This is a genomic window from Parvibaculum sp. (assembly GCF_019635935.1).
GTDB lineage: Bacteria > Pseudomonadota > Alphaproteobacteria > Parvibaculales > Parvibaculaceae > Parvibaculum.
The window spans coordinates 2,671,521-2,729,191 of sequence record NZ_JAHBYN010000001.1 but is presented as its reverse complement, the minus strand read 5'-3'; the positions used below and the strand labels follow the sequence as shown (position 1 = coordinate 2,729,191).

47 protein-coding genes and 1 tRNA gene (1 of these 48 only partly in view) are annotated in these 57,671 nt (G+C 60.4%); 18 read left to right on the top strand and 30 right to left on the bottom strand.

What is annotated here, in order from left to right; genetic code table 11:
* Nucleotides 1–482: the 5' portion of an AMP-binding protein gene (locus KF719_RS13425; RefSeq protein WP_293509211.1), read on the bottom strand. Its footprint begins 1,099 nt before the window's first position; 482 of the gene's 1,581 nt are visible here — the first part of the coding sequence; the start codon lies at nucleotides 480–482; its stop codon lies off the left edge, out of view.
* Nucleotides 483–619: 137 nt separating this feature from the next.
* Here KF719_RS13425 and KF719_RS13420 point away from each other — a divergent pair, with 137 nt between their 5' ends.
* From KF719_RS13420 to KF719_RS13390, 7 genes are all read left to right on the top strand, one after another.
* Nucleotides 620–1,693 carry a lipid A deacylase LpxR family protein gene (locus KF719_RS13420; protein ID WP_293509210.1) on the top strand — a complete coding sequence of 358 codons (1,074 nt, stop codon included), beginning with the start codon at nucleotides 620–622 and terminating at the stop codon, nucleotides 1,691–1,693.
* A gap of 66 nt (nucleotides 1,694–1,759) precedes the next feature.
* Nucleotides 1,760–2,899, top strand: coding sequence for a DUF819 family protein (locus tag KF719_RS13415; protein WP_293509209.1), 1,140 nt, complete (start codon nucleotides 1,760–1,762; stop codon nucleotides 2,897–2,899).
* Nucleotides 2,900–2,969: 70 nt separating this feature from the next.
* Complete coding sequence (locus tag KF719_RS13410; RefSeq protein WP_293509208.1) at nucleotides 2,970–3,767, top strand: enoyl-CoA hydratase; 798 nt, start codon at nucleotides 2,970–2,972, stop codon at nucleotides 3,765–3,767.
* A gap of 274 nt (nucleotides 3,768–4,041) precedes the next feature.
* Nucleotides 4,042–4,953, top strand: coding sequence for a hypothetical protein (locus KF719_RS13405; RefSeq protein WP_293509207.1), 912 nt, complete (start codon nucleotides 4,042–4,044; stop codon nucleotides 4,951–4,953).
* Nucleotides 4,946–5,821: a nucleotidyl transferase AbiEii/AbiGii toxin family protein gene (locus KF719_RS13400; RefSeq protein WP_293509206.1), complete on the top strand. Its 876-nt coding sequence runs from the start codon at nucleotides 4,946–4,948 to the stop codon at nucleotides 5,819–5,821. The genes KF719_RS13405 and KF719_RS13400 overlap by 8 nt, the downstream gene beginning before the upstream one ends.
* 81 nt (nucleotides 5,822–5,902) lie before the next feature.
* Nucleotides 5,903–7,660: an amidohydrolase family protein gene (locus KF719_RS13395; protein ID WP_293509205.1), complete on the top strand. Its 1,758-nt coding sequence runs from the start codon at nucleotides 5,903–5,905 to the stop codon at nucleotides 7,658–7,660.
* 142 nt (nucleotides 7,661–7,802) lie between these two features.
* Nucleotides 7,803–10,553, top strand: coding sequence for a glycosyltransferase (locus KF719_RS13390; RefSeq protein WP_293509204.1), 2,751 nt, complete (start codon nucleotides 7,803–7,805; stop codon nucleotides 10,551–10,553).
* Nucleotides 10,554–10,559: 6 nt separating this feature from the next.
* Here the strand turns inward: KF719_RS13390 and KF719_RS13385 are convergent, their stop codons facing one another.
* The 5 genes from KF719_RS13385 to KF719_RS13365 form a co-directional block, all read right to left on the bottom strand.
* Nucleotides 10,560–11,276 (bottom strand): copper resistance protein B, encoded by a 717-nt coding sequence (locus KF719_RS13385; RefSeq protein ID WP_293509203.1) that lies wholly within the window; start codon nucleotides 11,274–11,276, stop codon nucleotides 10,560–10,562.
* Nucleotides 11,276–13,117: a copper resistance system multicopper oxidase gene (locus KF719_RS13380; RefSeq protein ID WP_293509202.1), complete on the bottom strand. Its 1,842-nt coding sequence runs from the start codon at nucleotides 13,115–13,117 to the stop codon at nucleotides 11,276–11,278. The genes KF719_RS13385 and KF719_RS13380 overlap by 1 nt, the downstream gene beginning before the upstream one ends.
* A gap of 196 nt (nucleotides 13,118–13,313) precedes the next feature.
* On the bottom strand, nucleotides 13,314–14,087 hold the full coding sequence (locus KF719_RS13375; protein ID WP_293509201.1) for an SDR family oxidoreductase: 774 nt from the start codon (nucleotides 14,085–14,087) through the stop codon (nucleotides 13,314–13,316).
* A 22-nt stretch (nucleotides 14,088–14,109) separates the two neighbouring features.
* Nucleotides 14,110–15,864: a class I adenylate-forming enzyme family protein gene (locus KF719_RS13370; protein ID WP_293509200.1), complete on the bottom strand. Its 1,755-nt coding sequence runs from the start codon at nucleotides 15,862–15,864 to the stop codon at nucleotides 14,110–14,112.
* 106 nt (nucleotides 15,865–15,970) lie between these two features.
* Nucleotides 15,971–16,636 carry a glutathione S-transferase family protein gene (locus KF719_RS13365; RefSeq protein WP_293509199.1) on the bottom strand — a complete coding sequence of 222 codons (666 nt, stop codon included), beginning with the start codon at nucleotides 16,634–16,636 and terminating at the stop codon, nucleotides 15,971–15,973.
* A gap of 173 nt (nucleotides 16,637–16,809) precedes the next feature.
* On the opposite strand from KF719_RS13365, the gene KF719_RS13360 reads away from it, so the two are divergent.
* Nucleotides 16,810–17,343: a PAS domain-containing protein gene (locus KF719_RS13360; RefSeq protein WP_293509198.1), complete on the top strand. Its 534-nt coding sequence runs from the start codon at nucleotides 16,810–16,812 to the stop codon at nucleotides 17,341–17,343.
* 122 nt (nucleotides 17,344–17,465) lie between these two features.
* A complete protein-coding gene (locus tag KF719_RS13355; protein WP_293509197.1) occupies nucleotides 17,466–17,999 on the top strand; it encodes a PAS domain-containing protein in 534 nt (177 codons plus the stop codon).
* Nucleotides 18,000–18,030: 31 nt separating this feature from the next.
* Here the strand turns inward: KF719_RS13355 and KF719_RS13350 are convergent, their stop codons facing one another.
* The 3 genes from KF719_RS13350 to KF719_RS13340 form a co-directional block, all read right to left on the bottom strand.
* Nucleotides 18,031–19,122 carry a haloalkane dehalogenase gene (locus KF719_RS13350; RefSeq protein ID WP_293509196.1) on the bottom strand — a complete coding sequence of 364 codons (1,092 nt, stop codon included), beginning with the start codon at nucleotides 19,120–19,122 and terminating at the stop codon, nucleotides 18,031–18,033.
* Nucleotides 19,123–19,235: 113 nt separating this feature from the next.
* Nucleotides 19,236–19,312 (bottom strand) — tRNA-His (locus tag KF719_RS13345).
* Nucleotides 19,313–19,413: 101 nt separating this feature from the next.
* Nucleotides 19,414–20,787: a sodium-dependent transporter gene (locus tag KF719_RS13340; RefSeq protein ID WP_293509195.1), complete on the bottom strand. Its 1,374-nt coding sequence runs from the start codon at nucleotides 20,785–20,787 to the stop codon at nucleotides 19,414–19,416.
* Between the two features lie 161 nt (nucleotides 20,788–20,948).
* Between KF719_RS13340 and KF719_RS13335 the strand changes: the two genes are divergently transcribed.
* A complete protein-coding gene (locus tag KF719_RS13335; RefSeq protein ID WP_293509194.1) occupies nucleotides 20,949–21,878 on the top strand; it encodes an alpha/beta hydrolase in 930 nt (309 codons plus the stop codon).
* Nucleotides 21,879–21,913: 35 nt separating this feature from the next.
* Here the strand turns inward: KF719_RS13335 and KF719_RS13330 are convergent, their stop codons facing one another.
* Nucleotides 21,914–23,710, bottom strand: a complete 1,797-nt coding sequence (locus KF719_RS13330; protein ID WP_293509193.1) for an ABC transporter ATP-binding protein — start codon at nucleotides 23,708–23,710, stop codon at nucleotides 21,914–21,916.
* 553 nt (nucleotides 23,711–24,263) lie between these two features.
* Between KF719_RS13330 and KF719_RS13325 the strand changes: the two genes are divergently transcribed.
* A complete protein-coding gene (locus KF719_RS13325; RefSeq protein WP_293509192.1) occupies nucleotides 24,264–26,291 on the top strand; it encodes an AsmA family protein in 2,028 nt (675 codons plus the stop codon).
* Between the two features lie 6 nt (nucleotides 26,292–26,297).
* On the opposite strand, the gene KF719_RS13320 is transcribed toward KF719_RS13325, so the two are convergent.
* On the bottom strand, nucleotides 26,298–26,795 hold the full coding sequence (locus tag KF719_RS13320) for a cupin domain-containing protein (RefSeq protein WP_293509191.1): 498 nt from the start codon (nucleotides 26,793–26,795) through the stop codon (nucleotides 26,298–26,300).
* Nucleotides 26,796–26,955: 160 nt separating this feature from the next.
* Here KF719_RS13320 and KF719_RS13315 point away from each other — a divergent pair, with 160 nt between their 5' ends.
* From KF719_RS13315 to KF719_RS13305, 3 genes are all read left to right on the top strand, one after another.
* Nucleotides 26,956–27,207 (top strand): DUF6460 domain-containing protein, encoded by a 252-nt coding sequence (locus KF719_RS13315; protein ID WP_293509190.1) that lies wholly within the window; start codon nucleotides 26,956–26,958, stop codon nucleotides 27,205–27,207.
* Between the two features lie 106 nt (nucleotides 27,208–27,313).
* Nucleotides 27,314–27,673, top strand: a complete 360-nt coding sequence (locus tag KF719_RS13310; protein ID WP_293509189.1) for a hypothetical protein — start codon at nucleotides 27,314–27,316, stop codon at nucleotides 27,671–27,673.
* An 86-nt stretch (nucleotides 27,674–27,759) separates the two neighbouring features.
* On the top strand, nucleotides 27,760–28,545 hold the full coding sequence (locus KF719_RS13305; RefSeq protein ID WP_293509188.1) for an SDR family NAD(P)-dependent oxidoreductase: 786 nt from the start codon (nucleotides 27,760–27,762) through the stop codon (nucleotides 28,543–28,545).
* 732 nt (nucleotides 28,546–29,277) lie between these two features.
* On the opposite strand, the gene KF719_RS13300 is transcribed toward KF719_RS13305, so the two are convergent.
* Nucleotides 29,278–29,742: a hypothetical protein gene (locus KF719_RS13300; RefSeq protein ID WP_293509187.1), complete on the bottom strand. Its 465-nt coding sequence runs from the start codon at nucleotides 29,740–29,742 to the stop codon at nucleotides 29,278–29,280.
* Between the two features lie 252 nt (nucleotides 29,743–29,994).
* Here KF719_RS13300 and KF719_RS13295 point away from each other — a divergent pair, with 252 nt between their 5' ends.
* Nucleotides 29,995–31,794 carry a sigma-54-dependent Fis family transcriptional regulator gene (locus KF719_RS13295; RefSeq protein ID WP_293509186.1) on the top strand — a complete coding sequence of 600 codons (1,800 nt, stop codon included), beginning with the start codon at nucleotides 29,995–29,997 and terminating at the stop codon, nucleotides 31,792–31,794.
* Here KF719_RS13295 and KF719_RS13290 read toward each other — a convergent pair.
* From KF719_RS13290 to KF719_RS13255, 8 genes are all read right to left on the bottom strand, one after another.
* Nucleotides 31,784–32,194: a MerR family transcriptional regulator gene (locus KF719_RS13290; protein ID WP_293509185.1), complete on the bottom strand. Its 411-nt coding sequence runs from the start codon at nucleotides 32,192–32,194 to the stop codon at nucleotides 31,784–31,786. The genes KF719_RS13295 and KF719_RS13290 overlap by 11 nt on opposite strands.
* The gene (lpdA, locus tag KF719_RS13285; protein ID WP_293509184.1) at nucleotides 32,194–33,645 is read right to left on the bottom strand and encodes a dihydrolipoyl dehydrogenase; all 1,452 of its coding nucleotides are present in this window, start codon (nucleotides 33,643–33,645) and stop codon (nucleotides 32,194–32,196) included. Before lpdA ends, KF719_RS13290 begins: the two co-directional genes overlap by 1 nt.
* Nucleotides 33,646–33,656: 11 nt before the next feature.
* Complete coding sequence (aceF, locus tag KF719_RS13280) at nucleotides 33,657–34,925, bottom strand: dihydrolipoyllysine-residue acetyltransferase (RefSeq protein WP_293509183.1); 1,269 nt, start codon at nucleotides 34,923–34,925, stop codon at nucleotides 33,657–33,659.
* A gap of 48 nt (nucleotides 34,926–34,973) precedes the next feature.
* Nucleotides 34,974–37,661: an alpha-ketoglutarate dehydrogenase gene (gene mdeB, locus KF719_RS13275; RefSeq protein ID WP_293509182.1), complete on the bottom strand. Its 2,688-nt coding sequence runs from the start codon at nucleotides 37,659–37,661 to the stop codon at nucleotides 34,974–34,976.
* 15 nt (nucleotides 37,662–37,676) lie between these two features.
* A complete protein-coding gene (gene leuB / locus KF719_RS13270) occupies nucleotides 37,677–38,786 on the bottom strand; it encodes a 3-isopropylmalate dehydrogenase (RefSeq protein WP_293509181.1) in 1,110 nt (369 codons plus the stop codon).
* Nucleotides 38,787–38,908: 122 nt separating this feature from the next.
* Nucleotides 38,909–39,514 carry a 3-isopropylmalate dehydratase small subunit gene (gene leuD, locus KF719_RS13265; RefSeq protein ID WP_293509180.1) on the bottom strand — a complete coding sequence of 202 codons (606 nt, stop codon included), beginning with the start codon at nucleotides 39,512–39,514 and terminating at the stop codon, nucleotides 38,909–38,911.
* A gap of 4 nt (nucleotides 39,515–39,518) precedes the next feature.
* Complete coding sequence (leuC, locus tag KF719_RS13260) at nucleotides 39,519–40,907, bottom strand: 3-isopropylmalate dehydratase large subunit (RefSeq protein WP_293509179.1); 1,389 nt, start codon at nucleotides 40,905–40,907, stop codon at nucleotides 39,519–39,521.
* Nucleotides 40,908–40,966: 59 nt separating this feature from the next.
* Complete coding sequence (locus KF719_RS13255; RefSeq protein ID WP_293509178.1) at nucleotides 40,967–42,169, bottom strand: alpha/beta hydrolase; 1,203 nt, start codon at nucleotides 42,167–42,169, stop codon at nucleotides 40,967–40,969.
* 346 nt (nucleotides 42,170–42,515) lie between these two features.
* On the opposite strand from KF719_RS13255, the gene KF719_RS13250 reads away from it, so the two are divergent.
* Genes KF719_RS13250 through KF719_RS13245 form a run of 3 tightly spaced genes read left to right on the top strand, consistent with a single transcriptional unit; the run spans nucleotide 42,516 to nucleotide 43,174 of the window.
* Nucleotides 42,516–42,839, top strand: coding sequence for a YciI family protein (locus KF719_RS13250; protein ID WP_293509177.1), 324 nt, complete (start codon nucleotides 42,516–42,518; stop codon nucleotides 42,837–42,839).
* A gap of 2 nt (nucleotides 42,840–42,841) precedes the next feature.
* A complete protein-coding gene (locus KF719_RS18155) occupies nucleotides 42,842–42,976 on the top strand; it encodes a VOC family protein (protein ID WP_363318019.1) in 135 nt (44 codons plus the stop codon).
* Nucleotides 42,977–43,174: a hypothetical protein gene (locus KF719_RS13245; RefSeq protein ID WP_293509176.1), complete on the top strand. Its 198-nt coding sequence runs from the start codon at nucleotides 42,977–42,979 to the stop codon at nucleotides 43,172–43,174.
* A 273-nt stretch (nucleotides 43,175–43,447) separates the two neighbouring features.
* On the opposite strand, the gene KF719_RS13240 is transcribed toward KF719_RS13245, so the two are convergent.
* From KF719_RS13240 to KF719_RS13195, 10 genes are all read right to left on the bottom strand, one after another.
* Nucleotides 43,448–45,856, bottom strand: a complete 2,409-nt coding sequence (locus KF719_RS13240) for an MMPL family transporter (RefSeq protein WP_293509175.1) — start codon at nucleotides 45,854–45,856, stop codon at nucleotides 43,448–43,450.
* Nucleotides 45,853–46,968 (bottom strand): YCF48-related protein, encoded by a 1,116-nt coding sequence (locus tag KF719_RS13235; protein ID WP_293509174.1) that lies wholly within the window; start codon nucleotides 46,966–46,968, stop codon nucleotides 45,853–45,855. Before KF719_RS13235 ends, KF719_RS13240 begins: the two co-directional genes overlap by 4 nt.
* Nucleotides 46,969–47,066: 98 nt before the next feature.
* Nucleotides 47,067–48,419: a DUF1329 domain-containing protein gene (locus KF719_RS13230; RefSeq protein ID WP_293509173.1), complete on the bottom strand. Its 1,353-nt coding sequence runs from the start codon at nucleotides 48,417–48,419 to the stop codon at nucleotides 47,067–47,069.
* Between the two features lie 14 nt (nucleotides 48,420–48,433).
* A complete protein-coding gene (locus KF719_RS13225) occupies nucleotides 48,434–50,203 on the bottom strand; it encodes a DUF1302 domain-containing protein (protein WP_293509172.1) in 1,770 nt (589 codons plus the stop codon).
* On the bottom strand, nucleotides 50,187–51,365 hold the full coding sequence (locus KF719_RS13220) for a homogentisate 1,2-dioxygenase (RefSeq protein WP_293509171.1): 1,179 nt from the start codon (nucleotides 51,363–51,365) through the stop codon (nucleotides 50,187–50,189). The genes KF719_RS13225 and KF719_RS13220 overlap by 17 nt, the downstream gene beginning before the upstream one ends.
* 431 nt (nucleotides 51,366–51,796) lie before the next feature.
* On the bottom strand, nucleotides 51,797–53,014 hold the full coding sequence (locus KF719_RS13215) for a hypothetical protein (RefSeq protein WP_293509170.1): 1,218 nt from the start codon (nucleotides 53,012–53,014) through the stop codon (nucleotides 51,797–51,799).
* Nucleotides 53,015–53,134: 120 nt separating this feature from the next.
* The gene (locus KF719_RS13210; RefSeq protein WP_293509169.1) at nucleotides 53,135–53,998 is read right to left on the bottom strand and encodes an SMP-30/gluconolactonase/LRE family protein; all 864 of its coding nucleotides are present in this window, start codon (nucleotides 53,996–53,998) and stop codon (nucleotides 53,135–53,137) included.
* Nucleotides 53,998–55,245: an acyl-CoA dehydrogenase family protein gene (locus KF719_RS13205; protein WP_293509168.1), complete on the bottom strand. Its 1,248-nt coding sequence runs from the start codon at nucleotides 55,243–55,245 to the stop codon at nucleotides 53,998–54,000. Before KF719_RS13205 ends, KF719_RS13210 begins: the two co-directional genes overlap by 1 nt.
* Nucleotides 55,246–55,332: 87 nt before the next feature.
* On the bottom strand, nucleotides 55,333–56,655 hold the full coding sequence (gene hmgA / locus KF719_RS13200; RefSeq protein WP_293509167.1) for a homogentisate 1,2-dioxygenase: 1,323 nt from the start codon (nucleotides 56,653–56,655) through the stop codon (nucleotides 55,333–55,335).
* 160 nt (nucleotides 56,656–56,815) lie between these two features.
* The gene (locus KF719_RS13195; RefSeq protein WP_293509166.1) at nucleotides 56,816–57,664 is read right to left on the bottom strand and encodes an alpha/beta hydrolase; all 849 of its coding nucleotides are present in this window, start codon (nucleotides 57,662–57,664) and stop codon (nucleotides 56,816–56,818) included.
* Nucleotides 57,665–57,671: the final 7 nt, after the last annotated feature.

Here is a 57,671-nt window from a genome sequence, read left to right as displayed (position 1 = left end):
TCTTCGGCTTCCAGCGCCGCGTCATAGGACGCAAAGCCCGGCAGCGGGCCGCCGACGGCAAGCTTCGCGACGAGCCCCTTCGCCGCAGCCGCCGCTTCGGCGGCGGACGCCGGGAAGCGCGCATCGGCGATGAAGGCCTTTGCCTCGCAATTGTCGACGATGTAGCCGACTTCGGAACCTTTGAGATGCCAGTTCACCGGCGTCAGGCGGAAGCCGCCGCGCGCGCAGGCCGCCACCGTCTCGACGAATTCCGGCCGGTTCGAACAAAGCAGCGCCACCGCGTCGCCGGCATTGAGCCCCGCACGCCTGAGCGCGCGCACCAGCTTGTTGGCGCGCGCATTCAATTCGCCATAGGTCCGGTTGCCGGCCTCGGAAATAATCGCCGGCCGGTCCGGCGCCTGGCCTGCGTGCCACGCCACCACCATGCCCGCCGCCGCCGCATCCTCGCGACTCCACGCGGGCGCTGTTTCCGCAACAGCCATGAAACTTCCTCCCTGCCGGCGTCTTTGCGCCGCAACTTTGTTTTGGTTGCCTTTCGTAGTATTGGACAGGTGGGGGCTCCCCGGCGTCAAGCCACTTCGCGGAGTTCGTATCCGCATTCGTCCAGAGGCAATGACCGATGACCGTGTTTCCTGCCGTCCGACGCCTGCTGGCCGCGGCGGCAATCGGCCTCGTCACCCTTTCCGCGCCTGCGGCGGCCGAAGCGGCGGACCCGGCCGTCGACAAGGCTTTCATCACCTTCCAGGTCGAGAACGACCTTTTCGCCGGCTTCTCGAATACCGATCGCCACTACACCAACGGCGTGCAGGCGGCCTGGCTGTCGCGGCCGCGCAACGACCTGCCGAAATGGCTGGCCGATTTTTCCTCGCCGCCTTTCTATTCGCTGTTCTTTCCGACCGGCAATTTCGACCGGAAGAGCCACCGCGTCGGCATCGCGCTCGGTCACGCCATCTTCACGCCCGACGATACGGCCGCCGTCGCCTACCTGCCCAACGAGCGCCCCTATGCGGCGTGGCTTCATATGACCTTCGCACTCCAGAGCGTGCGCTCAAGCACGATCACGGGCGAGGCCTGGCAGGACAACTGGAAGCTCGATTTGGGCGTCGTCGGCCCCAAGGCGCAAGGCGAATGGGTGCAGAACGAATGGCACAGCGTCATCGGCGCCGACAAGGCCAATGGCTGGCACAACCAGATCCGCGACGAGATTGGCTTCAATCTCAGCTTCGAGCGCGCCTGGCGCAGCCCGACGCTGGGCGGCGAACGCCTGTTCGGCATGGAAACCGATTTCATTCCCTACACGATCGTCTCGCTCGGCACGGTGCAGACCTATGGCGGCATCGGCGGCACCTTCCGCATCGGCCCGGCGCTGCCGGACGATTTCGGCCCGACCCGCATCTATCCGGGCGTCGGCGGCTCGGAATGGTTCCGTCCGGCGGGTCCGGGCTGCAACTGCTATCTCTTTGCCGGAATCGAAGGCCGCGGCATCGCGCGCGACATCTTCCTCGACGGCAACACGTTCCGCGACAGCGTCAGCATCGACAAGGAACATTTCGTCTATGACGCCAAGCTCGGCGCGGTCGCCATCGTCGGGCCGGCCCGCTTCAGCATTACCCATGTCTTCCGCAGCAAGGAATACAAGGGCCAGCCAAAACCGGACCAGTTCGGTTCGCTGACGGTGACCTTCGCCTATTGAGGGCACTTGCCTTCCTCCGCCCGCGCCGCATGATGGGTGCAATCCAGAATCGCCGGGGACCGCCACATGGAACTGCCGCTGATTTCCGCCGACAACATGTTCGGCCTGATGTTTGCGTTTCTCGGGCTCGCCGCTTTCGGCTTCTGGTCGGAGCGCACGCGGCTCGGGCAATGGCTTTCGGGCGTGGTGTTGACGATCCTGGCCGGCACACTGCTCGCCAATCTGCGTGTCGTGCCTTTCGCCTCGCCGTTTCACGACATGGTCTGGACCTATGCGGTCAGCCTTGCCATTCCGCTGCTGCTTTTCCATGCCGATATCCGCAAGCTCATCAGCGAGGCCGGCATGATGATCGCAGCCTTCGCCGTCGCGGTCGCGGGCACGGTGGCGGGTGTGCTGGCGGGCTTTTATCTCATCGATCTCGGGCCCGACGCCAACCGCATCGCGGCGACGCTCGGCGCAAGCTGGATCGGCGGCTCGATGAATTTCGCCGCCGTCGCCCAGGCGCTCGGCCTCAATGAAAACGGCGCGTTGATCGCCACCATGGCGGCGACCGATGCCGTCGTCATGGTCGTCTTCATGGCTGCCATCCTGACGATGGCGGGCTCGCGGGCGCTCTTGCGTTTCATCCCGTCGAAGATCATCGAAGCGGGCGACGACGGCGTCGCGCACAAGGAAGAGGCGAAACCGCCGCTCGACATGGGCGCGCTGGCAACGCTGCTTTTCCTCGCCGCGGCCTGCGCCTTCGGCGGCAGGCTCATCGGCGAGATGCTCGGGATGCCCGGCTATTCGGTTCTGTTCATCACGCTGATCGCGCTCGCGCTCGCCAATCTCTTCCCGGCCTATCTCGCGAAACTTCGGGGCGGTTTCGATCTCGGCATGTTCTTCATGTATGTGTTTTTCGGCGTCATCGGCGCCGGCGCCGATGTCGTGCTGATGGTGCAGACGGCGATGCCGATCTTCTTCTTCGTCCTCGTCATGGCGACGGTGCATCTCGCGGTCGTGCTGGCGGGCGCGAAGATTTTCCGCATCGACCTTGCCGAGGCGCTGATCGCCTCCAACGCGGTGGCCGTCGGTCCGGCGACGGCGGCGGCGATGGCGGCAAGCCAGCGCTGGCGGCTGCTGGTGACGCCGGGCGTGCTGCTCGGCGTCTTCGGCTATGCGATCGCCAATTTCATCGGTGTGGGGCTCGCCGGATTTCTCGGGTGAAGATCGGTTTGCCCGCGCTTCCCGATCCCGATAGAACAGGCTCAAAGCCATTCCATCGAGGAGCGCCCCCATGTCCGAGCCCGTCATCCTGGTCGAGAAATCCGGCGGCATCGCCACCGTCACGCTGAACCGCCCCACCGCCATGAACGCGCTGTCGCGCGATCTGCGCCGCGCCATCGCCGAGACCTTCGAGGAACTCGAGGCCGACGAAAACATCCGCGTCGCGATCCTGACCGGCGCCGGCAAGGCCTTCTGCGCCGGGCTCGACCTCAAGGAACTGGGCGGCGACGCCAGCGCCGTCGGCGGAAATTCAGGCGGCGTCAACTCGACCATCGGCGACAAGGACCCGGTCACGTCGATCGGCCGTTTCTCGGGCCCCGTCATCGGCGCGATCAACGGCGTCGCCATCACCGGCGGTTTCGAACTCGCCATTGCCTGCGACGTACTGATCTGTTCGGAAAATGCGCGCTTCGCCGACACCCATGCCCGCGTCGGCATCCTGCCCGGCTGGGGCCTCAGCCAGAAGCTCAGCCGCGCCATCGGCATCTACCGCGCCAAGGAATTGTCGCTGACCGGCAATTTCCTCAGCGCGCAGCAGGCCTGCGACTGGGGCCTCGTCAACCGCGTCGTGCCGGCCGAGGAATTGCTGCCGACGGCCCGCAAGCTCGCCGAAGACATGCTCTCGGTCGTGCCGCAATGCCTGCCGGCCTACAAGAAACTGATCGATGACGGTTTCGCGCAGGATTTCGGCACCGCGCTCAAGACCGAGCGGCAGTTCTCCAACGCCGCCAACAAATCCGTCGCGCCCGAGGAAATCGCCGCGCGGCGCGAGGGGATACAGAACCGGGGGAAGCAGCAGACGTCGTGAGCGGTCAGACCTCGTAGAAATCGTAGAAGAGGCCGACCGGCGCCAGCGCGCATCGCGGGCAAGGGAAAGGTGTCTTCGGTATGGGTTGACTGTTGTTTAGGCGCTTGAGGTAATTTTGCATTTGACTTTGCCTTGGCAATGATGTATGTGTGTCCTAAGGACACACATACATCATTGCCATACCCATTTCTTCAAAAAATTTCTATTGACTTTAGGCAAGGTGTGGAGTACATGCGTCCTAAGGACGCATGTACTCCACACCTTCGGATAAAATATGGCCATCCTTCAACACAGCGTGGTGAAAGACACCCTCACTCGCGCTGGCCACTACCTCGCAAATGCAATCGAACAAGCAGAGCAGCCCGTATATACGCCCTACGAGTTTTTCTATCTCATCTTGAAAATGTATAGAGAGCCAAAAGACGAGAAGCTTTACTTACGTGCCAAGACACCCACCGCAGAAGACTACGTACGTCACAGAACAAATCTTAAAAATGCCGGCGTGATAGGAGCGGATCGTGATTACGGCTCCAAGATAATACGAGCGCTCGCAGTGCCGGATCGACCTGCAGATGAAATTGTCTGCTTAGCAGATCGTCTCTGTTACATTTCCCATATATCCGCCATGCAACGTTGGGGCATAACAAACCGCCGCCCCGATGCGCTTTTTCTAACAAGACCAGACCGCAATATCGCAAGGCAGAAACTGCAAGAAATTATGGCTGCCGACGCCTCCAAAGGCGTCGTCAATCCTTATCCTCTTAAAAATATTCTGCACCCAAAACGCGTTCGCCGTCGTCCGCTTCATGTATTAGAAACCAAAACACTTGGGAAAAATATTCGAGCCCGGGGAAGTGCGGCTCGCCTCGCCACCATCGGTCAAACATTCTTGGATACAATTCAAAACCCAGTGCTGTGTGGTGGGATGAGTCACGTACTTGATGTGTGGGAAGAACATGCAAAATACTATCTGGATGAGATTATCGAGTCCGTCGACCACATAGAAAGCTCCATCGTCAAAAGCCGTGCCGGATACATTCTTGAAGAACGGCTCCTAATAAAAGCCGATCGTCGTATCGACGCATGGAAAGCTTTCGTGCAACGCGGCGGCAGTAGAAAGCTCGACCCCACAAAGGACTTCGCTCCTACTTACTCCGAAAAATGGATGATCTCACTGAATGCCTGACACGGCGACGAAAATAGATCTTGCTTCATGGGTCGAGGGCGCGAGGGCAGACCCAATAGCCTACCGCCAGAGACAGGCGACGGAAGTTACGCTAAATGCCATTGCAATGTCTGCTCATTTACAAGAGGAACTTTATCTAAAAGGCGGGATATTGATGGGGTTGGCGTACGCGAGCCCTCGACAGACTACAGATATTGATCTTACAGCTAGCTTTCTCGCTGAACCGGATGTCGACAATCAGATTTGTGATTTATTGAATGACATATTCCCTCGAGTAACTACAACTCTCGGTTATCCGGACTTGCTGATGAAAGTTCATTCAATTAAGCGTCAGCCTAGAGGAAAATTCGAGACAGCCGATTTTCCTGCTCTCAAATTGAAAATTGCTTATGCAATACGCGGAAGCAAACAGGAAACTGCGCTCAATGAGGGAAAATCCGTTGATGTAGTAGAAGTCGACATTTCCTTTAATGAACCCACCAAAAACATACAGATACTGGAATTAACAGGTGGAGCTGAGATAAGAGCTTATAGTTTGGCCGACTTGATCGGTGAAAAGTATCGAGCCATGTTGCAGCAACCCATACGGCGTCGAAACCGACGCCAGGATGTCTATGATCTCGACCTCCTGATTTCAGGTCGAAACATCAATGAACAGCTTCGAACACAAATTCTCGAAGTCCTGTTTCTGAAATGTTGGTCTAGAAATATTAATCCCACTATCCATTCGCTGTCTGATCCCGAGGTTCAAAGACGAGCGGGCGCCGAATGGGACTCGCTGAAACTCGAAATCGGCGACATTCCGGATTTCGCGGAAGCCTTTGATCGTGTTGCTGCATTTTATCGAAGCCTACCTTGGAATAGCTAGGTTCCACCCCTCCCCCGCGCCCCCCATTTCCGCTATCCTCCCTCCAAACGCCATTCAGAGCATTTCCGGGAGGGAACCCCCATGAGCAGCACGTCTCGCCAGCATGACATCGTGATCCGCGGCGGCACCGTTTATGACGGCACGGGGGCCGCGCCTTTCGCGGCCGACATCGCCATCGACAATGGCGTCATCACGGCGGTCGGCAAGGTTTCCGGCTCGGGCGCCGAGGAGATCGACGCCAAGGGGCAGATCGTCACGCCGGGCTTCATCGACGTTCACACGCATTATGACGGCCAGGTGACCTGGGACCCCTATCTCCAGCCCTCGACCTTTCACGGCGTCACCACCGCCGTCATGGGCAATTGCGGCGTCGGCTTCGCGCCCTGCAAGCCCGAGCAACGCGAATGGCTCTTGGGCCTCATGGAGGGCGTCGAGGATATTCCGGGTACGGCGCTTGCCGAAGGCATCAAGTGGAACTGGGAAAGCTTCGCCGAATATATGGACGCGGTCGCGGCCTCGCCGCTCGCCGTCGATGTCGGCCTGCAAATTCCGCATGCCGCCGTGCGCGCCTATGTGATGGGCGAGCGGGCGCCGGCGCTCGAACCCGCCACCGAGGCCGAAACGGAAGAGATGGCGCGCCTCGTCGTCGAGGCGCTGGAGGCCGGCGCACTCGGCTTTTCGACCTCGCGCACGGTGAAACATAAAGACGTCAAGGGCGGTTCGACGCCGACCTTGAAGGCCGAAGCGCAAGAGCTGCACGGCATCGCCCGCGCGATGGGCAAATCGGGCAAGGGCGTCTTGCAGCTGATCGCCGACTTCAAGGACACCGACGCCGAGTTCGCGATGCTCAGGGGCATGGTCGAGCTTTCGGGGCGGCCGATGTCGATCACCATCGAACAGGACGATCGCTGGCCGGATGTCTGGGCGCGTGTGCTCGACAATATCGCGGCCGCCAATGCCGACGGGCTGCCCATCAAGGGCCAGGTGCCGCCGCGCGCCACCGGGTTGCTGCTCGGCCTCACCGCCTCGCTCAATCCCTTCGTGATGCACCAGACCTTCCGCCATATCTGGGGCGCGCCGCTCGAAACGCAATTGAAGGCGCTGCGCGACCCTGAATTCCGCGCGAAGCTTCTCGCCGAGGAACCAGAATATCCGGCCGGCGAGATCATCGAGATGATCTGCGTGGGCTACCACAAGATGTTCGCGCTGGGCGAGCGGCCCGACTACGAACCGGCGCCCGAGCAGAGCGCGAAAGCGGTCGCCGAGCGCACGGGGAAAAATCCGCGCGAAGTCGTGCTCGACTGGATGCTGGAGCGGGACGGCAAGGCGCTGCTCTATTTCCCGCTGATGAATTACCACTGCGGCAGCCTCGCCGATGTCGAGAAAATGCTGACGCATCCGAACACCGCCTTCGGGTTGTCGGATGGCGGCGCGCATTGCGGCATCATCTGCGATGTCAGCTTCCCGACGACGCTCTTGACGCATTGGGGCCGCGACCGCACGCGGGGCGCCAAGCTGCCGCTCGAATGGCTGGTGCACGGGCTCACCGGCCGCAACGCCGATCTCGTGGGCCTGCATGATCGCGGCATCCTCGCGCCGGGCATGAAGGCCGATGTCAATGTGATCGACTTCGACCGCCTGACGCTTTATTCGCCGCATATCGTCAACGACCTGCCGGCCGGCGGCAAACGCCTGATCCAGAAGACCGACGGCTACACCGCCAGCATCGTTTCGGGCGCCGTCGCCTTCCGCAACGGCGAACCGACCGGCGCGCTCGGCGGCCGGCTCATCCGCGGCGCGCAGACGCGTCCGGCGGGGGCGCGCATCGCGGCCGACTGAGGGGCGGGACACCGCCCTTTCCGGCCTTTTTTGCAGCCCCGCCGCGCTTGCCCTAATTTGGTCACGGAGCGGATGGAAGAGAGAGCGCCACGCCCCTGTCCGGGCGGCTGGCCCTCCATAGTTGTTTTCCGCGGATTTGCCGATGGACGAACCCCAAGTGCCGCCGCCTGCCCCCGAAGCCGCGCCCGAGCCTGCCGCCGCCAATCCGCGCGCCTGGCACCGGTCGGCCTTTGTGCGCCAGGCGGCTTTCTTCTTCATCGTGCTGCCGCTCGTCATCGCGGCCAATCTCGCGGTCTGGGCGGCCTTCAACCAGCCGCATCACGCCGAAGCCTGGACCGGCGAAATCGTCGGCTTCTCCTACAGCCCCTATCGCCAGGGCCAGGACCCGACCCGGAACCGCCATCCCTCCGCCGCGCAGATCGAAGAGGATTTGAAGCTGCTCGCCGGCACGGTGCAGGCGATCCGCACCTACACCATGGTCTTCGGTCAGCAACGGATTCCCGAAATCGCCGCCCAGTACGGCCTGTCGGTGGCGCCGGGCGCCTGGATCGGTCCCAATCTCGAACGCAACGAGGTCGAACTCGAACGGCTCATTCAAGCCGCGCCACGGCGCAATGTGGTGCGCGTGATGGTCGGCAACGAGGCGCTGCTGCGGCGCGACGTGACGGTGGACGAGCTGATCGCCTATATCCGCCGCGCCAAGACGCGCATCTGGAAGCCGGTCTCGACGGCCGAGCCGCCGCATATCTGGCTCAACCATCCCGAGCTCGTGAAGGAAGTCGATTACATCGCCGTGCAGATCCTTCCCTATTGGGAGGGCATTCCGATCGACATCGCGGTCGATGCGGTGTTCGAGCGAATTGCGCTGCTGAAAGAGGCCTATCCGGGCAAGCCGATCGTCGTGTCGGAAGTCGGCTGGCCGAGCCGCGGCAAGGTCATTCCGCGCCGGCCCTATCTGGGCCTCTCCGAATCCGAGCTGAGCACCGAAGCCGTGCCGTCGCTGGTCAACCAGGCGACGTTCATGCGCGAGTTTCTCAACCGCGCCAAGCAGGAAGACCTCACCTACTACGTCATCGAAGCCTTCGACCAGCCGTGGAAGGCGTCGGAGGAAGGCGCGGCCGGCGCCTTCTGGGGCATCTACAATGCCGACCGGCAACCGAAATTCCCTATGGCCGGCGGCATTTCCGAGGCGCCGGAATGGCGCTTCTGGGCGTCGCTGGCGGCCGGCCTCGCGCTTCTGCCGGCCATGCTCTTCATTCTGCGCCAGAGCCATGTGCGGCCGGCCGGCGTTATCTTCTTCGCGGTGCTGACGCAGATTGCCGGATCGGCCATCGCCTGGGCGGGACTTTCGGTGACCGGCCTCTATTTCACCTGGGTCGGCGTCACGGTGTGGAGCTTTCTCTTTTTCGCGCAAGGCCTGCTCCTCATCGTGCTGCTGACGGAGGCCATCGAATTCGTCGAGGTGATCTGGACGCGCCACGGCGAGCGGCACTTCAAGCCGTTCGACGACAAGGTTGTCAGTCCGACCGCCAAGGTGTCGATCCATGTGCCGATCCACAACGAGCCGCCCGAGATGGTGAAGGAGACGCTCCGGGCGCTGTCGCTGATCGACTACGAGAACTACGAAGTGCTGGTGCTCGACAACAACACGACCGATCCGGAAGTCTGGCAGCCGGTGCGCGACTATTGCGCGACGCTCGGACCGCGCTTCCGTTTCTTCCATCTCGAAAACTGGCCGGGCTTCAAGGCCGGTGCGCTGAATTTCGGCATGGCGAAGACCGCGCCCGACGCCGAAATCATTGCCGTCATCGACAGCGACTACCAGATCGAGCCGAACTGGCTCAAGACGATGGTTCCCTATTTCGACAAGCGCGATGTCGGCTTCGTGCAGGCGCCGCAGGACTATCGCGACCGGCACGAAAGCGCCTTCAAGAACATGGCCTATTGGGAATATGCCGGCTTCTTTCATATCGGCATGGTCCAGCGCAACAATTTCAACGCCATCATCCAGCACGGCACGATGACGCTGGTGCGCAAGTCGGCGCTCGAAAAGGTCGGAGGCTGGGCGGAGTGGTGCATCTGCGAGGACGCCGAGCTCGGCATCAAGCTCTATCGCGCCGGCTATGACAGCGTTTACGTCAACCATTCCTTCGGCCGCGGTCTCACGCCCGACACGCTGGCCGGTTACATCACGCAGCGTTTCCGCTGGGCTTACGGCGCGGTGCAGATCGTCAAGCATCACTGGGATGCGCTCGCGCCCTGGGCGCGGCGGAAGAACGGCCTTTCGGGCGCGCAACGCTATTACTTCCTTGCCGGATGGCTGCCGTGGTTCGCCGACGGGCTGGCGCTGCTTTTCACGACCGCCAGCATCGTGTTGTCGGTCTGGGCGCTCTACCAGCCGCATATGGTCTATCTGCCGGTCGCGGCGTTTCTGATCCCGACCATCGGCAGTTTCGCCTTCAAGGTCATCCGTTCGCTGTGGCTCTATGCCGTGCGCATTCGCGACTGTTCCTTCCTCGAAAGCCTCGGCGCCGGCGTCGCGGCGCTCGGCCTCACGCATACCGTCGCCAAGGCGATGCTCAACGGCATGATCACCACCAGCAAACCCTTCATTCGCACACCGAAATGCGAGGACAAGCCGCCGCTCGCGGCCGCCTTCATCCAGGTGCGGGAGGAAACGCTGATGCTGACGGTGCTCTGGGGACTGACGATTGCCTTCCTGCTGAGCCCGGATTTCGCCGACAGCCATTCCAGGCTCTGGGTCGCCGTGCTGCTGGTGCAGTCCGTTCCTTACGCTTCGGCCGTGCTGCTCTCGCTCATCAACGTCATGCCGTCGCTCGTCCGGCGCAAGCCGAAGGCCGAGACGGCGGGCGCGTTGTCGCCGGCGGAATGAGGACCGTCAGAACATCGCTCGAACGCCGAAGCGCAGCGTCGTGACTTCGACATCCTCGCCCCGCCCGCGTGCGATCGAGGCGGTTTCGCCAAGTGCGCGTTCCCACACAAGATCGGCATAGGGCGCGAACCGGCGTGTGATTTCGTAGCGAAGCTGCAAGCCGGCCGCGACGCCGCTGAAGCCCGCGCCGATGCCGCGCTCGGGCACGTCCTGCGCGAAAGCATTCAACTCGACATGCGGTTCGGCGATCAGTTTCTGCGTGACCGGAATGTCGAGGCTCTGTTCGAGGCGAAGCGAGAGGTCGCCCTCGGTCGAGAGAAAGGCGGTCGCGTCCGTCTCGAAGAAATAGGGCGCGAGGCCGGTTACACCCGCAGCGAGATAGGTCTCGCCGCGCGGTTCGAAATCCTGACGGACACCCAGAAGCACGTCCCAGAAGGGATGCACGTTCCAACCGTAGAGAAGCTGCAGTTCTGCTTCTTCGGCGCGGCCGTCCTCGATCTTGCCTTCCGACCTGATCCAGACGCGTTCGCTATCGCCGCCGATCCAGCCATCGACATGCCAGCGCCACTGGCCGCCGTCGCGGGCCGCGTAATCCGCTTCGACGACGATCCTGCGGAAAATTTCGGCGCCGTGATCCATCGCCACGACGTCGCCGGGTTCGGCTCGTCCGGTCCCCGGAAAGGCGAACGATCCGAGAAGCGCGGCAAGAAGCATCTTTCGCATCACATGCCTCCGTGCCCTGCGTGACCGCCATGACCGTCATGCGAAATGGCGAGCGGCAAGGACGCGCCGTCCGGCGTGATACCCGCCTCGGCGGCGTCCGGCGGCTCGACGACGAAGGCCGTCATCATCCCCGAGGCCATGTGATAGAGCAGATGGCAATGCAGCGGCCAAGCGCCCACCTCCCGCGCCGTCAGGATGACCGAAACGGATTTTCCGGGCGGCACGATCACCGTATCCTTCAGCGGGCGATGGGCACCCGCACCATTCTCAAGCTCGAAGAACATGCCGTGCAGGTGCATCGGATGCGCCATCATGGTCTCGTTGACGAAGTCGATCCGCACGCGTTCGCCGTAGCGGACGCGGATCGGCGCGGCCTCGCCAAAACGCTTGTCGTTCAGCGTCCAGACATAGCGTTCCATGTTTCCGGTGAGGCGCATCTCGATCGAACGATCCGGCGGGCGGTTGTCGCCGGGCGCCGCACGGGCGCGCAGGTCCTCATAGGCGAGAACTTTCGATCCCTCCGGAAAACCCGATGCCCAGCCGACGGCGCGCGCAGGGGCGGAAGGGCTTTCGTGCGCGGCGCCGTCGTGCTGCATCTCGTGCATGTGGTGCCCGTCATGCCCGTCATGGCCGTCGTGCCTGTCATCCATCTGGTGAACGTCGCCATGACCTTCATGGCCATGACCTTCATGTCCGCCATGATCATCGCGAGCGCCGCCATGCTCATCTTTCGCGCCGTCCATGTCGTATCCGGCATGGCCGCCATGCGCCGCGCCCATATCGTCCATGGCGAGCAACGCACGGGGGCGGCGCTCCGGTATCGGACCTTCAGCGCCTTCGTTTGCGGCTAGCGTCGCACGCGCATAGCCCGCGCGGTCGATCGACTCGGCGAAGATCGTGTAGGGGCCCTCTCCGTCCGGTTCGACGATCACGTCATAGCGTTCGGCGACACCCATGCGGATCTCGTCCACGGAAACCGGCTCGACGTCGTTGCCGTCGGCGGCCACCACTTTCATCTTCAGACCGGGAATCCGCACATCGAACAGCGTCATGGCCGAGCCGTTGATCAGCCGCAGGCGAGTACGTTCGCCTTTCCTGAAGATGAAGGTTTCGTTTTCGGCCGGTTGCTTGCCGTTGACGAGAAACGCATAGCCGGTCACGTCGGCAAGATCGGTCGGGTCCATCCGCATCTCGCCCCAGTCGAGGCGGTCGCGCAGCGCCGCGCCGAAGCCTTGCTCGCGCGCGTCGCCGAAAAAGTCGCGCAGGGTACGCTTGTTGTAATTGTAGTAGCCCGGATCGGCCTTGAGATTGCGCAGGACGTGGTCGGAGTTTTCCGGCGTGATGTCGCCGAGCAGCACCACATAGTCGCGCTCGGCCGGGAACGGCGGCGGCGCGGCGGGCTCGATCACGATGGCGCCCAGCACGCTCTGGTCCTGCGTGCCGGTATGGCTGTGATACCAGTAGGTGCCGCTCTGGCGAATATCGAAGGTGTAAGTGTAGGACGCACCGGGCGCGATGCCCATGAAGCCGTTGAAACCGGGTGCGCCGTCCATGATGCCCGGCAGCAGAATGCCGTGCCAGTGCATCGATGTAGGTTCGTCTGCTTCGTTGGCAACCGTAATCGTCGCCTTCTCGCCCTCGCGGAGACGAAGTGTCGGTCCCGGAACGCTTCCGTTGACCGTCAGCTTTTCGACAGTACGCCCGTCGATTTCGACTTTCGCCTTCGCGACCGTCAGATCGTAGTTCCCCGCGAACGCGGCATAGGGAACAGCCACAAGCCCTCCCGCGAGCGCGAGACTTGCGAGCGTGGGCAGCGGAATCCGGATTCGTGTCTTCATCATCGGCGGATCATGGACCTTCCCATTGTTGGAAGGTCAAGCGCGGCCGATCCGGGAATCACAATGCGGGGACAAGTTGCGGCATAAGTTGCGGGATAAACCCGGGGATAAGTGCGCTCCGCAGCGACCCGTGACAGTTTTTTGACAGATCAATGACAGAAGGGCGTTTCGGGGTGTCGCAGTACCCCAAATTTCCGGATCACATCGGGCCGCCGCCGTCGATGTTGATCTTCTGACCGTTCGCATACGGATTGGCATCCGAAACGAGATAGACGACCGCGGCGGCCACCTCTTCGGGGCTGCAGACATGGCCGAAAGGCATGTTGGCGTCGAGTTCGTGGATGTCCATGCCCTTCTTGCCGGCGCGGGCCGCCGCAAGACGCGAGCCCATGTCGGTGTCGGTGAGGCCAGGCGCGACGATGTTCGTCCGTATGCCGAACTTCCGTTCTTCCTTGGCCAGCGTCAGCGCCAATGCCTCGGCCGCCGCCTTGCCCATATTGTAGGGACCGCCCTGCGCCGCGTGGTTGAGCGTCGCCACCGAAGAAATAATGACGATGTCGCCGCGCTTCTCCTTGCGCATATGCGGGATGACCAGCTTCGAAACGAAATGCGGCGCCATCGCATGAACACGCAGCACGCGCTCAAGTTCCAGCGGATCGGTGTCGGCGACCGTCTGGCCGCGCGAGGCGATGCCGGCATTGTTGACGAGAATGCCGATGGAACCGAAATCCTTCAGCACGTCGGCGACCATCTTCTGGTCTTCCTCGAAATTTTCGACCGAGGCCGAATAGGCCTTCGCCTTGCGTCCCAGCCGCTCGATCGCCTCGACCGCTTCGGCTGCCGCCTCCTCGTCGCGGCGATAATTGACCGCGACGTCGGCGCCCGCCTCCGCCAGCGCAACCGCAATGGCGCGGCCAATGCCGCGGCTGCCGCCCGTCACCAGCGCGACGCGGCCTTCAAGCGAGATGTTCATTGTCGTCCTCCCCGCGCACGGTTCACGCCGCGCGATAACCTTCATATTTCTTCATGTCTTCGCGCAGAACCGTTTTCAGGATCTTGCCGTTCGGATTGCGCGGCAGCGGTTCGTGCCGGAGTTCGATCTTGATCGGCACCTTGAAGGCGGCGAGCAACTTGCCGACATGGGCGCGAAGCTCTTCCTCGCTCACCTGCTTGCCGGGCGCGACCTGAACGACGGCGCCGACTTCTTCTCCCAGCACCTTGTGCGGGATGGCGACGACGGCGGCGTCCATGACGGCCGGATGCGCGTAGAGCGCGTCCTCGACCTCGACGCAATAAATGTTTTCGCCGCCGCGGATCAGCATGTCCTTCGCGCGGTCGAGAATGTAGGCGAAGCCTTCATCGTCGATGCGCACGAGATCGCCCGAGTGGAACCAGCCGCCTTCGGTGATCGCGGCGGCGGTCGCCTCGGGCTTGTTCCAATAGCCCTTCACGATGTTCGGGCCCCTGATCCAGAGCTCGCCGACCTGTCCGCGCGGCAATTCATTGCCCTTCTCATCGACAACCTTGATATCGCAGACCGGCACGGCGGGACCGGCGCTGTCGGGCTTTGCAATATAGTCTTCCGAAAGATTCTGGGTCGTGATGGCCGAAGTTTCGGTGAGGCCGTAGCCGTTCGACGGCTGCACTTTCGGAAACTGCTGCTTGATGCGCGCCACGAGGTCGGGCGCGGACGGCGCGCCGCCATAGCCGATCGACTCGACGCTCGATGTGTCGCGCGTCTGGAAGTCGGGCGATTCCAGAACCTGCCAGACCATTGCCGGTACGCCGCCGAACGCGGTCACACGCTCGCGTTCGATCAGCTCGAGCGCCTTTTCGGGATTCCATTTGTGGATGATGATGAGCTTGCCGCCGCCCGCATAGGTCGACACCAGGATCGAGTGGCAGCCGGTCACATGGAAAAGCGGCACCGACAGCAGCGTGATGCGCGGCGGTGCGGCCGGATCGGGCGCTGGCGGAATTTCGCCACGGCGCATGAAGGCGCGGGCGCCGCCGAGCAGCGCGTTCATCAGATTGGTGCAGATGTTGCGCTGCGTGCCGAGCGCGCCTTTCGGCTTGCCGGTGGTGCCGGAGGTATAAAAGATCGTCGCGTCATCGTCGGGGTGGACACCGGGATCGGGCAACGTGTCGTCCGGCAGCTTTGCGTAATCCTGCGGTTTCGCGACCAGCGTTTCGAAAGCCTCGGCCACGCCCAGTTCGTCGGCCGGTGTGCGCACGGCGACGAGGCCGTCGAGCCCGAGCGCCTTCAGATGCGGCCGGATGCGGTCGAGACGTTCATGGTCGACGATCAGGACTTTCGAGCCCGAATCCGAAACGCCATACTCGAGTTCGGGGCCCGTGCCCCAGGCGTTCAGCGGCACGATGACGCCGCCAATGGCGGCGACCGCCCAGAAGACGATCGACCATTCGGGAAAGTTGCGCATGATGAGCGCCACGCGATCGCCCTTCTTCACGCCGTATTTTTCGCTCAGCACACGGCCGAAAGCGGTCGCGGCGCGGTAGTGGCTTTCGTAGGTCAGGCGCTCGTCTTCATAGACGATGAATTCGCGTTCGCCCCAGGCGCGGCCGAGATCGAAAATCGCGCGCAAGGAAGGCGGCGTGTTCTTGTAGGTGCGGATCTTGTTGCCGCGAATGTCGACCGTTTCCATTTCGAAGGGCGAGCCCGGCGCGGTCAGGAAGGCATGCGCTTCCTCGATGGTCATGGCGGGCCATTTGGCGGCATTGTCGGCCATTGTCGTTCTCCCTGCAGGCGCGGTGCGCCCTCATATGTTTTTATGGTTCTAGAGATACCGCGTTTGGCCGCGGATTTGAAGACGACCCGCTGCCCGCCACTGGCTTTCAGAGGCCGAATTTCTTCAGAAGCGCCGTTTCCTCGGCGATGCAGGCGGCAAATCCCGGCCGCACATGGATCGCAGTCAGGTAGCGCGTCAGGTTCGGAAACGCGGCGGCGTCCGGCCGGTAGCCGGCATGGGCGAGATTGACGAACTGGGTCCCGACCGAAATGTCGGCGATGGAAAAGGCATCGCCCGCCAGAAACGCCTTCGCGCCGATTTCCTTTTCGAGCCAGGCGAAGTTTCCCTGCAGCTTTTCGGTGAAGGTTTTTTCGGCCGTCGTCTTGTCGGGTTCCTTGCCCATCAGGCGGTTGACGACCATCGGGCGGAAGACGCCCATGCCGACAGCGCCGGCAAGATCGCTGTCGGTATACTCCTCGTACCAGAGCGCCTTGCCATAGGCGAAAGCATCGGCCGGATAAAGCGCGGGCGACGGGAACTTGCGTTCGAGATAGCCGCAGATCGCCGAGCTGTCGGGCAAGGTCGCATCCGCGCCGATGCTGTCGTCGCGCAGCACCGGAATGCGCTTCAGCGGCGAAATTTCGAGAAACCAGTCCGGCGGCGGGAAAATATTGACCTGCTCCAGCGTGTAGTCCTGCCCCTTCTCGGCCAGGAACACGCGCACCTTGCGCACGAAGGGCGAAAGGCTTGCGCCGTAAACGGTCAAAGTCATGGAGTTTCCTTCCCGCCGGCCCGCCCTGCAGCGGGCACCTCGTGATGCCAGGGTGTGTGAGTGGCGGCAGCAAACACCGCCGCGACGGCCGGCGCAAGGCCAGGGCAAGCAGATTCTGTTAACCTTCGGTGTGGCAGAATGAAGGATGGCGCATTTCCGCCAGGAGGAGGCCCGTGTCCTCATTCATCTCAGGAAAGATCGCGCGATCGCCCGACAAGGAGGCGACCGTCACCCTGCTCGACGCGCCCGCGCTTCCGGAGCTCCGCCATCTCCTTGCCTATTGGGAGTCGAAGCGCGGTATGCGCGCGCATCCGGACCGGGCGGATATCCGCCCGGAGGAGTTCCGGCGGCTGCTGCCCCATATCGGCATCGTCGAAGTGCTCGACGGCGGCGCCGATTTCCGGTTCCGCCTGTTCGGCGAGGAACTTTTCAAGGTAACGGGTTTCGACAGAACGGGTGAAAAATTCTCGGAAATGAAGGCGGCGCCCGACTCGAAGCTCACGGACGAGGTGATGCGGAAGCGCTGGTCCGAGTCGATGCACGCGGTGCTGCAACTCGGCGGCCCGCTCTCGCTGAAGACGCCGGTGGCCCGAACCGAGGGCGAGGGGCCTCTCGAGATGCACGCCCTCCTGCTGCCGGTCACAACCGGCGGCGAGGAGATCGGGCAGATTCTGGGCGCGATTTTCATCGTACCGACGGCCGACTGATTGCCGTAAACGCCCCGAGAGAGCGACCAACAGCCAACGTGTCTCGGCGGCCGTTAGATTCCATTAACCGCCCCGTGGGACACTGAGCCCGGTCGCCCTCGAGACCTATCGGAGCAAAGCTCTTGTCGTCATTCGTTTCAGAACGTGCGCCTCGCCGGATCGACACCGCATCGCCGGTATCGCTGCTCGATGCGCCCGAAAATGCCGACGCGATCGCGCTCTTCAACTATTGGAACAGCAAGCGCGGCGAACGGCCGATGCCCGACCGGCGCGATATCCTGCCGTCCGAATTCGTGCGCATGCTGCCTTCGGTCGCGATCATCGAGGTGATCGATGGCGGCCGCGATTTTCGTTTCCGCCTTTTCGGCAGCGAGCTCGCGACATGGATGGGCTGCGACCGCACCGACCAGCGCTTTTCGGAAATGCAGCCCGCGCCGGGCTCCGACCTCACGCCCGAGCAGGTTCAAAAGAGGTGGACCGATGTTGCAAGCGGCGCGCTTGCCGCGGCGCGGCCGATCTTTCCCAAGGCGCCGGTTCTCACTTCCGGCGCCGTTCTGACCATGCATGCGGTGATCATGCCGTTGACGGCGGGCGGCAGCGAAATCGAACAACTCTTCGGCGGCGCTTTCGTCACCTCGACGCCTGACGGCAACTGAATTTCGAAAACGCCTCGCTGCGCCGATCCCGCTACGCGCCGGCGGGAAACTTCCGGATGAAACCAACCATCTCCTCCGCCATTTCCTCGCCCACATCTTCCTGCGAGAAGTGACCGGCGGGAAAGACCTTGTGTTCGATGCCCGGAAGCGCTGCGCCCGGCACGCGCTCGCGATATCCGCGCCCCAGCGTCGTGAAAGTGAACGGGCAGGCATCGCCCCATAGCGTCAGCAAGGGACCGTTCCAGCCTTCGAGTACGCGCCATGCGGCGTCGTTTTTTATCCGCTCCGGATCGTCGGCGGTGATCGGCACCAGAAGCGGAAAGCGTCGCGCGCCCGCGACATAGTCCTCGTTCGGAAACGGCGCGTCGTAGGCGCGCCGCGCGGCGGCCGACACCGGCTTCAGGCACCAGCCCGGCACGATGCGCGAGGGCAAAAAGGTTTCGACTTCCTGGCTGTAGACGCGCCAGGCGAGGAAATAGAGCGGCGCGCCGCTTTTTACATAAGCATTGACCTTGCCGGGATCGATGGCGTCGTTTTCGCCGAGCGTCGCGCGCCAGTCGATGCCGAGCATCGATTGCAGCGCGTCGGGCGCGAGAGGTTCCTGCGGCTTCATGCCGGGCAGGCCCGGCTGCGACGTGCCCGGCAAATCGGTGTTGGAGAAAACGGCGCGGGAAAAGCGGTCGATGTTTTCGGCAAGTACCCGGCCGCCGATCAGCCCGCCCCAGTCCTGACCGAAGATCGTGACGCGGCGCAGGTCGAGATGTTCGATGAGCTTCGTCACCCATCCGACATGCTTGCTGTAGGAATAGGCTTTGCCGTCCACCGGTTTGTCGGAGCGTCCAAAACCGATCAGGTCAGGCACAACGACGCGGAAGCCCGCCTTTTCGAAAACCGGAATCATTTTCCGGTAGAGGTAGCCCCACATGGGTTCGCCGTGGAGCAGCAGCAGCGTCTCCGCGGCGTCGCGGGGCCCCGCGTCGATATAGGCCATGCAAAGGCCCGGCTCGACCTCGTGGTAGCGCGGCGGCCAGGGAAAATTGTCAATGCCCTCGAAGCGGGCGTCCGGCGTTCGCAGGACGCCCGGCCGCGGTGCGGGCCTGGCATCGAAATCCTCGTTCGGCATAGGCCTCACCCTCCCCTGTTATGGCATTCATAATGTCATAATATGCGGGATCGGCGAAACGAAAAGCCGCGACCGGGGCCGGCATTCGGACAGGACCGTATTACAGGGACGAATGGTACAGCCGCCCCGGATCGAACGGGGGACCTCTAGATCCACAATCTAGCGCTCTAACCAGCTGAGCTACGGCTGCACAAATCAAGCGGAGGCGCCCGCACGGGGGCGCCCGCGATTGGCCGGGAACTTAATTCGCCGCCACGCCGATGACAAGGGCCGAGAAAGGCCGCAATCGGCCTAGATCAGCACATTGGCGACAAAGATCGAGACCACCCCCAGCGGCGCCACGAAACGCAGCGAAAAGCGCCAGAAACCAACCCAGCGCGCGCCGCTGACACCCAGCGCCTCCTCGACCTTCTCGCGCGTCAGCACCCAGCCGACAAAAAGCGACATCAACAGTCCGACCGTCGGCATCACGATGTTGAGGACCACATAGTCGAGCACATCGAAGACCGTCATCCCGGCGAGAATGCCGAGCGGGGCGAACGGGTGGAAATCCGACCAGTGGTTGAAGGAGAGGACCGTGCCGAAGCCGAGTATCCAGACCAATATGCCGGCGATGACAGCGAGCTTGCGGCGCGACATATCGACCGCTTCCTCGACCCAGGCGACGACCGGCTCGAGCAGCGAGATCGCCGAGGTGACGGCGGCAATCGAGAGCAGCAGGAAGAAGGCCGAACCGATCAGCACGCCGCCGCCAATGGTGCCGAAGGCGATGGGCAATGTGATGAAGGTGAGGCCCGGGCCCGCCGAGGGCTCGAGCCCGTAGGTGAAGACCAGCGGGAAGATCGCGACGCCGGCGAGGACGGCGATGGCGGTGTCGGCAAGCGCGATGATGACGGCGGAGCGCCCGATCGAGACGCTGCGATCAAGATAGGCGCCATAGGTCATCATGGCGCCGAGCGCGATCGAGACCGAGAAGAAGCCCTGCCCGATGGCTGCGAGCACGGTCGCGGGCGTGACTTCCGAAAGCCTTATATCGAACATGAAGCGCATCGCTTCGCCGAAGCCCGGCATGGTGGTGGCGTAGACCGCGAGACCCGCGATCAACAGGAAAAGCAGCGGCATCAGCGCGACGACGGCGCGTTCGATGCCGGAGGTCACGCCGACGGAGACGATGAAGACCGTGAAGCCGAGAAAGATCGTCTGCCAGAAAATCAACGCCCAGGGATCGGCGACGAAAGCTTCGAAATGCGCAAGCGTGGCGGCGTTGTCGTCGCCGGCGAATGCGCCGGTGATGGCGAACTCGATATATTTCAGCGCCCAGCCGCCGATCACCGCATAATAAGAAAGCACCACGAAGGCGCCGATGGTCCCGCCCCAACCGATCAGCGTCCAGAGCCGCGCGGCCCGGTTTTCGGCCACAAGCTTGCGCATCGTGTTGATGGGGCTCTTGTGGCCCATACGACCCAGCAGAATCTCCGCGGCCAGAATTGGCAGCGCGATGGCCAGCATCGTCAGGCCGTAGATCAGGATGAAGGCGCCGCCGCCATTTTCGCCGGCGACGTATGGAAAGCGCCAGATGTTGCCGAGCCCTACGGCGCTGCCAATGGCTGCCATTAAAAACGCAAAGCGCGAAGACCATTGCCGCGGCGCGAACGGTGTCGTCATTTCCGGTAACCCCCAATTGCCAGATGTCCGCCCTGCCCCGAGCGACGCGGGCCCAAGCCTAGCGCGGGCCGGCCTGCCGCGCCAAGCGTCGGACGCGCGCGACACGGGCGGAATCGCCTATAGTCGCCCGCAACGCGCATCCGGCCGACCGGGAGACCCGCATGAACACCCATCCCATCCGCACCGCCTATATCGAGGCCAACGGACTGGCCTTCGAAGTCGATATTTGCGGCGACGGCGAGAAACTCGCGCTGCTGCTGCACGGCTTTCCGGAAAGCAAATATTCGTGGCGGCATCAGATGCCGATATTCGCCGAACTCGGCTACACAGTCTGGGCGCCCAATCTGCGCGGCTATGGCGGCACGTCGCGGCCGAAGGGACGCGAGGCTTACGCGCTGCCGCATCTCCTCGACGATGTCGCCGGGTTGATCGATGCGGCGCGGGCGCGCGGCGTGTCCGGTCCGACAACGCTGGTCGCGCATGACTGGGGCGGCGTCATTGCATGGACATTCGCGCTGAAAAAGATGCGCCCGCTCGAACGCTTCATCGTGATGAACCTGCCGCATCCGGCACTGATGGCCAAGCGCATCCGCACCTGGGCGCAGCTCAAAAAGAGCTGGTACATCTTCTTCTTCCAGATTCCGTGGCTGCCGGAAAAGCTGCTGCTGGCGCGCAACGCGCGCGCCATCGGCGAGGCCTTCCGCGGCATGGCCGTCGACAAGAGCCGGTTTCCCGACGAGGTGCTCGATCACTATCGCAAGAACGCGCAGTTACCCGGCGCGATGACGGCGATGATCAACTACTACCGCGCCAGCTTCCGCGGCGAACGGCCGGCCGAGTGGACCGACCCTCCAATGCTCGAAACGCCGACGCTGATGATCTGGGGCGAGGAGGATTCGGCGCTCGGCAAGGAACTGACCTACGGCACGGACGAACTCGTCAGCGATTTCACGATCCGCTACCTGCCGCAGGTATCGCATTGGGTGCAGCAGGAAGCGCCGGAATCCGTCAACGCGATGGTCCGCGCCTGGATCGAGGGCCGGCACGTGCCGCAGGCCGGGCTTGGCGGACGGTTGCTCATCGCCGATTGAACAACCGTCCGCCGCGCCGTCTCATGGCCACCGGATCAGGCGCTTTCCGCAAACATATTTCGGTTCGTCGCGATCTGGGCCGCCTGCATGCGGCGGAAGACGCCGTCCTTGCGCGTCATCAACTCGGCATGGCTGCCCTGCTCCACGACCCGTCCGTCGTCGAACACCAGGATCCGGTCCATCCGGCGGATGGTCGAGAAGCGGTGCGCGATGACGAGCGTCGTGCGGCCTTCCATCAGCCGTTCGATCGCCTGCTGGATATGCGCCTCGGTTTCGGAATCGAGGCTCGACGTTGCCTCGTCGAGCACCAGGATTGGCGCATCGGCGAGGAAGGCGCGCGCAATCGCAATGCGCTGACGCTCGCCGCCCGAGAGCTTGACGCCGCGCTCGCCGACCAGCGTGTCGTAGCCCAGCGGCAGGCGCTCGATGAACGCATCCGCATGCGCCAGACGCGCAGCCTCCTCGATCTCGGCCCGGCTCGCGCCGGGCTTCGCATAGCCGATATTCTCGCCGATCGAGCGGTGGAACAGCACCGGCTCCTGCGGCACCAGCGCGATGGCGCGGCGCAGACTTTCGCGCGTCGTGCCGGCGATGTCCTGACCGTCGATCAGGATGCGGCCAGCATCGGCGTCGTAGAGCCGTTGCAGCAGCTTGACGAAGGTCGACTTGCCGCTGCCCGAGCGGCCGACCAGCGCGATGCGCTCGCCCGGCTCGATGTCGAGCGACATGCCGCGATAGAAAGCGCCGTTGCCGTTCGGGTAACGGAAATCGACCCTTTCGAAGCGGATCGACCCGCCGTCGACGCGCAGCGCCGGCAGCCCCTCGTCGTCGCGATCCTCGGCCGCGGTGTCGGCATAGCGGATCACGTCCTCGATCTCGTTGATGCCGCGCTGCAGGTTCTGCATGTGGAAGCCGATGTCGCGCAGATAACCATTGATGAGCAGATAACTCGTCATGGCATAGGCAATGTCGCCCGGCGTCGCTTCCCCGCGCGTCCAGAACAGGATGACGAGGCCGATCATGCCGGCCTGTAACGCCATCAGGATGCCGACCTGGGCCAGCATCGCGATGTCCATGGCGCGCCAGGCGCGCGCCGCCTTGCGCGCCCAGTCCTGCGTCAGGCGTCCGAGACGCGCATCCTCCCGTTCCTCGCCGCCGAAGGACTTGACCACCGGGTTGCAGTTGACCGCATCGGCGATGGCGCCGCCGACCACGCTATCGGCGGCGACGTTGAGCCTGTTTTTCGGCGCGACATAATATTTGATCAGGACGATGGTGAGGGCGAAGTAGAGAACGATGCCCGCCAGCACATAGAGCCCGACCAGCGGCCAGTGGAAGGCCAGACTGATGACCACGCCGATCAGCACGCAACCGGTCGGCAGGAAGCCGATATAGATCGTGTCGGCCAGCGTGTCGTAGGCCCACATGCCGCGCGTGATGCGTCTCACCGTCGCGCCCGCGAAGCTGTTGGAGTGCCATTCGGCGCTGTAACGCTGTACGCGGTGGAACGCCTCGGTGACGATGTCGCGCATGACGCGCACGGCAAAGCCCGCCCAGACAAGCATCGAGGCGCGGCGGGCGAGATGAAAGCCGACGCCCTGACCGACAAAGAGCAGCAGGGCGAAGACGGCGAGATCGACGTCCTCGGCGGCCGGCGGGAAGCCGGCTTGCGCGACCGCATCGACGAGCCTTCCCGAGACGATCGGGAAAGCGACGTCGAAGGCGACGGACAGAAGCATCAGGACGATGAGGGCCGCGCCCGTGAAGGGGTAGCGGCGCCAATAGGTCCACAGGAACGCGGCGGTGCGCCGCGCGGTGACTTGATCGCTCATTTTTTTCGACCGCCTGGACCGAAGCCTCAGGCGGTATCCCTGAAAAGGTGCTGGAAAGCGCGCATGGCGCCGCATCCGGTTGACGTTGGAACCGGGACCACTGGAAGACGCCTCGGGGCGGCGCGCGCGGCGCCGCCGGACGAAACCGCTTCGAATGGAAGAATGCCCGGCAGGTTACCCGGGCGCAGCGCTCAGCCTAACGGCGACGGCCCGGGAGGAAACACGGATTTGAAGGCACAGCTACGACTTGCATTCCGCTCCTCCTGTTGCGTTCGAGGTTGGCCAATATAAGCGCCGACATGGCGGGCGACTCACGGCCCGCGACCAGCCCCCGTTTTCTACACCCGTTTGCACCGGATGAAAATATCCGACGTGCAAGGATGAATCCGCAGCGGCCGAAATCGGGCGATGTGTGGCAAAAGGTCCACGCTTTTGTGCGATGCAATGCCGGGCGGCAGCGCAGAACGGGCTTGCGGCGCATCATGTTGCCGCCATATTTGATCCGCATTCTCGCAAGGTCCGATCCGCCGAATTCCCCCGCCTGGAGCCACTCATGTCCCGTCTTTTCGCCATCCTTGTCGGCCTCATCCTGCTTTTGGTTGCCGTCGCCGTCGCCGTGCCGATGCTCGTTCCAATGGAGACCTACAAGGCGCAGATCGCTGCCGCCGTGAAGGAGCAGACAGGCCGCGACCTGAGGATAGATGGCGATATCGGCCTGTCGCTTTTTCCCAATATCGCGGTCTCGATCGGCGATGTCGGCTTCTCCAACGCAAGCTGGGGCAAGGAGCGCGAAATGGCCTCGATGCAGGAAATGCGGGCGGCGCTGAAGCTGATGCCGCTTTTCCGCGGCGCGATCGAGATCGACAGCTTCGTGCTGGTCGATCCGGTCATTCATCTCGAAGTGCGGCGCGACGGCACCCCCAACTGGCAATTCGAAACCGCACGGGCCGCCGCCGCGCCCGCCACGACCGGCAGCGAGGGCGGCGGCATCGGCGTCAGCGAAGTCAGCCTCGGCGAAATCTCGATCCGCAACGGACGCGCCAGCTATGTCAACGCGCAGACCGGCGCCAATTACGCCGCCGAAAAGGTCAATGTGAACCTTGCCCTTCCCGGCCTCGACCAACCCTTCGTCGCCGACGGATCGCTGGTCTGGAACGGCGACAAGATCGATGTCGATCTCAAGGCCGACCGCCCGCGCGCCTTTACCGAAGGCGGCGAGACGCCTGTCGCGCTGACGCTTTCGGCGCCGAAAATCCGCGCCACCTATGCCGGGACGCTGAAGGCGCTGGACGGTGTCGCGTTCGCCGGCGATGTCGACCTCAATGTCAGTTCGGTGCGCGCGCTCGCCGCATGGGCCGGCAGTCCGATGCCCGACGGTGAAGGTTTCGGCGCACTTGCGCTTTCCGGCAAGGCGAGCGGCGGCGGCGACACCTATCGCTTCAGCGATGCGAAGATCGGCTTCGACGGCATGAACGCGACGGGCAACCTGACCGTCAACACGGGCGGCGCGCGGCCGAATGTGCGCGGCGCCCTTGCGGTCGACCGGATCGACGTCAACACCTATCTGGCCGATGGCGGCAAGGGTGCGGGCGGCGGCGGTTCCGGCGGCGCCGGCGACAGCGAATGGAGCAACGCGCCCATCGACCTTTCCGGCCTCAAGGCCATCGACGCCGATTTCGACTTCTCGACACAGGAAATCCTCTTCCAGCAGATCAAGATCGGCGAGAGCGCGCTCAAGCTCAAGGTCGCGAATGGTTTGCTCAATGCCAATCTCTCGCGGCTCAATCTCTATCAGGGCGCAGGCTCGGGCACGCTGACGGTCAACGGCGCTTCGGCAACGCCACAGATCGCCGCCAATTTCAAACTGGCCGGGCTCGCCGCCGAACCTTTTCTCACCGATGCCGCCGATTTCAAGCGGTTGCAGGGCAAGACCGCCATCGACATCGCCGTCACGGCGGCCGGCCGCTCGCAACGCGACATGGTGTCGGCGCTCAATGGCAATGGCAGCGTCAAATTCACCGACGGCAAGATCAAGGGCATCAATCTCGCCCAGCTGACACGAAGCGTTTTCAGCGCGGCAACGTCGGGCTGGCAGTCCGGCGGGACGCAGGACACGGATTTCTCCGAGATGGGCGGCAGCTTCACGATCACCAATGGCGTGCTCAAGAACGACGATCTCAGGTTGCTGTCGCCGCTGATCCGCGTGACCGGCGCGGGCACCGTGAACATGCCGCCGAAGACGCTCAACTACCGGGTCGAGCCGAAGCTTGCGGCCTCGCTTGAAGGACAGGGCGGACAGGCGGATGTCAAAGGCATCGAGGTGCCGATCCTCGTTACGGGGCCGTGGTCCAACCCGCGCTTCGCGCCGGACCTCGCCTCGATGATCCAGAACCGCGAGAACATCGAAAGCACCATCAAGTCGATCAAGGAAGACAAGGGCAAGGGCCTGATCGACAGTCTGATGGGCAAACCTCCGGCCCAGCAGGCGCCCGCCGAGGGCGCAAGCGGCGACGAGGCGCCGGCCGAACCCGCGACGAGGCCCCGGCCCGAAGACGCGCTGAAGCAGCTCTTCGGGCGATAGGTCCGGTCAGACCTTTCTGAAATCTTCGAGGGCGGCGTATTCCTTGACGCCGTCGACGCGGTACATGCGGCGGCCGAGGCGCGGATAAGTGCAGATGTCGATGGGCGCGCGCGTGCCGCCCATCAGATAGACGAGGTCTTCCGACACGCCCTCCGGCACCCGCATCGAATGGGCCGGCGAATTTTTCGGGAAGGCCATGAAGTCGCCCGGCCCGACCTCGAACGTCTCCTCGCCGATCGTCGCCTCGGCGCGGCCGGAGAGGATGTAGAGGAACTCCTCATCCTGACCGTGGAAGTGATGCTCGGTCGTTTCGCGGCCGGGCTCGACGCGGACCAGATGGACACCGACATCCGACAAGCCCAGCAGGTCGCCGATGGAGCGCGTGTTGCGGATCGCATTGGCATTGAACTGGTGAACATTGGCGCGTTCCGGCAGCCGCGCGATCTCGGCGGCGGTCAGGTGGCAGGCGGCCCTGCCCCGCGATTTGTCTTCGGTCGATGTCACAGGCGGCCTCCCAACAGGTTCACGGACATTCTATCCGGCCGGGGGAGATTTGGCCCCTTCGACAGCCGGACAGCGCCTGTTTGCCTCAAATTTTGTGCCTCACGCCTCCGCCGTCTAGACTGTCCGGGACTGATTCGCCGGGGACCGGGGCGACGCCTCCATGATTCAAAACGCCTTTTCGGTGCTGATAAAGTTTTTCATCGGGGCGGTGGCCGTCGGGGCGCTGCTCAACGCATTCGACATTTCGGCCGAGCAGGTGCTTCAGGACATCGGTTTCACGCCGGAGGCCGTCATTGCCTTTGTGCGCGACGGGATCGGCTGGGCGCTGCCGCACTTCCTGCTGGGCGCGATGGTGCTCATTCCGATCTGGCTGATCATTTTCCTCCTGAAGCCGCCGAGCTTCCGCGGCTGACCTTCACCTGTTGCACGACGGCACAAGCTATGTAGAGTCCGTTGGTTAACGGCAGCGGGGCACAAAGTTCCCGGGCCGGACAGGGGTATAATTTGGGAGGATATCCATGAAGAAGACGATTTTTGCCGCGGCTCTGGCCGTTTCCGCCATCGCGCTTGCGGCGCCCGCCACCGCCGATGTCGGCGCCGGGCTCGTCGGCAATACCGTCACGCTGACGGCGGCCGACGGTGCGGTGACCAAGATCTATTACCCCGATGCGTCGAACATCGTCGTCAAGGCGGCGGACGGCTCGGAGATCGGCGGCAGCTGGCGCGTCTCCGACAACACGATCTGCACGACGATGGGCGAAGCGCCCGAGAACTGCACGCAGCCGATCGAGGAAGCACCGGCCGTTGGCGGCTCGGGCACCATCGAGGGCGAGCAGGGCAACGTCGCGTGGACGGTCACGGCCGGCAAGGACTTCTGATCCAACGCCGTTTCCGTCTGTTCCCTGACGGCCGCTTTCACTAGAGTCGCCGAAACGAAATCCGGCGATTCGAAGGAGAAGCGATCATGGGACGACTTTCGGGAAAACGCGCAATCGTCACGGGCGCTGGGAGCGGCATCGGCCGCGCCAGCGCCCGTCTCTTTGCGGCGGAGGGCGCCAAGGTCGTCGCCGTCGATCTCGTGGAAGCAGCCGTCGACGAGACGGCCGAGATGATCCGCAAGGATGGCGGCACGGTTTCATCCGTCGCGGCCGATGTCAGCGACGAAAATGCGGTCAAGGCATTCGTCCAGCACAGCGTCGACCAGCATGGCGGCGTCGATGTGCTCTTTGCCAATGCCGGGATCAGCGGCGGGCTTGTGCCGCTGCAGGAGCAGACCGTTCCCTACTGGCAGCAAATTCTGGCCGTCAATCTGATCGGCCCGTTTCTCGCGATCAAATATGCAAGCCCGCACATGCTCGCCCAAGGCAAGGGCTCGATCATTTGCACGGCCTCGGTCGCGGGCCTGCGCGCCAATGCCGGCGCCACCGCCTACAGCGCCAGCAAGGCCGGCGTCATCAGTCTCGTGCAGACAGTGGCCAACGAGTTTTACGGCTCGGGCGTGCGCGTCAACGCAATCTGTCCGGGCCTGATCGAGACCGGCATGACGAAGCCGATTTTCGACGGCGCAAGGGCGCGCGGCAGCGACGACAAGATCGGCCAGCTCAATCCGATGAAGCGTTACGGATTACCGCCGGAAATCGCCCATGCGGCGCTCTTCCTTGCGAGCGACGACGCCTCCTATGTCAACGGGCAGGCGATTGCCGTCGATGGCGGACTGTCCAGCACGCATCCGTTCGCGGGACGGCGCTGAGTTTCCGGATTTCGGCGGGGAGTGGTGCCCAGGGGCGGAGAACCGGCGAGAGCTATCTATCTGATCGGATTCACGTTTTTGGGAAGACGTGTTTTTCAGGCCAGCGCGGGTACCAGCATTTTCCTGCGCCTTGACGTGTGCATATGTTTAGTGGTGGGAGCTTATATTGGGCGATGAGCTTCGTTGGGGTGCGGTGTCATGCTGCGTTTGCACAGAGCCGCCCGAGCCTATCACCTTCTTGAGGCTCACACTTGTCGCTGGGTCGATGATATGGAGCGTCGTCGCGCTCGCGGCTACCTGCCGGACACAAGTATGCTCGTCATTGCAGTAGAAAAGGATGCTCACCGTACCGCGTGTGATCGTCGCGACCTTAGAGTCCTTCGGCAAGCGACCAATGACAGTCCAAACGTGACTTGAGGGTCATGCTCTCGACGGCTTTCGTCAAATCTGAAGTTGAGTCCGAAGATGACTTACGGTGCTGTCGTTGCGAGCGATGAGATTCATCCCTGTGTCATCACCTAAGCCTATAACGCACTGCGTTTCTATCATCCAAGTATCAACTGCAGGATCACCCCCGTCCATTTCACACTGCCTTCGAAAAACCTGTCGGGGCATCCCTTGACGGTTTTGCAGGTGGAGTTACACGTGCAATGGCTTTTTGCGACGCCTTAATAAATGCCTACGACAAGGAGAACTTGGATGCAGGCGGCGAGAAGAGCGGAAGCCAACTTCTCAAGGTACCGGCCTGTCGGCGACGTCGAGAACTAAACAGAGGAATATGTCGTGCGTTTCACTGGGAAGTACTCTCAAAACTCGGCATTTAAAACTCGCTACAGGTTCAGAGTAAAAAAAATCAATGCTGTCGGTGTTCTTCGGTATCTCGCTCGAGGAAGCAATTCTCCGCCCTGTTTCTTTCAACGTGGCGAAAGATTCTCCCGGATCCATAGTGCATTCGCCGAACAATAAGCTGACGGTGAGATTTTCTCCGGGCGAGAGAGCGGCGCCCATTCCCACGCTTTTGCACACATGCATCAACAAATAAGGCCGGTTGACCGTCACCGCGCATCCTGCCGTCATAGCGGAGAACGCGAGATCCCCCCCGATCTGCTCCCCTTGCAGCAGAATGGCAGTTCGCGCGCTCGCCAATCGACGCATCCGGCTTCGAAAAGCCGCGGGATCCATCGCAAGATCTTGCATGGCATTTCCCTCTCATATCTACCGATCTCCCGTCGGCTCGTGAGGGAGAGTGCAAGCGGCAAGCCACATCGGTCGCGGCTGGATACGCACGCGACCGCAAAGCCAAAAAAGCACTGAGATAAGAGGTTTTCTGCGCTTTCAACGAACATTTGCCACGCATTGTTGCGTTGCTTGCGTTTGAAGAGATTTCATAAATTTCACGAAATTATGTAAGATGACTTCATAAATCTATGAAATGCACAGGACGGAACAATGCCCAGAGGCAACAAGCGTCCGGAGCCCGGGCGCGAGGGAACGGCGCCCATCTCCAGCGCGAATTTTCTTACCAACCCGCCGCTGCCGGAATTGCTGGACCTCGTCGAGCAGCTTCGTTTCTCTCCCCAGGAAGGTCGCATCTGGTTGAGCGACCAGCGGATGATACTCGTGCACAACGAGGTTTTCGGTGCGCTCCGCCATGAGTTGATCGAGACCCTCGGAATTGAAGCTGCCCGGGGCCTCATAACTCGCATGGGGTACCTCGCAGGCTCGCGAGACGCGGCTCTCGCCCGAACCATGCGGCCTACGCATTCGCCTTTCGATACCTTCATGGTCGGACCGCAACTTCACGCGCTCGAAGGCTTCGTTGTCGCCGACATCCTCGAATTCGCGATGGATAGCGAAACAGGTCTCCATTACAGCGAATTTGTTTGGAAGGACTCAGCGGAGGCAGATGCACATATCGCCATTCACGGTATCGGTTCGGTTCCCGCTTGCTGGAGAGAGGTAGGATATGCTTCGGGTTATGCGAGTTCTTTCATGGGAAAACGCATTCTGGTGCGAGAGGTCGAGTGCCGCGCCATGGGACATACACACTGCCGCGGTTTCGCAAAATCCGCTGAAGATTGGGACAATCCGGAACTCGACCTCAAATATCTGACCGCTCAGCCGGTTGAAAGGCGATCATCGAGCTTCGCCGTGAGCATTCCGCGCGTGAGGCCGACTGGTCAACAAACAAAGATCGACAAGAATATCGGCCAGGTCGATGCCGACAAACCCGTAGGCGCCTCGGTCGCGTTCAACACAACGCTGCACAAGATCAATCGCGTCGCATCCACCCGCGCGAGCGTTCTCCTTCTGGGAGAAAGTGGCGTCGGAAAGAGCTTGCTCGCCCAAGAGGTTCACAAACGCAGCCCGCGCTCTCAAAAACCCTTCATACAGATCAACTGCGCGGCAATTCCCGAACAGCTGATCGAAGCTGAATTGTTCGGCGTCGAGCGCGGTGCCTATACCGGCGCATCGGAAACAAGGTTTGGGCGTTTCGAAGTGGCCGATGGCGGTACGCTCTTCCTCGACGAAGTGGCCGCGCTCACGCCTATCGCCCAGGGAAAACTGCTTCGCGTGTTGCAGACAGGCGAAATGGAACATCTCGGCAGCAACAAGACCCGCACGGTCGATGTGCGCATTCTCGCCGCCACCAACGAAAATTTGAGTGATGCCATCAGGCAGGGACGTTTCCGCGAGGATCTCTTTTATCGCTTGAATGTATTTCCAATCGTTATTCCGCCGCTCCGGGAAAGACAGGACGATATCCCCGTCCTACTCGAGTACAGCCTACATAAGTTCTCGAAGCGTCACGGCCGCGCTGTCGTTGGCGTCACGGACCGGGCGCTTCAGGCAATTCTCAACCACCCGTGGCCCGGCAATATCCGCGAGCTGGAAAATGTCATCGAGCGTGGTCTTATTCTCGCCGAGGAAGGACAGCCGCTGGACATCTATCACCTGTTCACCATCCACGACGACTTCAAAACCGAAAATGCAATCACATCCAATGCTCAAGGATTGGCAATGCTGAAGTCCGAGCCGCTGGACGCAAGCGAGCTTTTTGCCGACAATGTAGACATCGACGGCTGGGCTGCGCGAATGCTACGAGACGGCGTTGCACTTTTCGATGTCGAAAATGCGCTGGTGCGAGCGGCCGTTGAGAAAACCGGTGGCAATGTCTCCAGAGCTGCTTCTCTACTTGGAATCACGCGCTCGCAACTTGATTATCGGATCAAGAAGCTTAGCGATTGAGGTTTGCGCTTCGAAGAGCTTCTCCCGGCTTCAGAAATTCGAATCGCTCTATCCACCTGCTCAATCCGCGTATTTGACGTTCAATCTCAGCTTTTTGCTTTATCAACTCATTCGATTTCTTTCGGCATTCCTGTAAGACAACAGATAGCCGTTCATGCTTGGCCGACCGTTCACAGAGATCGAGAAGCGTCCTTATCTCATTCAGAAGAAAACCCGCCTCTTTGGCGTGAAGCGCGAAGCGAAGGCGCTGCAGGCTATTTCCGTCGTAGTAGCGTCTTCCCCCATGCTTTTCCCCACCGATTATTCCCTTTTCCTCATAAAAACGGACTGTTCTTTCCGTCTTTCCGACGGCAAGCGCCATTTCCCGCACGGTGAAAGAGTTTTGGCTGTTCGGAAGCATTATAGGACCTCGGATTTATTCCGCTGAGGTGGCAGATCGGTACATATGCCTTCATAGACCTCCGCTGCCATACCGATCGTTTCACCCAGAGTTGGATGAGGATGTACGGTTTTGCCTATGTCGATTGCGTCGGCGCCCATCTCTATCGCCAGAACAATTTCACCCAGCATGTCGCCGGCATGGGGTCCGACGATGCCTCCACCGACCAGACGTCCGCTCTCCTTGCCGAAAATCAGCTTGGTGACCCCGTCATCGCAACCGTTCACAATCGCCCGGCCTGATGCGGCCCAAGGGAACCTGCCGACGCTGATCGCGATGTTTTGCTTCATCGCATCATCTTCGGTCAGCCCCACCCATGCTAATTCAGGATCTGTGTAAGCGACGCTCGGGATTGCGCGGGTGTCGAAGAAACTCTCGCGGCCAGCTGCCACTTCAGCGGCAACATGCGCTTGATGCACGGCCTTATGGGCGAGCATCGGCGTATCAGCGACATCGCCCACCGCGAAAATGTGCGGAACATTGGTGCGCATCTGCCTATCCACCGGGATGAAGCCCTTGTCCGATAAGACCACTCCTGCTTTGTCTGCACCGATCCGGTCGCCATTTGGAACGCGGCCCATAGATTCCAGAACGAGGTCATATCGCTCAGGCTCGGTTGGTGCCGCGTCACCCGCAAAGCTCACCCAGATGCCATCCGGCTTCGCCGTCGCCGAGATAGCTTTCGTTCGAAGCATGATCCGATCGAAACGATGGGTGTTTCTCTTCTCCCATATCTTCACGAGATCCCTGTCGGGCCCTTGCATCAAGCCGTCAAGCGCCTCGACAACGTCGATGCGGGCGCCGAGAGCTGAATAGATGGTCGCCATTTCGAGACCGACAATGCCGCCACCGATCACCAACATGCGCGCTGGCACTTCACGCAAAGCCAGCGCGCCCGTCGAGGAAACGATGCGGGGATCATCCGGCAGGAAAGGCAGCCGCACCGCTCGCGACCCGACGGCAATTATGCAATGCTTGAAACATACCGTTCTTTTCTCGGCCACTTCCGCAGCTCGGTCACCAGCGGTCAGCGCAACCTCCAGATGATAAGCATCGACAAAGACGCCGACGCCACGCACAACATCGACTTTGCGCGAGCGGGCCATGCCGGCAAGGCCACCGGTGAGCTTTCCGACAACCTTGTCCCTCCAATTTCGAAGCTTGCCAAGATCAACCTGCGGCCTTCCAAATGCAAAGCCGTGTGACGCAAGCGCTGCGGTTCCTTCGGCGACGGCGGCGACATGCAGCAAGGCCTTAGACGGAATGCAACCGACGTTCAGGCAAACACCGCCCAGCGTCGAATAGCGCTCGACCAGCACCACCCTCAATCCGAGGTCAGCGGCGCGGAAGGCAGCCGAATAGCCGCCGGGACCAGCGCCGAGTACAACCAGATCGCATTCCATATCGCTCATAACCTGCGCGCTCACAGAAGAATGCGGCGGAAATCGCCGAGCAAGCCAACGAGGTGATGAAGGAAGCGCCCTGCTGCGGCGCCATCAACCACGCGATGATCCCAGGACAGGCTCAATGGAAGAACGAGCCGAGGACGGAACTCGCTGCCGTTCCAGAGAGGCTTCATCTCCGCCTTGGCAGCGCCGAGAATTGCCACCTCCGGCGCGTTGACAATGGGGGTGAAGCCCGTTCCGCCAATGCCGCCCAACGAAGAAATGGAAAAGCAACCGCCTTGCATATCGGTGGCCTTCAGTTTCCCGTCGCGCGCGCCACGCGCCAGCGCTGCCATTTCGGACGCGATTTCGAGAACACCTTTTTTATCCGCATCTCTGATCACCGGCACGACGAGACCGTTAGGCGTATCCGCCGCAAAACCCATGTGGTAATAGCGCTTGAGCACAAGTTCCTCGCCTTCAAGCGAAGAGTTAAACTCAGGAAATGCCTTGAGCGTCGACACGGCTGCTTTGATCAGGAAGGCCAGCATCGTGACCTTGATCCCGGCGTCGGCATTCTCCTTGTTGACCTTCAGACGGAATGTCTCGAGATCGGTGACATCCGCTTCATCAAAGTTTGTCACATGCGGGATCATCACCCAGTTGCGGGCGAGATTTGGGCCGGAAATCTTGCGCAGACGGGACAGAGGCATACGTTCGACGTCGCCGAATTTCGCGAAGTCGATCTGCGGCCAAGGCAAAAGGTCGAGGCCTCCCCCCCCGCCGGCTTCAGTGTCGTGCCGCATGTGCTGTTTGACATGGACCAACACGTCTTCGCGTTGAATGCGTCCCTTTGGACCTGTGCCGATAACCCGGTCGATATCGACGCCAAGTTCACGGGCAAAACGGCGCAGGGAGGGACTTGCATGGGCCGGTAGATGTATTTCAGGCGGCGGCGCTGGTGTGGGCACGGGGGCCGGAGCTGAAAGAACTTGCGATGTCGCTGGAGACAAGAGTGGAGGCTCCGCAATCACTTTCTCGACCGTGACGACCGGTGTGGCCTCATCTATCTCCTCGACTATCGCAATGAGTGTTCCCTCGCTGACCTTTGCGCCAATAGCGACCATTAGCTCTTTCACCGTGCCAGCGAACGGCGCAGGTACTTCCATCGTCGCCTTGTCGCTTTCAAGCGTCATCAAGGGGTCGTCAACTTTCACGATATCGCCGGGCTTCACCAGAATTTCGATCACCGGGATGTTCTTGAAATCGCCGACATCTGGAACCGTCACCTCTCTTGTCGTGCTCATCTTGCAATTCCATTCAGCAGACACCGGATATTCACTATGGCTTCCAGATCAAACTGTCCATGGCGCGGGAGAATCGGGATCGATTCCGTAACGCCGGATGGCTGTGGCTAGTGCTTTCTGCGGAAGTGTGCCTTCCTGCACCAGCGCTTGCAGGGCGGCCAGCACCACGTGATGGCGATCCACTTCAAAAAAGCCCCGCAAGGCGGTGCGCGTGTCGCTGCGCCCAAAGCCGTCGGTGCCGAGCGTCACGTAGCGCCCCTCGAGATAGGTGGCGACAAGCTGGGGATAGGCGCGAATGTAATCTGTCGCAGCCACAACCGGCGCTTCGCCTGCGAGGCATGTTTCAAGATGGCTACGATGCGGCTTGTCATTCGGATGCAGCCGGTTCCAGCGTTCGGAGTCGCGCGCGTCACGGGCAAGCTCGCTGAAGCTTGTCACGCTCCAGATCTCGCTTTCGATCTGCCAGTCCTCCGCAAGTAGCTCCGCTGCTGCGATCACTTCCATCAGTATGGCGCCGGACCCAAGCAGACGCACCTTGGCCTTTGACTGGGGTACCTTCCGACTACCGAAGCGATACATACCTTTTATGATGTCGCTCGCGACGCCCTCAGGCAGCGAGGGCTGAGCATAGTTCTCGTTCATCAAGGTGACGTAGTAGAAAACGTCTTCTTGCCCCTCCAACATTTGCCTCATGCCGTGGTCCATGATGACGGCGAGTTCGCAGGCGAAAGCCGGGTCATAGGCGCGGCAGTTAGGAATACCCGCGGCCGCCATATGGCTGTGTCCATCCTGATGCTGAAGACCTTCGCCACTCAGCGTCGTGCGTCCAGCGGTGGCACCAAACAGGAAGCCGCGCGCTCGTTGATCCGCTGCCGCCCAGATCAGATCGCCGACACGCTGAAATCCGAACATCGAATAATAGATATAGAAGGGCAGCATTGGCAGACCATGCACGCTGTAGGAAGTCGCGGCAGCCACCCATGACGAGATGGCGCCAGCCTCGGTAATGCCCTCTTCCAGAATCTGACCGTCTTTCGCCTCCCTGTAGTAGAGCATCGAACCAGCATCTTCCGGCTCATAGAGCTGTCCGACTGGCGAATAGATACCGACCTGACGGAAGAGGTTCGCCATGCCGAAGGTGCGCGCTTCGTCGGCGACGATCGGTACGACGCGCGGGCCCAGTACCCTGTCTTTCAATAGACCGCCGAGCATGCGCACGGCCGCCATCGTGGTCGACATTTCCTTCCCGTCAGCCTGCAATGCAAATTGCGCATAGTCGGAGAGGGGTGGCACCGGCAGCGGTTCCGCCTTGCGACGTCGTACGGGCAAATTGCCACCAAGCACGGAACGGCGGCGGCGCAGATAGATAAGTTCTGGACTGTCCTCGGCAGGTTTGTAGAAACGCAAATGCGCGAGGTCGTCATCGCTTAGCGGTAGACGGAAGCGATCACGGAAAATTTTCAATCCGTCGATATCGAGCTTCTTCGTCTGATGCGCGGTCATGCGTGATTCGCCTGCACCCCCCATGCCGTAACCTTTTTTGGTCTTGGCGAGAATGACCGTCGGCCCACCGCGATGATCGCGCGCGGCGGCGAAGGCCGCATGCAACTTGCGCATGTCGTGGCCGCCGCGTTTTAACGCATCCACTTCCGCATCCGTCATATGCGCGGCGAGCGCGCGCAGTTCCGGATCTTCATTGAAGAAATTCTTCAGGTTATAAGCACCGTCTTTCGCGCCAAGGGTCTGGTACTTGCCGTCCACGGTCGACGCAAAGCGGCGCAACAAGGCGTTGCTGGCATCGCGCGAGAAGAGCGCGTCCCAGTCCGATCCCCATAACACCTTGATTACATTCCAGCCCGCACCTGTGAACAGGGATTCGAGTTCCTGGATGATCTGTCCGTTGCCTCGCACGGGGCCGTCGAGGCGCTGAAGATTGCAGTTGATAATGAAGGTAAGGTTATCGAGTTTCTCTCGTGCGGCAAGCGTCAGCGCACCAATCGATTCCGGTTCGTCCATCTCACCATCACCGAATGTTCCCCAAACGTGACGCCGGTCCGTGGCAGTGAGATTTCTGTCTTCCAGATAACGCATGAAGCGCGCCTGATAGATGGCGCTGATCGGACCGAGGCCCATCGATCCCGTAGGAAATTGCCAAAAATCCGACATCAGCCATGGATGCGGATAAGAAGCAAGACCTTCGCCACGCGTTTCCCGCCGGTAGTTGGCGAGAAGCTCTTCGCTCAAGCGGCCTTCCAGAAAGGCGCGGGCGTAGATGCCTGGCGCCGAATGAGGCTGGAAATAAACGAGGTCCGCTCCCTGCTCTGCCTCATCTCCGCGAAAGAAATGGTTGAAACCCACTTCGAATATTTCGGCAGCCGACGCATAGCTCGCAATATGACCGCCGAGTTCGCCATAGGCCTGGTTCGCCCGAGCCACCATGGCAAGTGCGTTCCAGCGAATGATGCCGATGATGCGCTCTTCCAGATCGAGGTCACCCGGATAAGAGCCCTGTTTATTCAGTGGAATGGTGTTCCGATAGGCCGAGTAAGGCTGCCCGTAGCCCGCGATGCCGAGATTACGCGCTTCATCTTCGAGCTGCTGCAGCAGGAAACGCCCTCGCTCTTCGCCGCCGGCGCGGATAACGGCTTGCAGCGCCTCCCGCCACTCCTTTGTTTCCAAAGGATCTGCATCGGGCACCGTCGTATAGACGGTGGGGAAGACAGACTTCTCACCCATGCTGCATTCTCACCACTACCCGTTCAGTTGTGTAAGTTCGGCGAGGATTGCGTCGCCCATCTGTACGGTGCCTACCTTTGTCATGCCCGCCTGCATGATGTCGCCGGTGCGCAGACCCTTTGCCAGCGTAGCGTCGACGGCCTTTTCCAGAAGATCGGCGCATTGACCACGCTCAAATGTGTAGCGCAAGGCCATTGCAAAGGAGAGGATCGAGGCAATTGGGTTCGCTATCCCTTTTCCCGCTATGTCGGGGGCGGTTCCATGCACTGGCTCATACATCGCCCTCGCCCTGCCGCTCGAGTCCTTCGCACCGAGAGAGGCCGACGGCAGCATGCCGAGTGAGCCCGTCAGCATCGATGCGACGTCGGACAGCATGTCGCCAAAAAGATTGTCGGTGACGATGACGTCGAATTGCTTGGGGTCGCGGACAAGCTGCATACAGCAATTGTCGGCGAGCATGTGTTCGAGCTTGACATCCGGATAGCGCTCGGCACGCAGTCTGGAAACGTCCTCATACCAAAGTACGCCCGTCCGCATTACATTGCGTTTTTCGACCGAAGTAACGTGACCACTACGCTTTCGAGCGAGTTCGAAAGCAACCTCGGCGATGCGGCGGATTTCGCTGGTCGTATAGACCTGCGTGTCAACACCGCGACGTTCGCCGTTCCCTATGTCTTCGATCATTTTCGGCTCACCGAAATAAACGCCGCCTGTAAGCTCCCGCACAATCATGATGTCTAGACCTTCAACCAGCTCGCGCTTCAACGATGAGGCGTCGGCGAGCGCCGCAAAACAAAGTGCGGGACGCAGGTTTGCGAAGAGTTCGAGATCCTTACGCAGACGGAGAAGAGCTGCTTCCGGGCGCACTTCATAGGGAACATGGTCCCATTGAGGCCCACCGACCGCGCCAAGGAACACGGCATCGGCTTTCATAGCCTTTTCCATCGTCGTATCAGTTATGGCGACGCCATGTACGTCGTAGCAGCAGCCTCCGGCGAGCTCGTGTTCCAGGCTCACGGAGAAATCACGGTGCTTGGCAAACCAGCCAATAACGCGCTCAACCTGGCCCATCACTTCCGGACCAATACCGTCGCCGGCGACAATCAAGATTTTCTTTGTGCTCATTTTCTCTTCTTCGGTTCACCGTCCTCCGAGACACCGTTTCGCGGCTCCCCCGGATGAGGACTTCAGCAGAATTATCTCATGCTGCGGAGCGCGAGCTTGTCACGCGTCTCAAAAGCACGAACTCAAAGCCAGGGCTGTTTCATCTTGTGGCGGAACTCATAGTCGGAAATCTTGTCTTCCTTCTTCAGCGTCAAACCCACGCCGTCCAAGCCTTCGAGCAAGCAATGCTTGCGGAAGGGATCAATGTCGAAGGCGATGACGCCACCATCCGGCCTACGAATTTCCTGGGCTGAAAGGTCGATGGCGACGATGGCGTTCTGACCACGCTCGGCATCGTCCATCAGCTTGTCGACTTCCGACTGTGGCAACATGATCGGCAGAATGCCGTTCTGGAAGCAGTTGTTGTAGAAGATGTCGGCAAAGCTCGGTGCGATGACGCAGCGAATGCCGAAATCCAGGAGTGCCCAGGGCGCATGTTCGCGCGACGAGCCACATCCGAAGTTGTCACCGGTGACGAGAATTTTCGCATGACGATAAGCGGGCTTGTTCAATACGAAATCCGGCTTCTCCTTGCCCTTGTCGTCGTAACGCATATCGAGAAACAGGCTTTTCCCGAGGCCCGTGCGCTTGATCGTTTTCATGAATTGCTTCGGAATGAGCATGTCGGTATCGACATTGATCATTGGCAGCGGCGCCGCAACCCCCATCAGCTTGTTGAACCTGTCCATCGTTTCAATCCATCTCCCTGACGTCGATGAAATGACCCGCAATCGCCGCCGCGACTGCCATTTCGGGCGAAACGAGATGCGTACGACCGCCGCGACCCTGACGGCCTTCGAAATTGCGGTTGGACGTGGAGGCACAGCGTTCGCCGGGCTGGAGCTTGTCGGCATTCATGGCAAGGCACATCGAGCAGCCGGGTTCACGCCATTCGAAACCTGCTTCGATGAACACCTTGTCGAGACCTTCGGCTTCAGCCTGCGCCTTCACAAGACCTGAACCTGGCACGACCATCGCATTGACGGTGGAAGCAACATGACGGCCCTTGGCGATGGCGGCGGCGGCGCGCAGATCCTCGATGCGGCCATTGGTGCAGGAACCGATGAAAACGCGGTCGATCTTCACATCCGTGATCGGCGTGCCTGCCGTGAGGCCCATGTAAATCAGCGAGCGCTCAAGCGCATGCCTCTTGCCCTCGTCGGCGACTAGCGCCGGATCGGGGATGCGGTCGGTGATCTTGATGACGTTTTCGGGGCTCGTGCCCCAGGTAATCATCGGCGGGAGGTTCGCGATGTCGATGATCACCTCGCGGTCGAAATGCGAGCCTTCGTCCGACGGCAACGTCTTCCAATATGAAACGGCGGCTTCCCAGGCTGGACCCTTCGGCGCACGGGGACGGCCCATCACATAGGCGAAGGTCTTCTCATCGGGCGCGATGAGGCCCGCACGCGCACCGCCTTCGATGGTCATGTTGCAAACGGTCATACGGCCTTCCATCGACAGATCGCGGATCGCCTCGCCGGCATACTCGATGACATAGCCGGTGCCGCCCGCTGTACCGATATGGCCGATGACAGCAAGCGCGATGTCCTTGGCGGTGAAGCTCTTGGGTGCCTTGCCGACGACGTTGATGCGTAGGTTCTTCGCCTTGGACTGGATCAGCGTCTGGGTCGCCAGCACATGCTCAACTTCCGACGTGCCGATGCCGTGGGCCAGCGCGCCGAATGCGCCATGTGTGGACGTATGGCTATCGCCGCAGACGATAGTGGTGCCGGGCAGCGTGAAGCCCTGCTCCGGTCCGACGATATGGACGATGCCCTGACGGATGTCGCTCATCGGCAGATACTGGATGCCGAAGGCTTTCGTATTGTCTTCGAGCGTCTGGACCTGAATGTGACTCTCGGGGTCGGCGATGCCTTTCGAGCGGTCGGTCGTCGGCACGTTGTGATCAGCCACGGCGAGCGTCTTTTCCGGTGCGCGAACCGGGCGCTTGCTCATGCGCAAACCCTCGAAAGCCTGCGGACTCGTGACCTCATGCACGAGATGCCGGTCGATATAGAGGAGGCCGGTGCCGTCCTCGTTCAGCTCGACCAGATGCGCATCCCATATTTTGTCGTACATGGTTCGGGGTTTCGAACCGGACGGGACGCCATACCTGATTTCAGACGGAGAACATTTGCTCAAGATGTCAACAACCCCTTGCGCATGCTCCAGTCGTAAACAGCATCGATGCACTGCTTCAGCAAATCGGGCTGACCGACGTAGTAATGTGTGGCGCCTTTGATTATCAGATATTCCCTGTCGGACGTTCCGAGAGCGTCGCGGACCGCCGCGTTGTGGCTTGCCGGCACTGCATCGTCGGCGGAATTCTCGATTTGAAAGACCGGTGTTTTGCGAATGCGCGGCGCTGTTTTCGGAACAGTGACGTTCGAGCAGTTGTAGCTCCATTGGCTGAGCCACGATCTGAGACTTGCATATCTCGCCAATCCCGCCGGGATCACATTCGCCATGCGCGGCTCGCCGAGATAGGACCAGTTGGGCTTTCGGTCGTTAGGCTCTATCGTAGAGTCAATCCAGCGCGGATCGCACATCGTGCGATAAACAACGAAGCCGCGCTCGACTTCAGCAGATCGAGTCTTCCTGAATTTCTCGAGCTGTTCCTGGCATCGGGCCGTGATGCGGTGGTTGCGCGCGATCTGCGCCTCCCGAAACCGCGCGATGAAAGCCGCATCAAAGGGAGGTTTGTGCGGGCAGTCCTCGTCGTAAATGCTCAGCTCAAGATCGCGGTCATCAGGATCGAGTTCGTTGCGGATGGAGGGGTCTAGAAATTCCGTGAGTAGTTCTGCGCGCGATTTATGCGCCGCGATGAAGATCACGCCGTCGGCCGGTATCAATCCCGCATCGACCAGGTTCACCGGATCTCCCGCAGGCGTGTGAGTGATCGTTGGATGTTCAGCTTCGGCTTGATAGAAGAGAGACAGCGATCCGCCACCGGACCAGCCAACAAGAATTACACGCTCATAACCGCAGGATTCCTTCGCCCAGCGAATCCAGACGCCCAGATCGATCGCCACCTTCTCCATGATGAGGGCGCTGTCCTGCTTGGGATAGCGGCTCGCGGCGCAGATCACATGCATGCCAGCGCTGGCTAAAGCTTGCGGCATGGGAAGTAACTGAAGCGTCGAACTTGGATGCATGAATATGTAGACGGTCTTCGACGGCTTTCCAACCGGAACCAGACGTTGGCCTTCCAGAACTGTGACGCCCTGACTACCCGCAAAACCATAGACTTCATTGAAAGCAGACTGCTCAGCAAACTGAAGGATGGCCGGAAGGCGCGTAAATCGGGTTTCGTTGTTGCGTACAACGTCTTCTATCTTCACGGTGTTCTCCGAAAAGCGAACTAGATGGCGGCTCGATCCGCTCTGCAATCGAACTCTGCTGCCGGCCACTTTTCGGTCGTGCACCCTCGATGCACAAGCTCTATAAAGGCGCTATCTTCTATCGCTTTTTGATATAGCGTCGCGGCGCGTTCAACCGATCATGGATCTTTGGAAATGAGCGAAGCTGAATGGCGACCGTTCTATCTGCTATCTCCATTCCCTATTTGACCGCGCTATTCCGCCGCGTAACCTTCGATGAAAAATTTCTCAGACCGCGATTGAACCGGCGACCGCCGCGGCGACGGTCCTATCGACGAACTTTCAAGACATTCAGTTGGAGGCTTTCATGCTTTACCTCGAAATCTCGCGCTATATCAGGTCGCTGGAAGAGATCGACGCCCGTCTTGCTTCGCATCGCGAATGGCTCCGCCGCAATATCGCACTGGGCCATATTCTGATCGCAGGCCGCCGTACGCCACGCGTAGGCGGTGTCATCATCTTCAAGGCTCAAACGGAAGCAGAGGCGCGTTCGATCGCCGAGAGTGATCCCTTCGTCATCGCGGGCGTGGCCGAATTCGATCTCGTCGCCTGGGATCCGACCATACGCTCCGCCGAGGCGCCTGAGAGCTGGGGTCCCGAGGCGCTGGTCATCACCTCGGCCTCGTCATAGTCATGATTGACAATCCGCATCTTGCCTTCAGCCATGTTGGCGCCTTTGTTCACGATATGGTGCGGATGGAGGATTTTTATGCGCGCGTCCTTGGTTTTTTCATTACCGACAGAGGCGTCGTCAACGAAATGCGGTGAGTGGCTTTGCTCAACCGCGATCCTCGGGAGCATCACCGGATCGTAATCGCCTCTGGTCGACCGGCGGCGCCCGGCTTCAATGTCATCAACCAACTTTCCTTTCGTCTTCGCCGGCTAACCGATCTTCGTTACTATCATCGGCTGCTCGCCGACGAACCCATATCGGAGATGCATACCGTCACGCACGGCATTACGTGATCGATCTATTTTCGCGATCCCGAAGGGAATCGCATTGAAATGTTCTGCGATACCTCCTGGTACATCCCCCAATCCTTGCTCGAACCTCTCGATTTCAGTCTCACTGACGAGGAAATCACAACGCGCACGGCAGCGCGATGCCTGCGGATGCCCGGTTTTAAAAGCCACGAGGATTGGCACCGGGATTTCGTAGGTCGCCTGCCGAATAGCTGAACCTCATATCAGTCGGCCGGCATCTTTCACAGAAACGACTGCTTCCAACCCAGCCTCGCTTTACGCGGCCGTCGCGATTTTTGCCGAAGAATCCGCTTGAGACCTCCCGGATCCGAAAAGCAGACGGGCCAGAGCCGGCAACAAGATCAGTGCGCCCGCCATGTTCCACAAGAACATGAAGGCCAGCATGATGCCCATGTCCGCCTGAAACTTGATCGGCGAAAAAGCCCAGATGGCGACGCTGCCCGCAAGGGTAACACCGGTGAGCAGCACGACCTTGCCGGTAAACAGCAAAGCCTGATAGTAGGCAGCCGAAAGCGTCGCGCCCGCGCGAAGCTGCGTCAACGTCACGCTTAGAATGTAGAGTGCGTAGTCAATGCCGATGCCGACGCCCAATGCCGTTACTGGCAATGTCGCTACTTTTACACCCATGCCAAGCCACACCATCAGTGCCTCCGCAAGGATCGAGGTCAGCATCAGCGGCAACACCGCGCAGACGACGGCCCGCCAAGAGCGGAACGTGACCATCGCCAGAAGGGTCACGGCGCCGTAGATCCACACCAGCATGGTGCGGCTCGCGTCCTTGATGACGATATTCGTCGCCGCTTCGGCGCCCGCATTACCGCCTGCAAGCTTGAACCGCACTTCCTCAGTGTCGTTCGCTTCCGCAAAATCCTGAACAGCGGTAACGACCTCATCCAGCGTGTCGGCCTTGTGGTCGCGGAGATAGACGAATACCGGAACCAAGTCGCAATTGCGTCCATACATATCGACGGGCGCGCGGCTAACGGTTGAGTTGAGCTGCGTCTGATCCGGCAGCAGTTGATACCATTTCGGGTTACCTTCGTTCATCGCGACTGCGGTGACGTTGGCAAGGTCGGCCAGCGAGTATGTCTGCTCAACGCCGGGAAGGGTCTGGAGTTTCCATTCAAGCGCCTGAACCGTCATCAATGTGCTGTACTGACTGCACTTATTGACTTCCGTTTCCACCATCACGATCAGGACGTCGCTGCTCATGCCGTAGTGGCTGTTGAGGAATGCGTTGTCGAGATTGTAGCGCGAATGCGGCCGCAGCTCGGGCGCGCCAGGATCAAGATCACCGATCTTCAGGTCGCGGCTGACATGATAGCCGAACACCGCAAGGCATACTCCTCCCGCAACGGCCAGCAAGGCGAAATTCCGGCGCGTGAAAAGGTCGAGGAACGCGGCAAAGGGATGTTTCGTCGGGCTCTCATCCGAAACACTCTTCATGCTGCGTATCGTGGCGGCCTTGCCGACGCCGGTGTAACTCAGCAGGACCGGCAGGAGAATGAGATTGGTGAAAATCAAAATGGCCACGCCCAGACTGGCGACCAATGCCAGGTCGCGGATCGCGGGAATGTCTATGATATAGAGCACACCAAAGCCGACAGCATCGCAGACCAATGCGGTCAGGCCGGCGACGAATAGTCGCCGGAACGTGTATCGCGCTGCAACAAGCTTATGTGTGCCGCGCCCGATGTCCTGCGTAATGCCGTTCATCTTCTGGGCGCCGTGGCTGATGCCGATGGCGAAAATCAGGAACGGCACTAGAATTGAATAAGGATCAAGTTTGAAGCCCAGTATATGCATCAAGCCAAGCTGCCAGATCACGGCCATCAGCGAACAGCTCGCCACTAACGACGTGCTGCGGACGCAACGCGTGTACCAGTAAACCATCGCCGAGGTCGTCATGATCGAGACGGCAAAGAAAGCAAGAATTTGCCCGAGCCCCTCTATCAGATCGCCGGCGATCTTGGCGAAGCCGACAATGCGGATATTTGTCTTGTCGTCGCTGTAGCGCGCCCGCAAATCTTCAAGTTGCGTTTGCAGCTTGCCGTAATCGAGAGATCTATGCGTGTCGTCCATTAGCGGTGCGACGATAACGCTCGAGCGGAAATCGTTAGAGACGAGGCGGCCGATTTCACCTGCCCGGCTGATATTTATCCGCACCTGCTCGACAGCCGCCTGAGAGCCATCATAGTCATCGGGGATGACGGTTCCCCCGTCAAAACCAGCTTCGGTTACGCCAAGCCAGCGAGTGGTCGGTGTCCACAAGGATTTGACCCAGGGACGGTCGACCCCCGGCAGCAGGAATATCTCGTCGTTTATCTTGCGAAGTCGTTCCAGATAGTCCGCGTCGAGAATCGTCCCTTCCCTAGCTTCGACGATGATGCGTAGATTGTTGCCGAGGCCATTGAGATCGCTCGCGTGTTTGAGCAGGTTCTGTACAAACGGATGCGAAGCCGGGATCAAGCTCTGATAGCTGGCGTTATATTCAACCTTGAGCGCCTGCTGACCGAGCAGCGCCGTCACGACGGCGCAGACCAGCAGAACCAGCGGCCTGAAATTAAAAAATATCCGTTCGACGATCGAGCCGCTGTGCTTGTCGAAATCCTTGATATTTCGGATTATTTTTTGGTCTTCTATGGCTGCTACGTGCGGCGTCATTTATTTTTATCCGTACTCAACGAGGCTTCAAGATCTTGAGTGGTCAGGCGTTTAACCCCATGCGACCCGACGAGAATGAGACCTCCGTCAGCCGCTTCCACCAGATCGGAAAAAGGCCAAACATCCTCAAGCTTCACTACAATGAAGCTGCGGCCTCGATCGTGGCTGACCAGAAGTTGCCCACCCTGATCCACGAGGATGATGCGCCCGTCGCGCAAAATGATGCCGGAGGTAATTGAATCCGTTTCTCCGGGAAGAACCTTCGTCCAATTTTCCCCCGCGTCGTCCGATCTCAAAGCATTTCCGCGCAACCCATAGATGATCAATTCGTGCTCGGAGATGCGAAGCAATCCGAAGTAGGATCCATCGTAAGGCGTCGGCATCGGAGAGAAGTGCTGGAACCCGTTTGCCGAGTGGAGAAGCAACCCTTGCTCTCCGGCGATGTAGGTTTCAGTCTCGCCGACGCTGATGTCGTAAAGATGCAGACCGCCCGGATTTTCAAGACGATCCAGCCACGGCTGCCATGTTGCGCCGCCGTCGTCAGTGTAAAAAATGAGTCCGTAAGCGCCGAGAACCAATCCGTGCCTCTCATTCTGAAACAAGACTTTCAGAAATGGCTTGTTCGGGCCGTCCTTGACAAACAGCCGCGCGTTGGCGATTTCCCCCGGATTGTTCGTTTTGTTCGCCGCATCGAGCAGCGACGACGCCGCTCTGACACCGTCGAACTGACGTATCCAAGTGCTTCCGCCATCGGTGGAATGAAGAATGACGCCCAGATGGCCAACCGCCCAACCGGTTGTGGGTGTGGGAAAGTGGACGTTCGTCAACGTGACGCTCACAGGAACATTTTTTGCGTGGCGCCAGCTTTTGCCGTCGTCATCTGACAGGACAATGGTGCCGCGTTCGCCGACGGCAATGAAACGTTTCCCCGCCGGAGCGATCGCCGTCAACACGGTCCGCTCCAGCGTAATGCCGGCCGGCGCCGGGCGATCCAGGACGTCCGGCATTGCGACCGCCGGGGCCGCCGCGCATAGAAGGACAAAAATGAAGCTTGCCAGCGCCGATGAGATGAGAGAGGGCCGGTTGAATGGTTGGAGAGTACGCTCGATCATCTGCAATTCTCTTACTCAGAAACGAAAGATTGGCGCGGAAGCGGGAGGATGCCCACCGGGCGCCCTCCCTTTTTCTCGTACCGGCGTCTAAGGCGCGGCTAGCGCACGCCAGCTGTCGCCAGAGCAGCCGGGGTATAGGCCGTATCCGGCTTCCGCGGATAGGTTTTCATCGCCTTTCCGTCCCAAGTGAGGTTCAGAATAACGTAAGCACCCTTGTTCAGGTCGTAGGTCGAGAAGATCGTCCCGAGCATCGCCGGCATCTGAGGCGCCTGCGTGAGATAACTGAGGTCGAACTTGTAGAGATTGCCCTGGGCGTCCCAGTTGTCGCCGGCCGCCGCAATCCATGAATCTTCATCAAGGTAGAAACGCCGCTTTGTCAGAACGTGGCGTTTGCCTTCGGCGAGCGTCGCCTCGACTACCCAGACGCGATGCAGCTCCCACCTCACGTAGTCGGGATTGACGTGGTTGGGCGTCGTGATCTTGTCATGCTCACCCATCCACAACTTGTTGTTGTTGTAAGGGATGTACATTTCCTGCTTGCCGACGAGCTTCCAGTTGTAGCGATCCGTCGCACCGAAAAAGACCTGGATTTGGTCGTAGCTCTGGATGCCGGACGATAGTGGATCCGGCGTATCGTAGCCGACGCTCGGTGCCTGCCGCGTACGACGCTGGCCCGTCAGATACTGCCAGGCTTGAGACACCTGACCGACGTTGATCGATGCCTTGAAGAGGACGGACTCACCGGTGCGGAAAGGCGGATTGACGGCATATGTCGTCAAATCGTAGTAGCGCGTCTCGCCCACTTTGGCATCGGGATAGTAGTAGGGAAACTGGTAGTCGACGATGAAGTCCGACGACAGAGTGGCAGTCCCGCTCCTGTCGACCACATAGTTCGCGGCTTGCCAGCTCACCGTCGTGCCGCGCCAGGCGAGCAGATGATTGGCGATGGCTTCAAGGCCTGTCTGCGGGATCGGGAACGGAACACCGCCGATCGCGCCATCCAGCTTGTCACCATTGGGGGTGATCGTCGCATTCGTCGCATTGGCGAAGACATTGTCGTAAACATACTGCGGCATGGCGGCCGTCCGCCTTGTCGGATAAACGTCCACCCGATAGGTTGGATATTTCTTCATCAACTCAACGACACCGACAGGCAGTTTATCCTGATACTGAGCAACGTTCTCGACCGTTATCGAGAATTTTGGTTTGTCATCCGGGAACTGATCGCGAAGCCTGTCCCCTTCCTTGTAGTCGGCTGGCACGGTCGTGAGGCCACCTTCCCAAGCGGGAATGCTTCCGTCGGCATTTCCCGCCCGCTCGCCGCCCATCGGCGTGAGTGTCGTTTTCAATTTCGCGGCCTCTTCCGCGGACACGCCTGCGTATGCGGGAATTGCGCTCATCAGAAGCAGCGATGCCGCTCCCACAACGCAACTCAATCTGAAACTCATCATTATTCTACTCCTCCTCAGAATGAACGCTGGATCGTGAATGAAATGAAATCGCGGTCCAGTTGTGTCTGCGTTTCGTGATTGCCGTAGTAATGCGTGTAGTTGACGCCGGCCCGCCACGTCTGCTGGTAGAGAACCGTCAGGCCGATGCTGACGTCGCCGCCGCGCGTCGTGCCGTTGCCGCCGCTGTTGAATTTTGTGGCGACGCCCGACTTTCCGAGCGGGTTGTAGCCGAGACCGATCGGCACGGTCAGATCGATACCTGGAGCAACCTGGAAGTAGCTAGCTTCCACAACACCGCGGAAGCCGACTGCGGTGCGCGACCGCGCGGGGTCGAAAGCAGCTTCGTTCTCGGTGATCGACATAACGTGGTTGGTGGTTACTTCGCCAAGCAGCACTGCGCTGTCCCAAAGTCCCGCCGGTCCCGGCCCAAGGACCTGGATCGCGGAGATCTGCGCATGCAAGCTATTGCCTACGGCATAAGCCGGGTTGCCATCATTGTCGGCTACCTGACCCGGCGCGAGCACGACGGAACTCACCAGCGGCGTATTGCGCCGCGTCGACACTTCGCCGGCGACATTCATACCGAAAAGCGTCGTCGAGGCGCTGATGCCGTAGAGCTCAATGCCTTCCGCATAGACGAGCGAATACTCGCCCACTTTGTCCGGCGGACTGCCAGGGCCCACACCCGCGCCAGGCGAAAGGTAGACCTGCGGCTGCTTGTCGTTGAAACGCAAGGCATAGAAGCCCAGATCGAGATCGATGCCGGAGGGAAGGTAGTGGAACGAAACACCGAACTGGCCCGAGTCGGAGGCCTCCTGATCGTCGCCGCGATAGAGGTCCGCGATGCCGACGACCGGTGCGAAGGAAAGCCTTTCGCCACCGCGATCGAGGATATCGGCGTCACTGAAATAACTGCCTGCGGCGGGAATGCGCGATTTACGCCATTCCAACTGATAGTAGGCGGCAACCGTAAGCTGCTCGGTAAGCTGTGCCGTTCCTGATATCTGAGTGACCGGCATGAACAGCTCTTTTGCCTGGGTATTCGGCACGCTGTTCAACTTTACATAATCGATCGGCGCCTGACCGTAGGCGATGCCGTTATCCGCACCGAACAGGCTTTCGCCCCAGAGCAGCGTGTGACGACCCGCTCGGAAATTTAGCGGGACATCTCTGAGATCGACGTTGCCGTAGATGAAGGCATTCAGAAGTTCAACCTTCTGACCATGCTGGTCGCGCGTTTCTCTTGTGAAACTGTCGTTTGAAACCGAGTATGAGTTCGCCGTGGCGGGCGAGTCGTTGTCAGTATTGCTGAAATAGACCTGATCGCGCCAAGCCGCGCCACTGGCACTGAAGCCGAAGCCGCGATAGGAGATGTCGAACTCCGACAGAAGATCGATCCGGTTTGAAATCAGTCCCTTGTCGAAGTTCCGGTTGCCATCGTCGCCATTGACGTTGGCGAGCAGCCTGTCGTCCGGGCTACGGACGCGAAACGCGGCTGAGTATTTTATCGTGTTGTCCCAACGAATCTTGACGTCGGAACCCGTATCAATCTGGAAGGCATGGACGCCCGTAGGTACCAAGCCAAGCGTCAACACGGCTATAGCAGCGCCATATCGCAATTGTTTATTCAGTAGAACTTTCATCACTCCCCCTTTTTCAAATCCCGTCTCTTCGAGATTGAGTTTCAGATCGCCGCGTAACCGCGCGTGCAACCATTCATGCTCTCCGCACTTGGCCTGCGCCTCTTGGCGACGACCTGCACGGACATTACTCAGCGGCTTCATTTTCACTCAGCCACAAAGTCGGATAACCTGGATCGTCGCAATCCTGCGCCCAATGCGTCCGGCGAAGCGGGCGCGCGGCGTCGACCATGATTGCGTTGAGGTCCAGCTCTTTCATGCCGATGGTCGCCTCCGGCACGCCGGGTTTTGGACCATGCGGGAAGCCGCGCGGATGAAACGTCATCATGCCTGGATAGGGGCCTTTCCATCCAAAGATGGTGGTGCCCATGTTGAACAAGACCTCGTCCACATCGACGCTCGAGTGAATGGGCGGCGCTGGTATCGACAGCGGATGGTAGTCTGCGACACGGTTGACGAAACAGCAGATCGCGGCACCGACGGTTTCGAAGATTTGTTGCTCATCGGGCATGGTATGGATGCGCCGCGTGACGGGTTCGAAGTCGCGCGCGCTAATCGCATAGGGATAAAGGCAGCCATCCCATCCGACGACATCGAAGGGATGTGACGCCAAATGATGGATGTTGATGGTTTCACCGAACTTGACACGCACCGGAAAATCACCGCGATCAAGACGCGGCTCGACGAGTTCGGGAACTTTGATGTCGCGCTCGCAAACCGGGGAGTGCTCGCTAAACTGTCCGCTCGAGGTGAGATAACGCGCCGGAAGCGAGATCGCCGTGGCCGACTCGAGGATAAGAAGGCGATGGTTCAAGCCGGCCAGCGGGTGCCAATCCTGCGTGGTGCCGCGCGGAATGACGATCATGTCGCCTGGCTCATACCGCAAGCGGCCCCATGGTGTGAATAATGATCCCTCACCTTCACCGACATAGACCAGTTCATCGCGCAAGGCGTTGCGATACATGGCTTGCCCAACGCGATCCGGAAAAGCGACCGAGATGATAATGTCGTCGTTGAAAAGAAGAGGCCGGCGGCTCTCCAGAACGTCCCCGCCCACGCCTGCGAACTTATTCGTGTCGAAGAGATGATGACGATGCACCTCGTTGGCCCATTCCCGCACGGGCATGGGGCCGGCTTCCACGATCGCTCGGACGGCCGTCGGCGTCGAGACGTGATACAGCAATGAATAGGCGTCCGAAAAACCTTGCGCGGAAACTAGCTCTTCATTGAACAGAGCGCCCGTTGGACCGCGAAACTGCGTATGCCGCTTGTGCGGCAACTTACCTACGGATTGATATTGCGGCATGAAGCGACCCCCCAGAGAAACTCAGGCCATCAGAACGTGCTAAATCATTTTGATCCCGCGAGGGCGGAACCGATCCGGTGGTTTAGTCGTGCGCTTGAGTCAGACGATGGCAGCGCGTCCGTTGATATGGAATCGCATCGCTTTGATTCTCTTTCGGGAGAACCCGAATTGAACCGCAGTCATGGCGACCCCTGATCGCTTCATCGGATTACTTTTGCGTTTCCCTAGGTAACTGCTTTCATCGCAGTTTTGTTTGGCAAGTTTCTTGACTTGATCGTATGCAACTGGGCAGGCGGGTCAAATATGAAACTGAGATAACAGCTAGAACCAAATCGCGTTCGACCTTCAGCAAAGCAGGATCAGCTTAGCGTGCAATGAAGCCTGCACCGGATGCAGAGGATTGCGAGCTCAATTAGACGGGGTAACGTCTATTAGACCGGGAACTTTTCGCGCATCCAGGATACGACCTTGTCGGTTCCCAAAGTCGAACGTGGACCAAAAGTAGCGCCGGGCAAAATCGTGAAGCCGTAGTGATCGACCTTCTCAACGTGGTGGAGCTGCTTGTCCGTGGAGACCGAACGCTCGATCATTTCGTGAACCTCGCTCGTGCGTGTGCCAGAATCGCCCGCATAGTGAACGATGAGAAGCGGCTCACGAATGCGCGCCAGATTGTCGATGGTGCGCGCATTGCTCGACAGGGCGCTCCATGTGCTCAACCATGCGCGGGGTGTCAGATAGCGCGCGAAGCCGTTCTCGCCATAGTTCTCGAGATGAGGCTGCGGCCCGACATAGGTATAGACGACGCGGTCGTCGGAATCGATGCTGAGATCTGTATAGGCCGGATCGGCGGTCGTCCTGTAGACGATCATGTGCCAACCTGCTTTAGCGACGCGTTGTAGTCGCAGCTTCGTCTCGCCGTCGGCTTTTTTCGCCAGCTCGACTGCATCGCGTTGCGCATTTATCATTCCGCGCGCCTTGGCATCGAGACGACGCACTCGCTCCAACTGCGCCGCACGATACCGCGTTAAGAATTCTCCACTGAACTTGCTGGACTCGGGCGGCGTTCTGAAGCCGTTGCGCGGATCGTATATGTCGAGTTCCGGATCGACGGAAGTGGGATCGTTTTCGTCCACAACCGAAGGATCGATCATCTTGCCAAGCAGCAGGCCCTGGCCGATATGCCCGCCCACGATAACAATGCCCTGCGCCGGCGGCAGATTGAACTTGTTAAGATCGACCGGATCGCCTGCGGGCGTATGCGTCAGCCGCTTTCCAACGGCAGCCGTGGCCTGTGCCTGGTAGAAAGCCGCCAGCGAGCCGCCGCCACTATTGCCGAGCAGAATGACCTTCTCGCAACCTTGCTCGTGAAGAATTTTAACGCCGGCCGCGACGTCGAGCAGCAGCAATTCATGGATTGTCGCGACATCGTTGTTGGGCCAACGGCTGGCGCGGCCGAGTACGGCATAGCCCGCAAGCGCCAGCGGAATAATGTTGTAGTTCTGCGTCTGGTCCGTGCGCGGATGCATAAGGTGAACGCCAACCTTAGGCCGCTTTCCCTTCAACCGATACAGAACGCCCTTGGAGGGGGCACCGTCCTCCGCGACGAGGTTGACAAGCGTGACCTCAATTTCGTCCGGCAGATCGGACATGCGGAAATTCGCACTTTGGGGATTTTGAAGGCTCCCGCTCTCCGGGCGCTTTTGCATACTCGACATTTTCTTTGTCTCTTGTTCGGATACGAAGATCGCTGTTGCGGGATGGACTACGGCTTACGGAGTACCGGCGCCGGCCACATCGAGATCGGCAACCTCGATGCGTGCGGTGGTTTCTCTCCTGGCAAAGAGTTCCGGCGTCATGTGAGCCGTTATCATGAATAGCGAGCGCCGATCCCGTCCGCCCGTTACGCAGGCGGTGGCAAAGCGACCGCCCGTTTCGACGATATGGGTTACTTCTCCGCCGTCGTCTACGCGCAAGAATTCGCTCGTTTCCGCCGAGGCGACCCAGATGGCGCCTTCCGCATCCATGCATATGCCGTCCGGCGTTCGTTTACCGAGGTCGGCGAAGACGCGCCTGCTCGAGAGCGATCCATCCTCGCGATCAATATCGAAGGCCGTCAGCCGATGCGCAAAGGTCTCCGCCACAATCAGCGTAGCGCCATCCGGCGCGATTGCCATGCCGTTAGGGAAGACCAGACCATCCGCAACTTCGCGTGTGCAGCCATTGTCCACCAGGATGAGATTCGTCGGATTGGGTTCAATCGCGCCGGCGAACAAATTGCAGCCCGCATTGCCTACATAGGCGCGTCCGCGCCTGTCGACCGCCATGTCGTTCGGCGTGCCGCGGCTGAGGCTCAGATCGGCATAGACTTCGCCGACGCCGTTCTTAAACGCAAGGAGCTTGGCGTCGGCCATCGAGACGACGATCATGCGGCCGTCGGGAAGCCAGCCGAGGCCCGACGCGCCCTGCGGCACAGCGGCTACTTCCTCCAGACGTCCGTTCTCGTCCAGAGCCACAACCTTGCCGCCGAGCATGTCAGAGACCCAGAGGCGACCATCGTGCCAACGCGGCCCCTCGCCGAAGACGAGACCTTCGGCGACAATACGCGTTGAGAGCGTTGCGACCGGAGCACCCATCACTTGGCCTCCTTCGGCCCGTCATCGACAACACTGAAGCCGGCCCAGCGCGCATTCCTGCCAGTCATACCGAGCAGCACGCGAGCGCATTCCTGATAGATCTGGTCTGACAGGAGAACATGCTGCGTGCCCGTATGCATGTCGCGGTAAGCACGCTGGAGCAAGCTCGGTCGAAGCGCCACGCCGCCGCCGTTGCGATAGGCGAAGTTCGTAACTTCAGAGCCGACGTCGTGAATGTGCCGCATCGCCATGCGGATGAGCGATATCTGCTCGACCGTCGCAGGGTCGCCACGATCCAGCGTCTCGCTGAGGTCGCCCCAAACGTCGTGAACGAAGGCGCGCGCGGAACGGAATTTCGATTCCGCTTGCGCATAGGAATGCTTGAAGAAAGCGCCATCACCAAGCGCACCGAAGACACTGGCTTTGGCAGGCGCGAGCTTGACAACCTCGTCCAGCGAGCGACGCACCACGCCGAGCGCCCAAGCCGTGTGACACCATGAGGTAAAGCCGACGATGCCGATCGAATACTGATTGCCGCCGCGCTGCGGCGGAATTCCGACGAAGGCGTAACACATATGATCGGGAACGAAGAGTTCCTTTCCCTTTACATTGTAGTCGTAGCTGCCCGTCCCCCGGAGCCCGAGCGTGTCCCAGTTTCCCTTGAGTTCGACATCGTTCTTGTGGAAATGCGTGACAATGGCCTCCGGCGCGCCGCTGTTGTCTATCTTCGGCTTGCCGTTTTCCATGACGATGCATCCGGCATGAATGTATTCGGCGTGATAGATGGTGCTGCCATAGCTCCACGGGCCCTGAATCATGTAGCCGCCCTCGACGCGGCGCGCTTGACCGCGCGGCACACCTTGTCCGGCCGCCATTGTGAGTGGCTCGTCACCGTAGATTTCCTGTGCACCCTGCTCCGGGAGGTAGGCGCCGAGGGACGCGGCGATCGCGTTGCCTACCATCACATACCAGCCCGTCGAACCGTCAGCCCAAGCCATCAGCTCGGCGACCTCCATCGCATCAAGATAAGAAAGCTGCGCACCGCCGAGTTCCCTGGGCTGCAGCATGTGGAAAAAACCTGCTTCCCGGATCGCGGCAACCACCGTGTCGGTTATGTGGGTCAGACGTTCTCCCTCATCCGCTTCTGCTTGGATGAGAGGAATGAGGCTCCTCGCCGCGCGCATGCGATCAGCCTGGTTCATCGCGCTTGCTTCCGATTTCGGTTTCTTGATTGCGTCAGTCGTCATCTGTCTTTTCCCTCTGAATCCGCAGCGCTGTCGTTGGACGGGCTCATCATCGCGCGGCTATGGAAGTTCTGTTGTCGGCCTCAGCTCTTACGACTGATGTGGTGAGAAATGCTTTTTCAGGCCATCCCAGTTTCCGTCATAGCCGGACAGCAGACCCTTGCTCTCGACCGCGCTCTTGGCGACGCGGAAGGGAAAGCGCGACTCGAACAGCGCCAAGATGCCCTCGAGCCGCTCTGGTTTCAGCTCCGCCGCCGTTGCCTTCTCGAAGACCATCGGGTCCGGCCCGTGCGCGGCCATGGAATTGTGCAGCGTGTGGGCACCCGGAGGGAAAGCATGAGCGCGAGATTCCGAGGTACCTTGAATCATGCCGACGAATTCGGACATGACGTTGCGGTGGAACCAGGGTGGGCGGAATGTGTGTTCGCCCACGATCCAGCGTGGCGGGAAAGCAACGAATTCGACGTTCGCCGTGCCCGGTAGGCCGGACGCGGACGTCAGGATCGTAAAGATCGACGGGTCCGTATGGTCGAAGCTGACCGAGTTCACGACGTTGAAATGCAGCAGATTATATTTGTAAGGTACCTGAGTGCCGTGCCACGCGACGACGTCGAAGGGCGAGTGGCCGATTTCGCAAGACCAGAGATTGCCGCCGAACTTGACGACGACCTCACTAGGTTCGTCTCTGTTTTCGTAGCGCGCCACAGGCGCAAGAAAATCGCGCGGGTTGGTCATGCCGCTACCGCCGAGCGGGCCGAGTTCAGGCAGATGCATCGGCTGGCCGTAGTTCTCGCAGACAAAACCTTGCGAAGGACCATCGGGAAGCTCGACTCGGAATTTCACGGCGCGGGGGATCAGCGCGATCTCGCCCACCCCTATGTCCAGAATGCCGAGTTCGGTCACGATCCGCATTGACCCCGAATAGGGCACGATGACGAATTCGCCCTCATGATTGGCGAAAGCCCGATTCTCCATCGACTTCGTCGCGGTGTAGATGTGGATGGCCGCTCCGACGCGCTGTTCCGGATCGCCGTTGGCGACGACGGTCCGCATGCCCTGCACAAAGTCGACCGCCTCGACGGAAAGTTCGATTGGCTCCCAGCGCATGCGGTTTGGAGTCAGCTCGAATTCTCGCAACGGCGCCGTCCGCCAAAGGCCCCGGTCAATTTTTTGAAACGTCTTGTGCTTGACGGTCGGCCGGATTCGATAGAGCCATGTGCGCTGGTTTTCCGCGCGCGGCACGGTAAAAGCGGTGCCGGTGATCTGTTCGGCATAAAGCCCGTATGGCACCCGCTGTGGTGAGTTTTGCCCGATTGGCAAAGCGCCCGGCAGAGCCTCGCTCGCGTGCTCATTTCCAAACCCGGAAATATAGCGAATCTCATTGGCCTTAATGTCGCCCACATCTCCACTCATCGTCGCGTCTCCTCCCATGGATTACACTCGCTTGTCCGGGGTCCGTCGCGGCATGCACCATGCTGCGCATAATTCCCTCGCCGTCCATCCCGGAAAGAAAAGTGCGGTAGTGCGATTGCCGATCTGTCGGCGTGAGCGAGCCAAATTCGGCTTCGCCGGTTTAGAGACCGGCCTTCTTGAGAAATTCCAGGTGAACGCGATTGAAGCGTTCGGCCTCTTCGTATTGCGGCATGTGGCCCGATTTGTCGAAGACGACGAACTCCGAATTCGGAAGCGCGTCCGCATACTTCTGACCGTCTTCGATGCTCGCGGTTGGATCGTCTTTCGTCCAGAGCACGAGCGCCGGCGCCTTGACCATGCCGAGTTCTTCGACCGTCAGAAGATTGCGCATGCGGATTTCCATATTCTGCAGGCAAAGAATATGCGGTAGCATCTTTTGGTAGTCGGGTTGCTGATAGATGTTCCACCGAGAATCGAGCAAATCTTCGGAAATCGAATCCTTGTCCTTGACGACGAATTCGAGACGCGCGCGCAGTCCTTCCAAGCCCGTCGTCGCCTTGCTGCCGAGTGCACTCAACTGATTCATGACGTGCGGATAGGCCGTCAGCCCGCCGCTGCTGACCAGCGAAATGCTGGAGACGCGATCTGGATGACGTGCGCCCATGCGTGCGGATACCCAGCCGCCGAGCGATGTGCCTACGAGGCTCGCCTTCTTGACGCCCATGACATCGAGAAAGCCGAGCACGTGATCGATGTAGTGTTTGATCTCGTAGTCATGGTCCGGTTTATCACTATAGCCGTGACCGATCATGTCCATAGCAAGAACGTGGTAATGCGCGGCATGCGCCGCGAAATTGCGCGCGAAGACGTCAAGGTGACCGTTCAGCCCGTGGAGAAAAAGGATGGTATTTTCACCTTTCCCCGCTTCGAAGAACCGCGTCTGCAATCCGTTTGCACGCGTCCGCGAAAGCTTGAAGTCCAGCGTATTCAGATTCGTCCAGAAACTCATTCATCCG

Excerpts from the sequence above, each read along its gene's own strand:
- KF719_RS13420 (WP_293509210.1), top strand. The coding sequence starts at position 620 with ATGACCGTGTTTCCTGCCGTCCGACGCCTGCTGGCCGCGGCGGCAATC.
- KF719_RS13415 (WP_293509209.1), top strand. The coding sequence starts at position 1,760 with ATGGAACTGCCGCTGATTTCCGCCGACAACATGTTCGGCCTGATGTTT.
- KF719_RS13410 (WP_293509208.1), top strand. The coding sequence starts at position 2,970 with ATGTCCGAGCCCGTCATCCTGGTCGAGAAATCCGGCGGCATCGCCACC.
- KF719_RS13405 (WP_293509207.1), top strand. The coding sequence starts at position 4,042 with ATGGCCATCCTTCAACACAGCGTGGTGAAAGACACCCTCACTCGCGCT.
- KF719_RS13400 (WP_293509206.1), top strand. The coding sequence starts at position 4,946 with ATGCCTGACACGGCGACGAAAATAGATCTTGCTTCATGGGTCGAGGGC.
- KF719_RS13395 (WP_293509205.1), top strand. The coding sequence starts at position 5,903 with ATGAGCAGCACGTCTCGCCAGCATGACATCGTGATCCGCGGCGGCACC.
- KF719_RS13390 (WP_293509204.1), top strand. The coding sequence starts at position 7,803 with ATGGACGAACCCCAAGTGCCGCCGCCTGCCCCCGAAGCCGCGCCCGAG.
- KF719_RS13385 (WP_293509203.1), bottom strand. The coding sequence starts at position 11,276 with ATGCGAAAGATGCTTCTTGCCGCGCTTCTCGGATCGTTCGCCTTTCCG.
- KF719_RS13380 (WP_293509202.1), bottom strand. The coding sequence starts at position 13,117 with ATGATGAAGACACGAATCCGGATTCCGCTGCCCACGCTCGCAAGTCTC.
- KF719_RS13375 (WP_293509201.1), bottom strand. The coding sequence starts at position 14,087 with ATGAACATCTCGCTTGAAGGCCGCGTCGCGCTGGTGACGGGCGGCAGC.
- KF719_RS13370 (WP_293509200.1), bottom strand. The coding sequence starts at position 15,864 with ATGGCCGACAATGCCGCCAAATGGCCCGCCATGACCATCGAGGAAGCG.
- KF719_RS13365 (WP_293509199.1), bottom strand. The coding sequence starts at position 16,636 with ATGACTTTGACCGTTTACGGCGCAAGCCTTTCGCCCTTCGTGCGCAAG.
- KF719_RS13350 (WP_293509196.1), bottom strand. The coding sequence starts at position 19,122 with ATGCCGAACGAGGATTTCGATGCCAGGCCCGCACCGCGGCCGGGCGTC.
- KF719_RS13340 (WP_293509195.1), bottom strand. The coding sequence starts at position 20,787 with ATGACGACACCGTTCGCGCCGCGGCAATGGTCTTCGCGCTTTGCGTTT.
- KF719_RS13335 (WP_293509194.1), top strand. The coding sequence starts at position 20,949 with ATGAACACCCATCCCATCCGCACCGCCTATATCGAGGCCAACGGACTG.
- KF719_RS13330 (WP_293509193.1), bottom strand. The coding sequence starts at position 23,710 with ATGAGCGATCAAGTCACCGCGCGGCGCACCGCCGCGTTCCTGTGGACC.
- KF719_RS13325 (WP_293509192.1), top strand. The coding sequence starts at position 24,264 with ATGTCCCGTCTTTTCGCCATCCTTGTCGGCCTCATCCTGCTTTTGGTT.
- KF719_RS13315 (WP_293509190.1), top strand. The coding sequence starts at position 26,956 with ATGATTCAAAACGCCTTTTCGGTGCTGATAAAGTTTTTCATCGGGGCG.
- KF719_RS13310 (WP_293509189.1), top strand. The coding sequence starts at position 27,314 with ATGAAGAAGACGATTTTTGCCGCGGCTCTGGCCGTTTCCGCCATCGCG.
- KF719_RS13305 (WP_293509188.1), top strand. The coding sequence starts at position 27,760 with ATGGGACGACTTTCGGGAAAACGCGCAATCGTCACGGGCGCTGGGAGC.
- KF719_RS13300 (WP_293509187.1), bottom strand. The coding sequence starts at position 29,742 with ATGCAAGATCTTGCGATGGATCCCGCGGCTTTTCGAAGCCGGATGCGT.
- KF719_RS13295 (WP_293509186.1), top strand. The coding sequence starts at position 29,995 with ATGCCCAGAGGCAACAAGCGTCCGGAGCCCGGGCGCGAGGGAACGGCG.
- KF719_RS13290 (WP_293509185.1), bottom strand. The coding sequence starts at position 32,194 with ATGCTTCCGAACAGCCAAAACTCTTTCACCGTGCGGGAAATGGCGCTT.
- lpdA (WP_293509184.1), bottom strand. The coding sequence starts at position 33,645 with ATGAGCGATATGGAATGCGATCTGGTTGTACTCGGCGCTGGTCCCGGC.
- aceF (WP_293509183.1), bottom strand. The coding sequence starts at position 34,925 with ATGAGCACGACAAGAGAGGTGACGGTTCCAGATGTCGGCGATTTCAAG.
- mdeB (WP_293509182.1), bottom strand. The coding sequence starts at position 37,661 with ATGGGTGAGAAGTCTGTCTTCCCCACCGTCTATACGACGGTGCCCGAT.
- leuB (WP_293509181.1), bottom strand. The coding sequence starts at position 38,786 with ATGAGCACAAAGAAAATCTTGATTGTCGCCGGCGACGGTATTGGTCCG.
- leuD (WP_293509180.1), bottom strand. The coding sequence starts at position 39,514 with ATGGACAGGTTCAACAAGCTGATGGGGGTTGCGGCGCCGCTGCCAATG.
- leuC (WP_293509179.1), bottom strand. The coding sequence starts at position 40,907 with ATGTACGACAAAATATGGGATGCGCATCTGGTCGAGCTGAACGAGGAC.
- KF719_RS13250 (WP_293509177.1), top strand. The coding sequence starts at position 42,516 with ATGCTTTACCTCGAAATCTCGCGCTATATCAGGTCGCTGGAAGAGATC.
- KF719_RS18155 (WP_363318019.1), top strand. The coding sequence starts at position 42,842 with ATGATTGACAATCCGCATCTTGCCTTCAGCCATGTTGGCGCCTTTGTT.
- KF719_RS13240 (WP_293509175.1), bottom strand. The coding sequence starts at position 45,856 with ATGACGCCGCACGTAGCAGCCATAGAAGACCAAAAAATAATCCGAAAT.
- KF719_RS13235 (WP_293509174.1), bottom strand. The coding sequence starts at position 46,968 with ATGATCGAGCGTACTCTCCAACCATTCAACCGGCCCTCTCTCATCTCA.
- KF719_RS13230 (WP_293509173.1), bottom strand. The coding sequence starts at position 48,419 with ATGATGAGTTTCAGATTGAGTTGCGTTGTGGGAGCGGCATCGCTGCTT.
- KF719_RS13225 (WP_293509172.1), bottom strand. The coding sequence starts at position 50,203 with ATGAAGCCGCTGAGTAATGTCCGTGCAGGTCGTCGCCAAGAGGCGCAG.
- KF719_RS13220 (WP_293509171.1), bottom strand. The coding sequence starts at position 51,365 with ATGCCGCAATATCAATCCGTAGGTAAGTTGCCGCACAAGCGGCATACG.
- KF719_RS13215 (WP_293509170.1), bottom strand. The coding sequence starts at position 53,014 with ATGTCCGATCTGCCGGACGAAATTGAGGTCACGCTTGTCAACCTCGTC.
- KF719_RS13210 (WP_293509169.1), bottom strand. The coding sequence starts at position 53,998 with ATGGGTGCTCCGGTCGCAACGCTCTCAACGCGTATTGTCGCCGAAGGT.
- KF719_RS13205 (WP_293509168.1), bottom strand. The coding sequence starts at position 55,245 with ATGACGACTGACGCAATCAAGAAACCGAAATCGGAAGCAAGCGCGATG.
- hmgA (WP_293509167.1), bottom strand. The coding sequence starts at position 56,655 with ATGAGTGGAGATGTGGGCGACATTAAGGCCAATGAGATTCGCTATATT.
- KF719_RS13195 (WP_293509166.1), bottom strand. The coding sequence starts at position 57,664 with ATGAGTTTCTGGACGAATCTGAATACGCTGGACTTCAAGCTTTCGCGG.